Annotated in this window: 49 protein-coding genes, 1 tRNA gene and 1 riboswitch; of the genes, 28 read left to right on the top strand and 22 right to left on the bottom strand. The window is 72.9% G+C overall.

Going from position 1 to position 47,828, the window contains the following annotated elements; translation table 11 throughout:
* On the top strand, positions 1-663 hold a 663-nt coding region (locus EP26_RS36315; RefSeq protein ID WP_211259492.1), incomplete at its 5' end, for a hypothetical protein.
* A gap of 21 nt (positions 664-684) precedes the next feature.
* Here the strand turns inward: EP26_RS36315 and EP26_RS20440 are convergent.
* Positions 685-2,163, bottom strand: a complete 1,479-nt coding sequence (locus EP26_RS20440; protein ID WP_043341377.1) for a protein adenylyltransferase SelO — start codon at positions 2,161-2,163, stop codon at positions 685-687.
* A gap of 71 nt (positions 2,164-2,234) precedes the next feature.
* A complete protein-coding gene (locus EP26_RS32175) occupies positions 2,235-3,182 on the bottom strand; it encodes an NYN domain-containing protein (RefSeq protein WP_052389430.1) in 948 nt (315 codons plus the stop codon).
* A gap of 132 nt (positions 3,183-3,314) precedes the next feature.
* Between EP26_RS32175 and thrS the strand changes: the two genes are divergently transcribed.
* The 12 genes from thrS (at position 3,315) to dctP (ending at position 13,981) form a co-directional block, all read left to right on the top strand.
* Positions 3,315-5,273 carry a threonine--tRNA ligase gene (thrS, locus tag EP26_RS20430; RefSeq protein WP_043341376.1) on the top strand — a complete coding sequence of 653 codons (1,959 nt, stop codon included), beginning with the start codon at positions 3,315-3,317 and terminating at the stop codon, positions 5,271-5,273.
* A gap of 53 nt (positions 5,274-5,326) precedes the next feature.
* Positions 5,327-5,866 (top strand): translation initiation factor IF-3, encoded by a 540-nt coding sequence (gene infC, locus EP26_RS20425; RefSeq protein WP_043341375.1) that lies wholly within the window; start codon positions 5,327-5,329, stop codon positions 5,864-5,866.
* A 172-nt stretch (positions 5,867-6,038) separates the two neighbouring features.
* Positions 6,039-7,436, top strand: a complete 1,398-nt coding sequence (gene ffh / locus EP26_RS20420; protein WP_043341373.1) for a signal recognition particle protein — start codon at positions 6,039-6,041, stop codon at positions 7,434-7,436.
* Positions 7,437-7,463: 27 nt separating this feature from the next.
* Positions 7,464-7,796 (top strand): 30S ribosomal protein S16, encoded by a 333-nt coding sequence (rpsP, locus tag EP26_RS20415; RefSeq protein WP_043341371.1) that lies wholly within the window; start codon positions 7,464-7,466, stop codon positions 7,794-7,796.
* Between the two features lie 17 nt (positions 7,797-7,813).
* Complete coding sequence (gene rimM / locus EP26_RS20410; protein WP_043341369.1) at positions 7,814-8,326, top strand: ribosome maturation factor RimM; 513 nt, start codon at positions 7,814-7,816, stop codon at positions 8,324-8,326.
* Positions 8,323-9,054: a tRNA (guanosine(37)-N1)-methyltransferase TrmD gene (gene trmD / locus EP26_RS20405; RefSeq protein ID WP_043341367.1), complete on the top strand. Its 732-nt coding sequence runs from the start codon at positions 8,323-8,325 to the stop codon at positions 9,052-9,054. Before rimM ends, trmD begins: the two co-directional genes overlap by 4 nt.
* A gap of 26 nt (positions 9,055-9,080) precedes the next feature.
* On the top strand, positions 9,081-9,467 hold the full coding sequence (rplS, locus tag EP26_RS20400; RefSeq protein ID WP_043341365.1) for a 50S ribosomal protein L19: 387 nt from the start codon (positions 9,081-9,083) through the stop codon (positions 9,465-9,467).
* A gap of 61 nt (positions 9,468-9,528) precedes the next feature.
* Complete coding sequence (gene leuC, locus EP26_RS20395; protein ID WP_043341363.1) at positions 9,529-10,959, top strand: 3-isopropylmalate dehydratase large subunit; 1,431 nt, start codon at positions 9,529-9,531, stop codon at positions 10,957-10,959.
* Positions 10,959-11,573, top strand: coding sequence for a 3-isopropylmalate dehydratase small subunit (gene leuD, locus EP26_RS20390; RefSeq protein WP_043341357.1), 615 nt, complete (start codon positions 10,959-10,961; stop codon positions 11,571-11,573). Before leuC ends, leuD begins: the two co-directional genes overlap by 1 nt.
* Before the next feature lie 15 nt (positions 11,574-11,588).
* Positions 11,589-12,704: a 3-isopropylmalate dehydrogenase gene (gene leuB / locus EP26_RS20385; protein ID WP_043341356.1), complete on the top strand. Its 1,116-nt coding sequence runs from the start codon at positions 11,589-11,591 to the stop codon at positions 12,702-12,704.
* Positions 12,705-12,774: 70 nt separating this feature from the next.
* Positions 12,775-12,851, top strand: a tRNA-Arg gene (locus EP26_RS20380).
* Between the two features lie 89 nt (positions 12,852-12,940).
* Positions 12,941-13,981, top strand: a complete 1,041-nt coding sequence (gene dctP / locus EP26_RS20375) for a TRAP transporter substrate-binding protein DctP (protein ID WP_043341355.1) — start codon at positions 12,941-12,943, stop codon at positions 13,979-13,981.
* A gap of 5 nt (positions 13,982-13,986) precedes the next feature.
* Here the strand turns inward: dctP and EP26_RS20370 are convergent, their stop codons facing one another.
* Positions 13,987-14,460: an Lrp/AsnC family transcriptional regulator gene (locus tag EP26_RS20370; RefSeq protein ID WP_043341354.1), complete on the bottom strand. Its 474-nt coding sequence runs from the start codon at positions 14,458-14,460 to the stop codon at positions 13,987-13,989.
* Between the two features lie 120 nt (positions 14,461-14,580).
* Here EP26_RS20370 and EP26_RS20365 point away from each other — a divergent pair, with 120 nt between their 5' ends.
* Entirely contained in the window at positions 14,581-14,826 is a 246-nt protein-coding gene (locus EP26_RS20365) for a DUF6356 family protein (protein WP_043341352.1), read from the top strand.
* Between the two features lie 90 nt (positions 14,827-14,916).
* Positions 14,917-16,680, top strand: a complete 1,764-nt coding sequence (locus tag EP26_RS20360; RefSeq protein WP_043341350.1) for a flavin-containing monooxygenase — start codon at positions 14,917-14,919, stop codon at positions 16,678-16,680.
* Here EP26_RS20360 and EP26_RS20355 read toward each other — a convergent pair.
* The 4 genes from EP26_RS20355 to EP26_RS20340 are packed head-to-tail and all read right to left on the bottom strand — an operon-like array spanning position 16,643 to position 20,304.
* On the bottom strand, positions 16,643-17,236 hold the full coding sequence (locus EP26_RS20355) for a histidine phosphatase family protein (RefSeq protein WP_052389429.1): 594 nt from the start codon (positions 17,234-17,236) through the stop codon (positions 16,643-16,645). The two genes, EP26_RS20360 and EP26_RS20355, sit on opposite strands and share 38 nt — an antisense overlap.
* A gap of 4 nt (positions 17,237-17,240) precedes the next feature.
* Positions 17,241-18,017: an adenosylcobinamide-GDP ribazoletransferase gene (locus tag EP26_RS20350; protein ID WP_043341348.1), complete on the bottom strand. Its 777-nt coding sequence runs from the start codon at positions 18,015-18,017 to the stop codon at positions 17,241-17,243.
* A complete protein-coding gene (gene cobT, locus EP26_RS20345) occupies positions 18,014-19,006 on the bottom strand; it encodes a nicotinate-nucleotide--dimethylbenzimidazole phosphoribosyltransferase (RefSeq protein ID WP_043341345.1) in 993 nt (330 codons plus the stop codon). The genes EP26_RS20350 and cobT overlap by 4 nt, the downstream gene beginning before the upstream one ends.
* Entirely contained in the window at positions 19,003-20,304 is a 1,302-nt protein-coding gene (locus EP26_RS20340; protein ID WP_043341343.1) for a cobyrinate a,c-diamide synthase, read from the bottom strand. The genes cobT and EP26_RS20340 overlap by 4 nt, the downstream gene beginning before the upstream one ends.
* A gap of 137 nt (positions 20,305-20,441) precedes the next feature.
* Between EP26_RS20340 and EP26_RS20335 the strand changes: the two genes are divergently transcribed.
* On the top strand, positions 20,442-21,536 hold the full coding sequence (locus tag EP26_RS20335) for a cobalt-precorrin-5B (C(1))-methyltransferase (protein ID WP_052389428.1): 1,095 nt from the start codon (positions 20,442-20,444) through the stop codon (positions 21,534-21,536).
* On the opposite strand, the gene cobM is transcribed toward EP26_RS20335, so the two are convergent.
* The 3 genes from cobM to EP26_RS20320 are packed head-to-tail and all read right to left on the bottom strand — an operon-like array spanning position 21,503 to position 23,918.
* Positions 21,503-22,264: a precorrin-4 C(11)-methyltransferase gene (cobM, locus tag EP26_RS20330; protein WP_043341339.1), complete on the bottom strand. Its 762-nt coding sequence runs from the start codon at positions 22,262-22,264 to the stop codon at positions 21,503-21,505. The two genes, EP26_RS20335 and cobM, sit on opposite strands and share 34 nt — an antisense overlap.
* Positions 22,261-22,701, bottom strand: a complete 441-nt coding sequence (locus EP26_RS20325) for a cobalamin biosynthesis protein (RefSeq protein WP_052389432.1) — start codon at positions 22,699-22,701, stop codon at positions 22,261-22,263. The genes cobM and EP26_RS20325 overlap by 4 nt, the downstream gene beginning before the upstream one ends.
* Positions 22,698-23,918 carry a bifunctional cobalt-precorrin-7 (C(5))-methyltransferase/cobalt-precorrin-6B (C(15))-methyltransferase gene (locus EP26_RS20320; protein WP_043341337.1) on the bottom strand — a complete coding sequence of 407 codons (1,221 nt, stop codon included), beginning with the start codon at positions 23,916-23,918 and terminating at the stop codon, positions 22,698-22,700. Before EP26_RS20320 ends, EP26_RS20325 begins: the two co-directional genes overlap by 4 nt.
* On the opposite strand from EP26_RS20320, the gene EP26_RS20315 reads away from it, so the two are divergent.
* Positions 23,917-24,666 carry a cobalt-precorrin-6A reductase gene (locus tag EP26_RS20315; protein WP_043341336.1) on the top strand — a complete coding sequence of 250 codons (750 nt, stop codon included), beginning with the start codon at positions 23,917-23,919 and terminating at the stop codon, positions 24,664-24,666. The genes EP26_RS20320 and EP26_RS20315 overlap by 2 nt on opposite strands.
* On the opposite strand, the gene EP26_RS20310 is transcribed toward EP26_RS20315, so the two are convergent.
* From EP26_RS20310 to EP26_RS20280, 7 genes are read right to left on the bottom strand one after another with little or no spacing between them, the layout of a single operon-like run.
* A complete protein-coding gene (locus EP26_RS20310; protein ID WP_043341334.1) occupies positions 24,639-25,391 on the bottom strand; it encodes a precorrin-3B C(17)-methyltransferase in 753 nt (250 codons plus the stop codon). The two genes, EP26_RS20315 and EP26_RS20310, sit on opposite strands and share 28 nt — an antisense overlap.
* Positions 25,388-26,110 carry a precorrin-2 C(20)-methyltransferase gene (locus EP26_RS20305; RefSeq protein ID WP_043341333.1) on the bottom strand — a complete coding sequence of 241 codons (723 nt, stop codon included), beginning with the start codon at positions 26,108-26,110 and terminating at the stop codon, positions 25,388-25,390. The genes EP26_RS20310 and EP26_RS20305 overlap by 4 nt, the downstream gene beginning before the upstream one ends.
* The gene (locus tag EP26_RS20300) at positions 26,107-26,733 is read right to left on the bottom strand and encodes a precorrin-8X methylmutase (protein WP_043341331.1); all 627 of its coding nucleotides are present in this window, start codon (positions 26,731-26,733) and stop codon (positions 26,107-26,109) included. Before EP26_RS20300 ends, EP26_RS20305 begins: the two co-directional genes overlap by 4 nt.
* The gene (locus EP26_RS38195) at positions 26,730-27,809 is read right to left on the bottom strand and encodes a hypothetical protein (RefSeq protein WP_043341330.1); all 1,080 of its coding nucleotides are present in this window, start codon (positions 27,807-27,809) and stop codon (positions 26,730-26,732) included. Before EP26_RS38195 ends, EP26_RS20300 begins: the two co-directional genes overlap by 4 nt.
* Positions 27,806-31,078 (bottom strand): cobaltochelatase subunit CobN, encoded by a 3,273-nt coding sequence (gene cobN, locus EP26_RS20290; protein WP_043341329.1) that lies wholly within the window; start codon positions 31,076-31,078, stop codon positions 27,806-27,808. Before cobN ends, EP26_RS38195 begins: the two co-directional genes overlap by 4 nt.
* 4 nt (positions 31,079-31,082) lie before the next feature.
* Positions 31,083-32,111, bottom strand: a complete 1,029-nt coding sequence (gene cobW, locus EP26_RS20285; RefSeq protein WP_043341328.1) for a cobalamin biosynthesis protein CobW — start codon at positions 32,109-32,111, stop codon at positions 31,083-31,085.
* Positions 32,108-32,470, bottom strand: a complete 363-nt coding sequence (locus EP26_RS20280) for a DUF1636 family protein (RefSeq protein WP_043341382.1) — start codon at positions 32,468-32,470, stop codon at positions 32,108-32,110. The genes cobW and EP26_RS20280 overlap by 4 nt, the downstream gene beginning before the upstream one ends.
* Before the next feature lie 109 nt (positions 32,471-32,579).
* Positions 32,580-32,800: riboswitch (cobalamin riboswitch) on the bottom strand.
* A gap of 78 nt (positions 32,801-32,878) precedes the next feature.
* Here EP26_RS20280 and cobU point away from each other — a divergent pair.
* Genes cobU through EP26_RS20265 form a run of 3 tightly spaced genes read left to right on the top strand, consistent with a single transcriptional unit; the run spans position 32,879 to position 35,483 of the window.
* Complete coding sequence (gene cobU, locus EP26_RS20275; protein WP_043341327.1) at positions 32,879-33,409, top strand: bifunctional adenosylcobinamide kinase/adenosylcobinamide-phosphate guanylyltransferase; 531 nt, start codon at positions 32,879-32,881, stop codon at positions 33,407-33,409.
* A 5-nt stretch (positions 33,410-33,414) separates the two neighbouring features.
* Positions 33,415-34,023, top strand: coding sequence for a cob(I)yrinic acid a,c-diamide adenosyltransferase (cobO, locus tag EP26_RS20270; protein WP_211259493.1), 609 nt, complete (start codon positions 33,415-33,417; stop codon positions 34,021-34,023).
* Between the two features lie 17 nt (positions 34,024-34,040).
* Positions 34,041-35,483: a cobyric acid synthase gene (locus tag EP26_RS20265; RefSeq protein WP_043341381.1), complete on the top strand. Its 1,443-nt coding sequence runs from the start codon at positions 34,041-34,043 to the stop codon at positions 35,481-35,483.
* On the opposite strand, the gene cbiB is transcribed toward EP26_RS20265, so the two are convergent.
* Complete coding sequence (cbiB, locus tag EP26_RS20260; protein WP_043341325.1) at positions 35,467-36,429, bottom strand: adenosylcobinamide-phosphate synthase CbiB; 963 nt, start codon at positions 36,427-36,429, stop codon at positions 35,467-35,469. The two genes, EP26_RS20265 and cbiB, sit on opposite strands and share 17 nt — an antisense overlap.
* Between cbiB and cobD the strand changes: the two genes are divergently transcribed.
* The 5 genes from cobD to EP26_RS20235 are packed head-to-tail and all read left to right on the top strand — an operon-like array spanning position 36,428 to position 41,043.
* Complete coding sequence (gene cobD / locus EP26_RS20255; protein ID WP_157033641.1) at positions 36,428-37,429, top strand: threonine-phosphate decarboxylase CobD; 1,002 nt, start codon at positions 36,428-36,430, stop codon at positions 37,427-37,429. The two genes, cbiB and cobD, sit on opposite strands and share 2 nt — an antisense overlap.
* A gap of 35 nt (positions 37,430-37,464) precedes the next feature.
* Positions 37,465-38,085, top strand: coding sequence for a HupE/UreJ family protein (locus EP26_RS20250; RefSeq protein ID WP_043341323.1), 621 nt, complete (start codon positions 37,465-37,467; stop codon positions 38,083-38,085).
* A 32-nt stretch (positions 38,086-38,117) separates the two neighbouring features.
* On the top strand, positions 38,118-39,131 hold the full coding sequence (locus EP26_RS20245) for a putative FMN-dependent luciferase-like monooxygenase (protein WP_043341322.1): 1,014 nt from the start codon (positions 38,118-38,120) through the stop codon (positions 39,129-39,131).
* Positions 39,128-40,033 (top strand): amidohydrolase family protein, encoded by a 906-nt coding sequence (locus EP26_RS20240; protein ID WP_043341320.1) that lies wholly within the window; start codon positions 39,128-39,130, stop codon positions 40,031-40,033. The genes EP26_RS20245 and EP26_RS20240 overlap by 4 nt, the downstream gene beginning before the upstream one ends.
* Before the next feature lie 14 nt (positions 40,034-40,047).
* On the top strand, positions 40,048-41,043 hold the full coding sequence (locus EP26_RS20235) for a 4-hydroxythreonine-4-phosphate dehydrogenase PdxA (RefSeq protein WP_043341318.1): 996 nt from the start codon (positions 40,048-40,050) through the stop codon (positions 41,041-41,043).
* Here EP26_RS20235 and EP26_RS20230 read toward each other — a convergent pair.
* Entirely contained in the window at positions 41,024-41,599 is a 576-nt protein-coding gene (locus EP26_RS20230; protein ID WP_043341313.1) for a TetR/AcrR family transcriptional regulator, read from the bottom strand. The genes EP26_RS20235 and EP26_RS20230 overlap by 20 nt on opposite strands.
* Positions 41,600-41,752: 153 nt before the next feature.
* Here EP26_RS20230 and EP26_RS20225 point away from each other — a divergent pair, with 153 nt between their 5' ends.
* The 3 genes from EP26_RS20225 to EP26_RS20215 are packed head-to-tail and all read left to right on the top strand — an operon-like array spanning position 41,753 to position 45,553.
* Positions 41,753-42,250, top strand: coding sequence for a (2Fe-2S)-binding protein (locus EP26_RS20225; RefSeq protein ID WP_043341312.1), 498 nt, complete (start codon positions 41,753-41,755; stop codon positions 42,248-42,250).
* The gene (locus tag EP26_RS20220; RefSeq protein WP_043341310.1) at positions 42,247-43,305 is read left to right on the top strand and encodes an FAD binding domain-containing protein; all 1,059 of its coding nucleotides are present in this window, start codon (positions 42,247-42,249) and stop codon (positions 43,303-43,305) included. Before EP26_RS20225 ends, EP26_RS20220 begins: the two co-directional genes overlap by 4 nt.
* Positions 43,298-45,553, top strand: coding sequence for a xanthine dehydrogenase family protein molybdopterin-binding subunit (locus tag EP26_RS20215; RefSeq protein ID WP_043341309.1), 2,256 nt, complete (start codon positions 43,298-43,300; stop codon positions 45,551-45,553). The genes EP26_RS20220 and EP26_RS20215 overlap by 8 nt, the downstream gene beginning before the upstream one ends.
* Here EP26_RS20215 and EP26_RS20210 read toward each other — a convergent pair.
* The 3 genes from EP26_RS20210 to EP26_RS20200 all read right to left on the bottom strand — a co-directional run bounded on the left by EP26_RS20210 (position 45,544) and on the right by EP26_RS20200 (position 47,693).
* Entirely contained in the window at positions 45,544-46,293 is a 750-nt protein-coding gene (locus tag EP26_RS20210) for a sulfite exporter TauE/SafE family protein (protein ID WP_043341308.1), read from the bottom strand. The two genes, EP26_RS20215 and EP26_RS20210, sit on opposite strands and share 10 nt — an antisense overlap.
* A gap of 26 nt (positions 46,294-46,319) precedes the next feature.
* Positions 46,320-46,580 carry a hypothetical protein gene (locus EP26_RS32170; protein ID WP_211259490.1) on the bottom strand — a complete coding sequence of 87 codons (261 nt, stop codon included), beginning with the start codon at positions 46,578-46,580 and terminating at the stop codon, positions 46,320-46,322.
* 111 nt (positions 46,581-46,691) lie between these two features.
* A complete protein-coding gene (locus EP26_RS20200; protein WP_043341307.1) occupies positions 46,692-47,693 on the bottom strand; it encodes an NAD-dependent epimerase/dehydratase family protein in 1,002 nt (333 codons plus the stop codon).
* Positions 47,694-47,828 lie beyond the last annotated feature (135 nt).

Raw genomic sequence — 47,828 nt, 5'->3', positions numbered from 1 at the left:
GGGCACGAGGTGCCGGCGGTGGTCGATCCGGTGGTGCCGGTGAGCAAGCCGGTCGTGGACGTGACGCCGGTGATTGATTTCGTCACGCCGGGCGGCCCGGTCGGGCACGAGGTGTCGGCGGTGGTCGATCCGGTGGTGCCGGTGAACAAGCCGATCTTGGATGTGAAGCCGGTTGCGGGTCGTGATGAGCCGGCGGCGGCCGATCCGGTGGTGTCGACGGGTAATCCGAAAGCGGATGCGGCGCCGGTGGCGGTCGATCCCGTGGTGAAGGGCGACGGGCCGGTGGCGGAACATGATGTGGCTGGGCCGGATGCGGCGCCGGGGAAGGCTCCAGTCTCTCCAGCCGATTCCCTAGCCCTGCCGGTCGCGCATCAGGAGGCTGCCGGCGATCCGGCAGGAAGCCAGGGTGAGGCGGAGCCGGCGGTTCTTCCCATCAAAGGGCCGGAGAAGGCGGAGGCTGTGGACTCCGGCTATCAGGTGCCGGCGGGGCCAGATGCGTTCAGCTTCCAGGCGGTGCAGGACGGTACGGACCTCGCGTCGTCGCCCCCGATGGTTCATGTCCTGGCGGATGCGGAGCCGGGCGATGCCCTGTTGGTCGATCTCACGCCGTCGCACGAGGTCCTGCCGGACTATCCGGTGCTGCCGGACTACCACCTCGTCTAGACGGGGCGGCCCGGCAGGCGTTCAGGTGCCGCAGAAGGTCTGCAGCACGCGCTGTTCCGGCTCGGGCGGGGCGGCGTAGCGGGCATGGTGGGGCTGGTCCTCGAAGGGGTGGGCCAGCACCGTCAGCAGTTCCTCGAAGGGGGAGAAGTCCTCGCGCTCGGTGGCGGCGGCGAGGGCGGCCTCCACCATGTGGTTGCGCGGGATGAAGGCCGGGTTCACGGCGCGCATGGCGGTGGCGCGCTCCGCAGGAGAGGGAGCCTCCGAGGCGAGGCGGGCGCGCCATTGGGCGGCCCAGGGGGCGTAGCCGCCGGTCGTGGCGAAGAGGGCGGCGAGGTCGGCATCGGCGGCCGGGTCGGCGGCGGCCTCGCAGAGCAGGCGGAAGGTCTGGGTGAAGTCGGCGCCGGCTTCCTGCATGGCGCCGAGCAGGGCGGCGATGAGGGCGGCGTCGTCATCCTGGGGCGTCGCCAGGCCGAGCTTGCGGCGCATGCCGTCGAGCCAGGCGGACTGGAATTGGGTGACGAAGCCGGTCAGCGATTCCTGGGCGAGATCGACGGCCTTCTGCTCGTCCTCGGCGAGGAGCGGGAGGAGGGCTTCGGCGAGGCGGGCCAGGTTCCATTGCAGGATGCGCGGCTGGTTGCCGTAGGCGTAGCGGCCGGCATGGTCGATGGAGCTGAAGACGGTAGACGGGTCGTAATGGTCCATGAAGGCGCAGGGGCCGTAATCAATCGTCTCGCCGGAGATGGTGGTGTTGTCGGTGTTCATCACGCCATGGATGAAGCCGACCAGCATCCATTGCGCGACGAGCCGCGCCTGGCGGGCGATGACGCCTTCGAGGAAGGCGCGGTAGGGGGACGCGGCGGCGGCGGCCTCGGGGTAGTGGCGGGCGATGGCGTGGTCGGCGAGGAGGCGGACGGCTTCGGCATCGCCGCGGGCGGCGAAGAACTGGAAGGTGCCGATGCGGATATGGCTGGCGGCGACGCGGGTCAGCACGGCGCCGGGCAGGGCGGTCTCGCGGAAGACCTGGTCGCCGGTCAGCACCGCGGCGAGGGAGCGCGTGGTCGGGATGCCGAGGGCGAACATCGCCTCGCTGATGATGTATTCGCGCAAGACCGGGCCGATGGCGGCACGGCCGTCGCCACCGCGGGAGAACGGGGTGCGGCCGGAGCCCTTCAGCTGGAGGTCGCGGCGCTGGCCGTCGCGACCGACCACCTCGCCCAGCAGGATGGCGCGGCCATCGCCGAGCTGCGGATTGAAATGGCCGAATTGGTGGCCGGCATAGGCTTCGGCGATGAAGGGGGAACCCTCGGCGATGCGGTTGCCGGCGAGGATCTCGACGCCCTCGGGGCTGGCGAGCGCGGCCGGGTCGAGGCCGATTGTCTCGCAGAGGGGGAGGTTCAGCTTCACCAGGCGTGGGGCGCTGACCGCCTGGGGCGCCATACGGGCGAAGAAGCGCTCGGGGAGCCGGGCGTAGCTCGTGTCGAAGGGGATCTGGACGGGCATGGGGGGTTCCTCGGCGCGCCGCGGCGGCGGGCCTCTGCCGGTAGTGCCCGGTTCAACGCGGGTAGAGGGGGCTAGGGTTCCTCCGCCGGGCGCGGGGCTTCGGCCACGGGGGCCAGGTCGGGGGGAGCGAGGTCGGGCTGCTGGAGCGAGGGCGGGGCGTGGCGGCGCGGGTCGTAGAGCCAGCCGCCGCCGGGGCCGGTTTCCAGCACCAGGTCCTCGGTGCCCTCGATCAACCGGGCGAGGGTGCCAGCGCCGCCGAAGCGGCTGCGGCGGACCCAGCCGCCGAGCTCAAGATGGATGCGCTTGCCGAGGGCGGGCAGGTGCAGCGGGCCATCGGCGGCGGCGACCAGGCGGCGGAGGGTGGCGAGGATGGCGGCGCGCTGGGCGGCGGGGTCCACCGGGTCCCCAGTGGGATCGCTATTGGGGTCGTTGGGGGGGATGGGCGGCTCGGCCTCGGGGGGGACGGTGACTTCGGCGAAGTCACCGAGCGGGATCACCCGGTCGGCGGCAGCGCGGAGGGCGGCGGCGGCGCTGTCCGGGGCGATCACCATGATGCGGCGGTCATGCTCGCGCAGGCGATGCAGCAGGGGGGTGAAGTCGCTGTCGCCGGAGAGGATCAGCATCTCGTCGAAGCGGGTCGGGTGGGTCAGCGCCTCGTGGATGTCGAGGGCCATGACGATGTCGGCGGCGTTCTTCAGCCGGGCAAGGCGGGGGCAGTCCACCACCGAGAAGCCGGCGCGGACGAAGTCGGGGCGGAAGCGGCTGTAGTAGAGGCGGGGCTGGCCGAGCCAGCCGGCGAGCTCGCCATTCGGGTCCGGCTCCGTCCAGCCGGCGGGGTTGAGGTAGCAGCGGCGGACCAGCAGGCGGCGGGGGCCGCCCGGGGCGCTCTCGGCGAGCCAGGTGAGCCAGCGGGTGGGGTGGGAGGCGAAATTCCAGGCGGCCCATTCGTCGATGGCGGCGAGGCCGGCGAAGACATTATCGAAATCGAGATAGAGCGCCGCCCGGCGCGGTTCCGTCACTGGCGTTTCCTGTGCGTTAGGCATGGGCGTAATAAATGGGGGCGGTGCGGTGAGCGACAAGCGCGGCGCTTGACGCGGGTGGGGCCTGCCGCCCATGGTCCGGCCCCTTTCCCTGAGGACACAGCCAGAGCCATGCCTGCGATCACCCTACCCGACGGTTCCGTCCGCGCCTTCGATGGGCCGGTGACGGGCACTACCGTCGCGGCGGCGATCGGGCCGGGGCTCGCCAAGGCGGCGCTGGCCATGCAGGTCGATGGCGTGACGCGCGACCTGGCGATGCCGATCGAGCATGACGCGCAGGTGCGCTTCATCACGCGGCGCGACCCGGAGGCGCTGGAGATGATCCGGCACGACGCGGCGCATGTGCTGGCGGAAGCCGTGCAGGCGCTCTACCCGGGCACGCAGGTGACGATCGGGCCCTCGATCGAGAACGGCTTCTACTACGACTTCGCCCGCAACGAGCCCTTCACGCCGGAGGATTTTGGCGCGATCGAGGCGAAGATGCGGGAGATCGTGGCGCGCAACGCGGCCTTCGTGCGGTCCGTCATGCCGCGGGAGGAGGCGATCGCCTTCTTCGAGGCGCGGGGCGAGAAGTACAAGGCGCAGCTCATCCGCGACCTGCCGGAGACGGAGGAGATCAGCCTCTACTCCCAGGGTGACTGGATCGACCTCTGCCGCGGGCCGCATATGCGCGGCACGGGGGATGTCGGCACCGCCTTCAAGCTGATGAAGGTGGCCGGGGCCTATTGGCGGGGCGACCACCGCAACGCCATGCTGAGCCGCATCTACGGCACGGCCTGGCGCGACCAGAAGGAGCTGGATGCCTATCTCCATCAGCTGGAGGAGGCGGAGAAGCGCGACCACCGGAAGATCGGCCGCGAGATGCACCTCTTCCACCTTCAGGAGGAGGCGACGGGGAGCATCTTCTGGCATCCCAAGGGGTGGAAGCTCTATCGGACGCTCGAGGACTACATGCGGCGGCGGCTGGATGCGACGGCCTATCAGGAGGTGCGGACGCCGCAGCTGCTCGACCGGAAGCTCTGGGAGGCTTCGGGGCATTGGGAGAAATTCCGCGAGGCGATGTTCATCGCCCGCGTCGAGGATGAGGACGAGCGGGACCGCGTCCTGGCGCTGAAGCCGATGAACTGCCCGTGCCATGTGCAAATCTTCAACCAGGGGCTGCGCAGCTATCGGGAGCTGCCGTTGCGGATGGCGGAGTTCGGGGCCTGCCACCGGTATGAGCCGTCCGGGGCGCTGCATGGGATCATGCGGGTGCGTGCCTTCACCCAGGACGATGCGCATATCTTCTGCACCGAGGAGCAGATCGCGGCCGAGACGGTGGAATTCGTCGCGCTGCTGTCCTCCGTCTACCGGGATCTCGGCTTCGAGGAGTTCCGGGTGAAGTTCAGCGACCGGCCGGCGATGCGGGCGGGGACGGACGAGGTGTGGGACCAGGCGGAGGGCGCACTGCGCGAGGCCTGCCGGACGGCGGGCGTCGAGTACACGCTCAATCCGGGTGAGGGGGCCTTCTATGGGCCGAAGCTGGAATTCGTGCTGCGGGACGCGATCGGGCGGGACTGGCAGTGCGGTACGCTGCAAGTGGATTTCGTGCTGCCGGAGCGGCTGGGGGCGGAGTATGTGGCGGAGGATGGCTCGCGCAAGCGGCCGGTGATGCTGCACCGGGCGATCCTTGGGTCCTTCGAGCGGTTCATCGGCATCCTGATCGAGCAGCATGCCGGGCGCTTCCCGCTCTGGCTGGCGCCGGTGCAGGTGGTGGTGACGACCATCGTCTCCGATGCCGACGGCTATGCGCGCGAGGCGGCGGCAGCGCTGGCCAAGGCCGGGCTGCGCGTCGAAATCGATCTCAGGAACGAGAAAATCAACCGAAAGGTGGTCGATCATATCGACCAGCGCGTGCCGGTGCTGGCCGTGGTCGGGCGGCGGGAGGCGGAGGAGCGGACGCTGGTGCTGCGCCGCCTGCCGGGGCGCGAGCAGCAGGCGCTGCCGCTGGAGGAGGCGGTTCGGCTACTTTCTGCCGAGGCTTTGCCGCCGGATCGTGCAGGGGCCGCGCCGATGGTTGCAGCGGCGTGAAGCAAGCCCCATAAAGTAGCGTTCTACCCCTTCCACTACGACAGGAGACGACCATAGCCAGAGGCCCCGTTTCGAATCAGCCGCCGACCCGCGATGGCCCGCGGGTCAACGAGGATATTCGCGTCCCGCAGGTGCGGCTCATCGACCAGGATGGCGAGATGATCGGCGTCATGTCCGCGCGCGATGCGCTGCTGCGGGCCTATGATGCCGGGCTGGATCTGCTCGAGATCAGCCCGAACGCCGTGCCGCCGGTGTGCAAGATCACCGACTACGGCAAGTTCAAGTACGAGCAGCAGAAGAAGGCGAACGAAGCCCGCAAGCGGCAGAAAGTCGTCGAGATCAAGGAAGTCAAGGTCCGTCCGAACATCGATGACCATGACTACGAGGTCAAGATGCGCCAGATGAAGAGCTTCATCGGCGAGGGCGACAAGGTAAAGGTCACGCTGCGTTTCCGTGGCCGCGAGATGGCGCACCAGGACCTCGGCATCAAGGTATTGGAGCGGATTCGGGTCGAGCTCGGCGAGACCATCAAGGTCGAGCAGATGCCGCGGCTGGAAAACCGCCAGATGATCATGGTGCTGGCGCCGAAGTAACCCGAGGGTTGACCCCCGGGGCTTGACTCAGGAGGGTGCGAGGCCTTACGGCTCCCGCCCTCGGGTCGCCCCGAACCAGACGGTCCCCTGCCGCGCAGGGGGCTCCGCCGCTCCGCGAAGGCTCGCGCAGCGGCGCGTTCTGTTTTGGGCGGCTTGAACGTAAAGGGTGACCATGTTCGAGGCATTGTCCGGCAAGCTGAACGGGGTCTTCGACCGGCTGCGCCGCCGCGGCGCGCTGACCGAGGCCGACGTGAACGAGGCGCTGCGCGAGGTGCGCGTGGCGCTGCTGGAGGCCGATGTCGCGCTGCCGGTGGTCAAGGACCTCACGGCCAAGGTGCGGGAGCGGGCGGTCGGCGTCGAGGTGCTGAAGAGCGTCTCGCCGGCGCAGCAGGTCATCAAGATCGTCAACGATGCGCTGGTCGACGCGCTCGGTGGCGGCGAGGGCGATAGCGGGGCGCGGGGGCTCGACCTCAACGCGCCGTCGCCGGTGCCGATCCTGATGGTCGGGTTGCAGGGCTCGGGCAAGACCACGACCTCGGGCAAGATCGCGCTGCGGCTGAAGAACCGCGACAAGAAGAAGGTGCTGCTCGCCTCGCTCGACGTGCACCGGCCGGCGGCGCAGCTGCAGCTGGAGACGCTGGCGAAGCAGGTGGGTGTGACGAGCCTGCCGATCGTGGCGGGCGAGACGCCGTTGCAGATCGCCGCAAGGGCCATGGATCTCGGGCGGCGCGAGCTGTTCGATGTGGTGGTGCTGGATACCGCGGGGCGGCTGGCCATCGACGAGGCGTTGATGGACGAGGTCGCGCAGGTCAAGGCGGCGACGCGGCCGCATGAGACGCTGCTGGTCGTCGATGCGATGACCGGGCAGGATGCCGTCAACACGGCACGGGCATTCCAGGAGAAGGTGGGCGTCAGCGGCATCGTCATGACGCGGATCGACGGCGATGCGCGCGGCGGCGCGGCGCTGTCGATGCGGGTCGTCACCGGTGCGCCGATCAAGCTGCTGGGCGCGGGCGAGAAGCTCGACGCGCTGGAGGACTTCCACCCGGACCGCATCGCCGGGCGCATCCTCGGCATGGGCGACATCGTCTCGCTCGTCGAGCGGGCGGCGGAGACCATCGACCAGGCGGAAGCCGAGAAGATGGCGGCCCGGATGCAGAAGGGCCAGTTCAACCTGGAAGACTATGCCAATCAGCTGAAGCAGATCGGCAAGATGGGCTCGCTCTCGGGCATCCTCGGCATGCTGCCGGGCATCGGCAAGGCGAAGCAGCAGATCGAGGGCGCCAATCTCGACCAGACCATCCTCAAGCGGCAGGCGGCCATCATCGGCAGCATGACGCCGAAGGAGCGGCGGGCGCCCGACATCATCAAGGCCTCGCGCAAGCGGCGGATCGCCGCCGGCAGCGGCGCCTCGGTGCAGGAGGTCAATCGCCTCCTCAAGCAGTTCGACGAGATGTCCGCGATGATGAAGCGGATGAACAAGCTCGGCCAGAAGGGGCTGATGCGGGGTGGCCTCGGCGCCCTGCTCCCCAAGGGGATGAACCTCCCCGGCGGCCGGAAGCCTTTCTAGAACCTAGTACGGAGTAGAAGCAGGACCATGGGTCTCAAGATTCGCCTCGCCCGCGCCGGCGCCAAGAAGCGCCCCTACTACCACATCGTCGTGGCCGACAGCCGCAGCCCGCGCGACGGCCGCTTCATCGAGAAGGTGGGCAGCTACAACCCGATGCTGCCCTCCGACCATGCCGACCGCGTCCGCCTCGAGGACGAGCGGATCAAGCATTGGCTGGGCGAGGGTGCCGTCGCCACCGACCGCGTGGCGAAGTTCCTCGGCAAGGCCGACCTGGCGCCGATGCCGGAATTCCGCGAGCAGCCGAAGCAGTCCGCGCCGAAGAAAAAGGCGCAGGAACGCGCCGCCGCGGCGGCAGGCTGAGCCAAGGGACCTGACCGGTGGCCGCTGCGCGCATCCTGGTGGGAGAGATCGGCAGGCCGCACGGTGTGCGCGGCCTGGTGAAGCTGCGCAGCTTCACCGCCGACCCTGCCGCGATCGCCGCTTACGGGCCGCTGACGGATGAGGCGGGGGTGCGCCGCTTCGAGATCACGCTGCTGGCCGAGGGGCTGGCGCGGGTCGAGGGCGTCGCCGACCGGGATGCCGCGGCGCGGCTGACCGGGACGCGCCTCTATGCCGAGCGCGACCGGCTGCCGCCGCCCGACGAGGAGGAATACTACCTCGCCGATCTGATCGGCCTCCGGGCCGAGACGGAGGCGGGGGAGAGCCTCGGGGCGGTTCGTGCCGTGGAAGACCATGGCGCGGGGGCCTTCCTCGTGCTGGAGGGGCCACCCGAGCGGCTGGTGCCTTTCACGCGGGCGGTGGTGCCGGTGGTCGATCTGGCGGGCGGGCGCGTCGTCGTCGTGCCGCCGGACGAGGTCGTGGTGCCACCGGGTGCGGAGGATGCGGCGTGAGTTGGCGGGCCTCCGTCCTCACCCTCTTCCCCGAGATGTTCCCGGGGCCGCTAGGACATTCCCTGGCCGGCCGCGCGCTGCGCGAGGGGCGGTGGGCGCTGGATGCCATCGACATCCGCGGCTTCGCCACGGACCGGCACCGCAGCGTGGACGACACGCCCTGCGGCGGCGGGGCGGGGATGGTACTGCGGCCGGACGTGGTGGATGCGGCCTGTGCCGCCGCCTTGGCTTCCGGGCCGGGGCGGCCGGTGGTGGCGCTGACGCCGCGGGGGGTGCCGCTGGACCAGGCGATGGTCCGCGGCTTCGTCGAGGGGCCGGGGGTCGTCCTGCTCTGCGGGCGGTTCGAGGGCATCGACCAGCGCGTCATCGAGGCGCGGGGGATGCTCGAGGTCTCGATCGGTGACTACGTGCTCTCCGGCGGGGAGCCGGCGGCGCTGGTCCTGCTCGATGCCTGCGTGCGGCTGCTGCCCGGGGTGATGGGCGCGGCGGCGAGTGGGGAGGAGGAGAGCTTCTCCTCCGGGCTGCTGGAATATCCGCATTATACGCGGCCGACGAATTGGAACGGCCTGCCCGTGCCGCCCGTGCTGCTCTCCGGCAACCATGCCGAGGTGGCGCGCTGGCGGCGGGAGCAGGCCGAGTTGCTGACACGGACCCGCCGGCCTGACCTGTGGGCCCGGCATGCCTCACTGGACCCTATCGCGCTGGACGGCCAGGCCAGCGCCGCCTAGTTATCGAATGTAAAGGACAACGCATCATGAACCTGCTTCAGCAATTCGAGGCGGACCAGCTTGCCCGCCTGTCCGGCCTTCGTGCCGTGCCGGAATTCGCGCCGGGCGACACCGTGCGCGTCATGGTGCGCGTGGTCGAGGGCGAGCGCGTGCGCTCCCAGGCCTATGAGGGCGTGGTCATTGCCCGCAGCAACAAGGGCGTGAACAGCAACTTCACCGTCCGCAAGCTCTCCTACGGCGAGGGCGTGGAGCGCGTCTTCCCGCTCTATTCCCCCTCCGTGACCGAGATCGCGGTGGTGCGCCGCGGCAAGGTGCGGCGGGCGAAGCTCTATTACCTGCGTGGCCGGACCGGCAAGGCCGCCCGCATCGAGGAGAAGCGCGAGGTCCGCACGACGGCCGAGGCGCAAGGCTGAACCAGCAGCGTCCCCGGGCCCAGGCGGCCCGGGGCGCCCATCAGAGAGTTTGGGGAACGTCATGTCAGCGCAGAAACCGCGCACGCTGTTCGACAAGATCTGGGACGCCCATGTCGTCGAGACCCTGCCCGACGGCACCGCCCTTCTCTACATCGACCTCCACCTCACCCATGAGGTGACGACGCCCCAGGCTTTCGACGGGCTTCGCGCCGCCGGCCGCAAGGTGCGCCGGCCCGATGCGACGCTCGCCGTCATCGACCACAACATCGCCACCGATGCCAGCCGCTATACCGGGATCGTCGATCCCGAGAGCCGGCTGCAGGTCGAGACGCTGGAGAAGAACGTCGTCGAATTCGGCGTGCCGTTCATCCCGCTGCTCGATGCGCGGCAGGGCATCGTGCATGTGATCGGGCCGGAGTTGGGCCGGTCGCTGCCGGGCATGACCATCGTCTGCGGCGACAGCCACACCTCGACGCATGGGGCCATGGGGGCGCTGGCCTTCGGCATCGGCACCTCCGAGGTGGAGCATGTGCTGGCGACGCAGACGCTGCTGCAGAAGCCGGCGAAGAACATGCAGGTCCTCGTCGAGGGCAACCTCGCCGTGGGCTGCTCGGCGAAGGACATCACGCTGGCCATCATCGGCAGGATCGGCACGGCCGGCGGCACCGGGCATGTGATCGAGTATGCGGGCGATGCGATCCGCGCGCTCGACATGGCCGGGCGGATGACGCTCTGCAACATGTCCATCGAGGGTGGGGCGCGGGCCGGCATGGTGGCGCCAGACCAGACCACCTTCGACTACATCGCCCGCACGCCGAACGGGCCGAAGGGCGAGGCGCTGGCGCGCGCGATCGAGTGGTGGCGGACGCTGCCGACGGATGCGGGGGCGCATTTCGACAAGGTGGTGAAGCTCGCCGCGCATGAGATCGCGCCGCAGATCACCTGGGGGACGAGCCCCGAGGACGTGCTGCCGGTCGATGGCATCGTGCCCGACCCGGAGGCGCAGGAGGACGAGGCGCGGCGCGCGCAGTTCCGCCGCAAGGTCGAGTATATGGGCCTGAAGCCCGGCCAGAAGTTGCAGGAGCTGCCGGTCGATGTCGTCTTCATCGGCTCCTGCACCAACAGCCGGATCGAGGACATCCGCATGGCGGCGAGCATCGCCCGCGGCCGCAAGGTGGCCGATGGCGTGCGGGCCATGGTGGTGCCGGGCTCCGGCCTGGTGAAGAAGCAGGCGGAGGAAGAGGGGCTGGACCGCATCCTCCAGGAGGCCGGCTTCGAGTGGCGCGAGGCGGGCTGCTCGATGTGCCTCGGGATGAACCCGGACAAGCTGAAGCCGGGGCAGCGCTCGGCCTCCACCTCGAACCGGAATTTCGAGGGGCGGCAGGGGCCGGGTGGGCGGACACATCTGGTCTCGCCGGCGACGGCGGCGGCGAGCGCGATCGCGGGCCGCCTGGCGGATGTGCGGGACTATCAGCCGAAGGGGGATGTGTGATGGAAGCCTTCACCACGCTCACCGGCATCGCGGCGCCGATGCCGAAGGCGAATGTGGACACCGACCAGATCATCCCGGCGCGGTTCCTCAAGTCGATCAGCCGCACGGGCTTCGGCAAGCATCTGTTTGCGAACTTCCGCTTCAAGGAGGACGGGTCGGAGAACCCGGATTTCGTCCTCAACCAGGAGCCATACCGGAAGGCCGAGATCCTCATCGCCTTCGAGAATTTCGGCTGCGGCTCCTCGCGCGAGCATGCGCCCTGGGCGCTGCTCGACTTCGGCATCCGCTGCGTCATCGCGCCCGACTTCGCCGACATCTTCCACAACAACAGCTTCAAGAACGGCGTGCTGCCGGTGAAGCTGCCGCGCGAGGTCTGCGCGCAGCTGATGGAAGACGCGAAGATGGGCGAGAATGCGCGCATCACCGTCGACCTGGAGCGGCAGGTGGTGGTGCGGCCGAGCGGCGAGGAGATCCCCTTCCAGATCGACCCGCTGCGGCGGCACCTGCTGCTGAACGGGCTCGACGATATCGGCCAGACCATGCAGCACGCCCCGGCGATCGACGGCTTCGAGGCGAAGCAGCGGGCGGCGCAGCCCTGGCTCTACGGCGCATAAGGCAAGGATAGGTCGATGGCTGCGAACAAGACGCTGCTGGTGCTGCCGGGTGACGGCATTGGCCCCGAGGTGATGAACGAGGTCACCCGCGTCATCGACTGGATGGAGCGGCGGCGGAGCGTGACCTTCCGCATCGAGGAGGGGCTGGTCGGCGGCGCCGCCATCGACGCGCTCGGCACGCCCTGCCCGGACGAGACGGTGGCCAAGGCGCGGTCGGCGGATGCGGTGCTGTTCGGCAGCGTCGGCGGGCCGAAATGGGACAGCCTGCCCTTCGACCAGCGGCCGGAACTCGGCATCCTGAGGCTGCGCAAGGATCTGGGGCTGTTCGCCAATCTCCGCCCGGCGCTGGTGATGGACCCGCTGGCCGAAGCCTCGTCGCTGAAGGCCGATGTCGTCCGCGGCGTCGACATCATGGTCGTGCGCGAGACGGTGGGCGGCGTCTATTTCGGCGAGCCGCGCGGCGTGGAGAAGGCGCCCGATGGGCGGCGCCGGGGCTTCGATACCCAGGTCTATTTCGAGGATGAGATCGCCCGCGTGGCGCGCGTCGCCTTCGACCTGGCGCGGAAGCGCCGCAACAAGGTGACGAGCGTCGAGAAGGCGAATGTCATGCAGTCCGGCCGGCTCTGGCGGGCTGTGGTCGGCGAGGTGCACAAGGCCGAGTACCCGGACGTGCAGCTCGAGAACATGTATGCCGACAACTGCGCCATGCAGCTCTGCTCGCGGCCGAAGCAGTTCGACGTCATCCTCGGCGACAACCTCTTCGGCGACGTCCTCAGCGACCTGGCGGCGGCGCTGACGGGCTCGCTCGGGATGCTGCCCTCGGCGACGCTGGGTGCCGTCGATCCGACCAGCGGCAAGCGCTATGCGCTCTACGAGCCGATCCATGGCTCGGCGCCGGACATCGCCGGGCGGGGCGTGGCCAACCCCTGCGCGCAGATCCTCTCCTTCGCCATGCTGTTGCGCTGGTCCTTCGGCATGGAGGAGGATGCGAAGCTCGTCGAATCCGCCGTCGAGAAGGTGCTGGCCGGCGGCCTGCGCACCGCCGACATCATGCAGCCGGGCATGGCGCGGGTCGGCACCAGCGTCATGGGCGAGGCGGTGGTGCGGGAGCTGGAGAAGCTGTCGCTGTAATCGGCGGATAGGGGGTTGCGCCAAGGCGCGGCCTCCGCTATTTCGCCTGCCTCGCCGCTTCGGCGGCTGCGCGCCCGTAGCTCAGCTGGATAGAGCACCAGACTACGAATCTGGGGGTCAGGAGTTCGAATCTCTTCGGGCGCGCCACTTTCCCTTCCTCAATCAAATTGATTGCCCGGTAACGCCCGGCCTATGCTTGCCCCTGCTGCCGCAGGCGGCGAGAGGGACACTGTCCGATGCTCCGTCGCGTCTTCGGGTTGGTCCCGGTGCTTTGGCTGGCAATGCTTTCCGTCTCGGTTGCCGAGGAGGCCACACCGCTCCATGTCCGGGTGATCGGCGGTTTTGCCGGGACGAGGCAGTTCGAGCACATCGAGCAGCCTTTCTGGACGCGCCGGCTGCCGGCGCTGACCGACGGACGGATGGTGGCGACCGTGCAGCCCTTCGCCCGGGCCGGCGTCGCGCCGGATCAGATGCTGAACGTCATGCGGAGCGGCGTCGTGCTCTTCGGCACGATCGAGGCGAATGCCGTCGCGCTCGACGAGCCGGAGCTGACGGCGGCCGATCTGCCCCTGCTGGCTGAGGACATCCCTTCGCTGCGGCGGATCGTCGGCCTCTGGCTGCCGCGCATCCGCGAGATCCTCGGCGACCAGTATTCGGCGGAGCTGCTGGCGGTCTTCATCCGGCCGCCGCAGATCGCCTTCTGCAACAAGCCCTTCACCGGGCTCCGGGGCCTGGCGGGGCTCAGGGTGCGGGTGGCCTCGGCGAACCAGGCGGACCTGCTGCTGTCGCTCGGGGCGCAGCCCTTGGTCCTGGGTTTCGACCGGATCATGGGGGCCTTCCGCGACGGGCTGGTGGATTGCGCCGTCACCGGCGGGCTGCCAGGCAATGCGATCGGGCTGCACCGCGTCACCACCCATGTCTCCACCCTGCCGCTTGGCTGGGCCATGTCATTCCTCACCGCGCATCGGCCGAGCTGGCAGGCGCTGCCGTCCGATCTGCGGGGGACGGTGCAGCGGGGCATCGCCGGGCTGGAGGCGGAGATGTGGACCACGGCGGAGGAGGCACGGGACCAGGGCGAGGCCTGCAATACCGGGAATGCGCGCTGCCGGCTGGGCGAGCGGGGGCGGCTGGTGGCGGTGCGGGAGGATCCGGCGGCGATCCGGCCGCTCTTCGGCTCCGCCGTGCTGCCGGGCTGGACGCGGCGCTGCGGCAGCAATTGCGTCGAGAGCTGGAACTCGGTGGCCGGGCCGGCGACGGGCATCATCGCCACCTGGTAGGCGGGTCAAGGCGCGTAATGGGTCGGCAGGGCGGTGGTGTATTTGATCCGCTCCATGGAGAAGCCGGAGCTGACGTCGAGCAGATCACCGATCCCGATGAGCTGCTTGTAGATGGCGTCATAGGCGGCGATGTCGGGGACGACGACGCGCAGCAGGTAGTCCACCGTGCCGCTCATGCGGTGGAACTCCACCACCTCGGGGATCGCCGAGACCAGGCGGCAGAAGCGCTCGGCCCAGGCGGCGTTGTGCTGGCTGGTGCGGATGCTGACGAAGACGGTGACGCCGACGCGGAGCTTCTCGGCATCCAGCAGGGCGACGCGGCGGCGGATGATGCCCTCCTCCTCCAGCCGGCGGATGCGGCGCCAGCAGGGCGAGGGGGAGAGGCCCGCGCGCTCGGCGACCTCGGCGACGGGGAGCGTCGCATCCTCCTGCAAGGCGGCAAGGATGCTGCGGTCGATCCGGTCGAGCTGGAATGCCATGCCTTGGTATCCGTGGAAGTTAGAATGGGATTGCCGAAGCTTCCGGCGCTAGGGGCAAATTCGCAACCTGCTTCCGTGCGCGGCGGGCGATGATCTCCCGGTTTCGAGAGGAGGCTGCCCATGGCGCGCTGGTCGTTCACCCAACACCCGGCTTCGGTCAACGAGACCTATCTGGAGCATATGGCGGTGGCGGGCAGCTTCGGCTGGCGGATGCTGACGGCCTCGCTCGCCTGCTTCGCCCATGCGCTGGTGCCCTTCGCCTTCGAGAAGACCGGCTCCACCGCCATCCGCGAGCTGCATGAGCGGATGGTGGCGAAGCGGGTGCGGCAGCAGGCGCCGGCGGGCGAGGTTCAGCGCGCGGGCTGATCGCGGCTTCCGGCCGGGCTGGTCCTGGGTCTAGCATCGGCTGGAAGCGATGCCGGCCCGGGACGAAGGCCGGCTGGAGGAGCGCAGCCCATGGATGGCACCCTGACCGGCCGGTCGGCCGAGGCGACGGCCGCAATCTGGCTCGAGGAATTCGCGGCGGCGCTGGAGGCGGGCGAGGCGGCGCGGATCGCGGCGCTCTTCGCCGAGGACTGCCATTGGCGGGACCTGCTCGCCTTCACCTGGGAGCTGCATACCGTCTCGGGAGCGGAGGCGATCGCCAAGCGGTTGCTGCCCTGCCTCGCGCCCATGGCGCCGCGCGATGTGCGGCTGGCCGAGGGGCGGACGCCGCCGCGGGTGGTGCGGCGGGCGGGCACCGAGGCCATCGAGGTGATCTTCAGCTTCGAGACCGTGGTGGGGCCGTGCAACGGCGTCGTCCGGCTGGTGCAGGAGGCGGGCGGGCCGCGGGCCTGGACGCTGATGACGGCGCTCGACGAGATCCGCGGGCATGAGGACCCGGCCAATGGCCGGCGCTGGCAGGATGTGGACTGGCGGCGGAATTTCGGCGGGGAGAACTGGCTCGACCGGCGCAACCGGGCGCGGACCTATGCCGACCGCGACCCGGCGGTGCTGGTGGTGGGGGCGGCACAGGCGGGGCTTTCCGTCGCGGCGCGGCTGACGCTGCTCGGCGTCGATACGCTGGTGGTGGAGCGGGAGGGGCGCATCGGCGACAGCTGGCGGCGGCGCTACCACGCGCTGACGCTGCACAACGAGACGCGGGTCAACCACCTGCCCTACATGCCCTTCCCCAAGAGTTGGCCGGTCTTCATCCCGAAGGACATGCTGGCCAACTGGTTCGAGATCTACGCCGAGGCGATGGAGCTGAATGTCTGGACCGGGACGGAGCTGGTCTCGGGCGATTGGGACGAGGCGGCAGGGTGCTGGGATGTGCTGCTGCGGAAGGCGGACGGGACGGAGCGGCGGATGCGGCCGCGGCACATCGTCTTCGCCAATGGCACGAGCACGACGCCGAAGATGCCGGACCTGCCGGGGCTCGGCGAGTTCCGCGGCACGGTGACGCATTCCGGGCGGCATGGCAGCGGGCTCGACTGGCGCGGCAAGCGGGCGCTGGTGCTGGGCACCGGGACCTCGGGGCATGACGTGGCGCAGGACCTCGCCGTCTCGGGCGCGGCAGAGGTGACGCTGGTGCAGCGGCGGCCGACCCTCGTTGTCAGCCTGAAGGAGGCGCAGGCGCCTTATGCGCTCTACGACGAGGACATCTCCTTCGAGGATCGTGACCTGCTGGCGACCTCCTTCCCCTTCCCCGTCTACAAGCGCGCGCACCAGCTGATGACGGAGCGCAACCGCGAGGCCGACCGGGAGATGCTGGAGGGGCTCGAGCGGCGCGGCTTCCGCCTGCAATGGGGCGAGGATGGGAGCGGCTGGCAGATCATGTATCAGAGCCGGGGCGGCGGGTATTACTTCGATGCCGGCTGCTCGCAGATGATCGTCGAGGGGCGGGTCGGGCTGATGCAGTTCGACGACATCGAGCGCTTCGGGCCGGAAGGCGCGGTGCTGCGCGATGGCACGGTGAAGCCGGCCGACCTCATCGTGCTGGCGACGGGCTACGAGGGGCAGGCGGAGTCGGCGCGGCGCATCCTCGGCGAGGCGGTGGGGGCGCGGATCGGGCGCGTCTGGGGCTATGACGCGGAGGGCGAGCTGCACGGCATGTGGCGGCCGACCGGGCAGCCGGGGCTGTGGTTCCATGCCGGGGGGCTGGCGCAGTGCCGCATCTTCTCGAAGGTGCTGGCCTTGCAGATCAAGGCGCGGGAGCTGGGGCTGCTGGCCAGCGGGTGATGGCGGGTGGGGCGCCGGTGGGACGCTCAATTAGAAGGCCGCCGCCTTCGGGGGGCAGCCAGGCGAACCAGTCGCGCACAGGGAGGTCGAGCAGGGTGCCGGCGAGGGCGGCGATGGGGCCGCCATGCGAGACGGCGATGATCGAAGCGCCCTGCGGAAGGCCGGCGAGCCAGGCGAGGGCGCGGGCGGCGAGCTCATCCGTCGTCTCGCCGCCGCCGGGGCGGAAGCGGCCGGGCGCGTCGATCATGCCGTCCATGGCGCTGCCTTCGGCCTGCCAGATCGCGTCCCAGGGCTGGCCTTCCCAATGGCCGAAATCGCGCTCCAGCAGGCGGCGGTCCCAGTGGATGGGCAGGGCGAGGCGGCGAGCCAACAGGCCGGCGAGCAGGGCAGCGCGGCGGGAGGGGGAGGCGTGGAGGGCGTCGGCGGCGGGGAGCTGGGCGGCGAGGAGGTGGGCGGCGGCGCGGCCCTCGGCGCTGAGCGGGGCCTCGCTCCGGCCGTAGCAGCGGTGGCGCCAGGAGGCGGCGACCTTCGTGTGGCGGAGGAGGAGCAGGCGCATCGGCTCAGCGGTGGGCGGCGAAGGCGAGGGTCGTCAGGATCAGGCCGGCATAAGCGGCGAAACCGAAGCAGTCGCCGGTGCTGCCGCCGAGGCGCCGCAGGACGAGGCGGCGGAACCAGGCGAGGAAAAGAGCCGAGGCGAGCAAGGCGAGCAGCATCGCCTGGGTGTTCCACCAAAGGCCGAGCAGGGGCACCGGCAGGCTGAGCAGCAGGGCGAGGGCGAGGCGGTGCGGCGTGGCCTGCGAGGCGACGCTGCCGCCGAGGCCGGCGCGGCCGGGCATGGGCGGGATGGCGAGCATCGCGGCCAGCATCAGCAGGCGGGCGGCCCAGCCGGAGACGATGAGGGCGACGGCGGCGGTGGCGGCGTCGGGGAGGGCGATCAGGCCCCCGGCGCGCAAGGCCAGGGCGAAGGCGAGGCCGAGCAGGCCGAAGGCGCCGATGCGGCTGTCCTTCATGATGCGGAGCACGTCCTCCGGCGTGCGGCCACCGCCGAAGCCGTCGCAGAGATCGGCGACGGCATCCTCGTGCAGGGCGCCGGTGAGGCGGGCTTCCAGCGCCAGGGCGAGGAGGACGGCGAGGGGGAGGGGCCAGAGCTGCGACGCGAGCCAGAGGGTGGCGGCGGTGAGGGTGCCGATCAGGGCGCCTGCCAGGGGGAAGAGGGCGAGGGCCCGGGCGATATCGGCCTCGAAGCGCGTGGGGTCGGCGCTGGCGCCGCCGGGGATGGGCAGACGGGTCAGGAATTGCAGGGCGGTGGCGGCGGCGCGGAGCCAGGCCGGGATCATTCGCCGGTGGCTTCGGCGAGCGTCGCCACGTCGCGCAGCAGGGCGGCGGCGGCGTCGAGCAGGGGGAGCAGCAGGAGCGCGCCGCTGCCTTCGCCGAGGCGGAGTTGCCAGTCGAGGAAGGGCTCGAGGCCGAGGGCGGCCAGCACCGGGGCGTGGCCGGGCTCCTCGCCGCAATGGGCGGCGATAGCGGTGCGGAGGGCATCGGGTTGTAGCGCGCGGGCGACGAGGGCGGCGGCGGCGGTGATGAAGCCGTCGAGCACTATCGTCAGGCCGAGGCGCGATGCGGCGGCGATGCAGCCGGCCATGGCCGCGATCTCGTAGCCGGCGAGGCCGGCGATGGCGCGGCGCGGGTCCGGCTCGGCGCGGGCGAGGGCGGCGGCGACGGCGGCGTGCTTGCGGGCGAGGCTTTCCGGCGTGGCGCCGGCGCCGGGGCCGACCATCGTGGCGGGGGCGGCGCCGGTCAGCAGGGCGGCGAGGCAGGCGGCGGCGGTAGTGTTGCCGATGCCCATCTCGCCGATGGCGAGGAGACGGATGCCATCGGCGGCGGCCTCCTCGGCGGCGCGGGTGCCGAGGGACCAGGCGGCGTCGAAATCGGCGACAGTCATGGCGGGCTCGCGGGCGAGGTTGGCGGTGCCGCGGGCGATGCGCCAGTCCTGGTAGCCGGGCTGGGGCGGGAAGGACGGGGCCCTGGAGCCGGCGTCGATCAGCAGGAAATCGGTGCCGGAGGCGCGGGCGAGGGCGGCGCAGGTGGAGCGGCCGTCGAGCATCAGGCGCATCATCGCGGCCGTGACCTCGGCGGGCCAGAGGCCGACGCCTTCCGCCACCACGCCGTGGTCGCCGGCGAAGACGACGAGGCGGCGGGGGCGGGTCTCGGGCGCGATCGTGCCTTGGGTTTCGGCGAGGCGGCGGGCAAGGCGTTCCAGGCGACCGAGGCTGCCCAGGGGCTTGGCGAGGGAATCGAGGCGCTGCTGGGCGGCGTCGGCGATCATGCGGGCATCTCTGCGGGGGCGATGAGGTGGAAGAAGCTGCCGCTCACCAGGCCGCGCCGGCCGCCGGCGGGGCCGAGCGGGTCGCCCTCGGCGTTGCGGAGGTCTGCGAAGGGGGGGTCGGCGGTGGGGTCGATGACGGTGGCGTAGTGGAATTCGTGACCACGCCAGAGGCTGCCGTCGGTGAGGAGGCGGGCCTCGCGGTAGCCGAGATGCAGGCGGCGGCGGGCGAAGCTGCTGGCATGGCCGAGCAGGCCGGCCATGGCGTGGCGGGAGCCCTCGGCATCCTCGATGCCCTGGCCGAGCACCATGTAGCCGCCGCATTCGCCATGCACGGGCCGCGTGGTGGCGAAGTGGCGGAGGCCGGTGAGGAAGCGGTGCGCGGCGGCGAGGCGGGGGGCGTGCAGCTCCGGGTAGCCGCCGGGGAGCCAGCAGGCGTCGCAGTGGTCGGGCGGGGGCTCGTCGGCCAGGGGGGAGAAGGGGTGCAGCTCGGCCCCGGCGGTGCGCCAGGCGGCGAGGATATGGGCGTAGAGGAAGGAGAAGGCGGCGTCGCGGGCGAGGGCGATGCGCTGGCCGGGTGGAGGCAGGTGCAAGGCGGCCGGTGCGGGGGGGATGGGGCGGGCGAGGGATTGGATGGCGTCGAGGTCGAGATGGCGTTCGGCGAGCGCCGACAGGGCGGCGAGGGTGTCGGCGAGGGCGGGGAGTTCCTCGGCCTGGACGAGGCCGAGATGGCGCTCCGGCAGGGCGGGCGGCGCGGCGCGCGGGATGGCGCCGAGGACGGGGATGCCGAGGGGGGCGATCGCGGCTTCCACCATGCGGCGGTGGCGGTCGCTGCCGGTGCGGTTCAGCACCACGCCGGCGATGCGGGTGGCGGGGTCGTGGAGGGCGAAGCCGCGGAGCAGGGCGGCGGCGGATTGGGCTTGGCCGGTGACGTCGAGCACCAGCAGGACGGGGAGGCCGAGGCGGGCGCAGAGATCGGAGGCGGCGCCGGTGCGGCCGGGCGGGCCGGCGATGCCGTCGAACAGGCCCATGGCGCCTTCGACCAGGAGCAGGTCGGCGCCGGTGGCGGCTTCGGCGGCCAGCGAGGCGAGCAGAGGGGGCGGCATGGCCCAGCTGTCGAGGTTGAGGCCGGGGCGGCCGGTGGCGGCGGCGTGGAAGGCCGTGTCGATGTAGTCCGGCCCGGCTTTCGCGGCGCGAATGGCGAGGCCCCGGGCGCGCAGCGCGGCCAGCAGGGCGAGCGTCACCGTGGTCTTGCCGGCACCGGAACGGGGGGCGGCGATGAGCAGGCCGGGGCCGGTCATGGGCGGGGCCGGTGACAGGGGGCGGGATCGGTCCTAGGTCGGGGGTGCAGAGGGACCGGTGATGGATCGGCGAGGACTTTCTTGGGGCGGCCAGGATTGGGCGCGGCCCTGCATCGGCATGACCTAGGTTGCGGGGGATGGATGCGCCCGCAACCCTTCGCCGTGGCTGGACGACCGGCGCCTGCGCGACGGCGGCGGCGAAGGCGGCTTTCGTCGCGCTGCGCACCGGGGCCTTCCCCGATCCGGTGACGATTACCTTGCCGGGGGGCGCGGAGCCGGCCTTCGCCCTGGCGCGGGGGGAGTTCGTCGAGGGCGGGGCGGTGGCGGGGGTCGTCAAGGATGCGGGGGACGACCCCGACGTGACGCATGGCGCGCTGGTGCTGGCGACGGTGAGGCCGTTGCCCGCAGGGAGCGGGGTGCGCTTCCGGGCGGGGCCGGGGGTGGGCACCGTGACGCGGCCGGGGCTGCCGCTGCCGCCGGGGGAGCCGGCCATCAACCCGGTGCCGCGGCGGATGATCCGGGAGGCGCTCGATGCGGTCGCGCCGGCGGGGGCGGATGCGGAGGTGGAGATCGCCATCCCCGGCGGCGAGCTGCTGGCGGAGCGGACGCTCAATGGGCGGCTCGGGATCGTCGGCGGGCTGTCGATCCTCGGCACGACGGGAATCGTGGTGCCCTATTCCTGCGCGGCCTGGATCGACAGCATCCATCGCGGGATCGATGTCGCAAGGGCGAGCGGCCTCCGGCATGTGGCGGGGGCGACGGGGGCGGCCTCGGAGGCGGCGGTGCGGGGGCTGCATGGGCTGCCCGATGTCGCGCTGATCGAGATGGGGGATTTCGTCGGCGGGATGCTGAAATACCTGCGGCGGCATCCGGTGGAGCGGGTCACCGTTGCGGGCGGCGTCGCCAAGATGACCAAGCTGGCGCAGGGGATGCTCGATCTGCACTCCAAGCGCGGGGCGGCGGACATGGCGGCGCTGGCGGCGCTGGTCGGGGATGCGGGGCTTGGCGAGCGGGTGCGGGGGGCGAATACGGTGGCGGAGGCCTTCGCCCTGGCGCCGGGGCTGGGCGAGGCGATCGCGGCCGGGGCCTGGCGGGTGGCGGCGGGGGTGCTGGAGCATCCCGGCATCGCGCTCGAGGTGGTGGTCTTCGACCGGGAGGGGCGGATGATGGGCCGGGCCGGCTTTGCCCCGAGCGATGCTCATGCGCCCTCCAGCCCTCGGAAGCGGCGCTGATAGAACTCGGAGTAGAGGGCGCTTTCGGTAGTGTGGGTCGAGAGGGCGGGACCGACGAGGATGAGGGCCATGCGGTCGACGCCCGCCTCCGCCGTGCGGGGGGCGATGTCGGCGAGGGTGCCGCGGATAATCCGCTCGTCGGGCCAGGTGGCGCGGACGACGACGGCGGCGGGGCAGTCGGCGCCGTAGAGGGGTGTCAGTTCCTCGGCGATGCGGGGGAGCTGGGTCACGGCGAGGTGGATGGCGAGCGTCGCGCCGGTGGCGCCGAAGGCGGCGAGGGTCTCGCCCGCGGGCATGGCGGAGGCGCGGCCGGGCATGCGGGTCAGCACCAGGCTTTGCGCTACCTCGGGCACGGTGAGTTCGCAGCCGAGGGCGGCGGCGGCGGCGGCGAAGGCGGGGACGCCGGGCGTCATCGTCACGGGGATGCCGTGGCGTTCCAGGCGGCGCTTCTGCTCGGCGAGCGCGGAGTAGATGGAGAGGTCGCCGGAATGCAGGCGGGCGACATCCTGGCCGGCGGTGTGGGCGGCGAGGCATTCGGCCTCGATGGCGTCGAGGGAGAGCGGGGCGGTGTCGACCAGCCTGGCGCCGGGCGGGCAATGCGCGAGCACGGCGGGGGCGACGACGGAGCCGGCATAGAGGCAGACCGGGCAGGAGGCGATGAGGTCCCGCGCGCGGAGGGTGATGAGGTCGGCGGCGCCGGGGCCGGCGCCGATGAAATGCACGGTCATGGGGCGGGCTCCGTGGTGGCCAGGGCGCAGGTGGCGAGGCCCCCTGCCGACTGGCGCGGGCCGAGCAGGCGGGCGCCGGGGCCGGCGGCGGCGAGCGCGGCGGCTTCGGCGAGGGAGGGGAGGCCGGTCAGGGCCTGGACGCGGGGAGAGGCGGTGAGGCAGGCGGGGGCGGCGGCGGCGAGGGCGGCGTCCGGCAGCGGGGTGAGGGGGAGGGCGAGCTGGGCGGCCATCGCCTGGAGGCCGGGTTCAGCGGATTTGGCGCAGCTGGTGGCGAGGGCGGTCAGCGCGGCGGGGGCGCGGCCGGCGACCTGGAGCGCGGCGGCGAGGGCGGCGGCGATGGCCTCGGCGGGGGCGCCGCGGCGGCAGCCGAAGCCGGCGATCAGCCTGGCTCCGCCCGTGTCGGCTGCGGGACGGGGCTGACCTTGCTTGGGGTTCATGGCTTCCGCCAGGACCATTGGGTGACGGGCATGGCGGGGCGCCAGCCGGTCATCCCGCCGACCGGTGAGGCGCGGCTGACGGCCAGGCGGAGAAGGTCGCCGCCGAGGGTGGCATGGCGGGCGAGGAGCAGCGCCTCGGTCTCAAGCGTGATGGCGTTGGCGACGAGGCGGCCGCCGGGGGGGAGGGCGGCGAGGGCGGCGTCCATCACGCCGGGATCGGTGGCGCCGCCGCCGAGGAAGATGGCCGATGGTGTCGGAAGGCCGGCGAGGGCGGTGGGGGCCGGGCCTTCGACGATGCGCAGGGCGGGGACGCCGAGGGCGAGGGCGTTGCGGCGGATGCGGGCGGCGCGGTCGGGGCGGGGCTCGATGGCGACGGCGCGGAGGGAGGGGTCGGCCAGCATCCATTCGATGGCGATGGAGCCGGCGCCGGCGCCGATATCCCAGAGCAGCTCGCCACGCAGCGGCGCCAGCGACGAGAGGGTGAGGGCGCGGATCTCGCGCTTGGTGATCTGGCCGTCATGCTCGAAGGCGGCGTCGGGCAGGCCGGGGGTGCGGGGGATTGGGCAGGCACCGGGAGCGGCGGCGATCTCCAGGGCGAGCAGGTTGAGGGGGTGGATGTCGGGGAGGGCGAAGCCCTGCGCCGTTGTCCGGCGGATGCGCTCCTGCGGGCCGCCGAGGGCTTCGAGGACCGTCACCGCACTCCCGCCGAAGCCGTCGGCCGTCAGCATCGCGGCGATGGCGGCGGGGGAGGTGGCGTCGGAGGTCAGCACCAGGAGGCGGGCGCCGGGGTGGAGATGGGGGCGCAGCGCCTGCTGCGGGCGGGCGTGGAGCGAGAGGGTCGTCACCTCGGCCAAAGGCCAGCCGAGGCGGGCGGCGGCGAGGCTGAAGGCGGAGGGTGCGGGGAGGACCAGCGCCTCCTCGGCCGGGATGGCGCGGAGCAGGGTGGCGCCGACGCCGTGCAGCATCGGGTCACCGGAGGCGAGGACGGCGACCGATCGGCCGCGGGCGGCCAATACGGGCGCGATGCTGAAGGGGCTCGGCCAGGGGCGGGCCTCGCCGCGCAGCAGCGGGCGGGCGAGGGCGAGGTGGCGTGCGCCGCCGAAGACGAGCCTCGCCGCCGAAAGGCGTTCGGCGGCGGCGGGGGAGAGGCCGGCGATGCCCTCCTCGCCGAGGCCGATGATGGACAGCCAGGGCGATCCCTGGGATGGCTCAGCCATGACGCGACGCATCCTCATCCTGGGCGGGACGACCGAGGCGCGGGAGCTGGCCGGGACGCTGGCGGGGTTCGACGTGACCTTGTCGCTGGCCGGGCGGACGGCGGTGCCGGCGCGGCAGCCGGTGCCGGTGCGGGTGGGGGGCTTCGGCGGGGTGGCGGGGCTGGCCGAGCATCTGCGGGCGGAGCGGGTCGGGCTGCTGGTGGATGCGACGCATCCCTATGCGGCGACCATCTCGGCGCATGCGGCGGAGGCGGCCCGCATCGCGGGCGTTGCGCTGCTGGCGGTGCGGCGGCCGGCTTGGCAGCGCGTCGAGGGGGATGATTGGGTGGAGGTGGCCGATGTCAGGGCGGCCGTCGCGGCCTTGGGGGAGGTGCCGCGGCGGGTGTTCCTGGCGCTCGGGCGGCAGGAGGTGGCGGGGTTCGCCGAGGCGCCGCGGCACAGCTATCTCATCCGCAGCGTCGATCCGGTCGAGCCCAAGCTTGGGGTGCCAAGGGCCGTGTATCTGCTGGGGCGCGGGCCGTTCGATGCCGGAGAGGAGCGGGCGATGCTGGAGGGGCATCGCATCGAAGCCATCGTCTGCAAGAACAGCGGGGGCGATGCGACCTATGGGAAGATCGTGGCGGCGCGGGAGCTTGGGGTTCGCGTCGTGATGCTGGCGCGGCCGGTGCTGCCGGAGGTGCCCTCGATCGGCTCGGTGGCGGCGGCGCGGGAGTGGGTCGGTCATTGGGCGGCGCGGCGCGGGGTGTAGACCAAGGGCGGGCGGCCCGCGCGGGGGACGAGGCGGGTTTCGGCGGTGCCGATCAGCAGGCAGGTCGCCATGTCGGCCCAGAGCGGGTCGGCCTCGGCGAGGGTGGTGATGCGGATGGCCTCGTCGGGGCGGGCGATGGCGCGGCCGAAGATGACGGGCGTCGTCGCCGGCAGGTGGGTGCGCAGCAGGGCGAGGGCGGCGCCGAGTTGCCAGGGGCGGGCGCGGCTGATCGGGTTGTACAGGGCGAGGGCGAAGCCGGCGCCGGCGGCGGCGGCGAGGCGGCGTTCGATCAGCGGCCAGGGCTTCAGGTTGTCGGAGAGGGAGAGGACGCAGAAATCGGCGCCGAGCGGGGCGCCGGTGCGGGCGGCGAGCGCCAGCATGGCGGTGACGCCGGGGTGGATGGCGAGGTCGATGGCGCGCCATTCGGGCGGGCCGGACTCGATCGCCTCGCAGACCGCGGCGGCCATGGCGAAGACGCCGGGGTCGCCGCCGGTGACCATGGCGACGGGGGCGCCTTCCGCGGCGGCGGCCAGGGCGGCCTGGGCGCGGGCGAGCTCGACGCGGTTGTCGGAGGGGTTGCGGGACTGGCCGGGGCGCGGCGGCACGCGGTCGAGATAGGGGCCGTAGCCGAAGAGCATCGCGGCCGAGGCAAGGGCGGCTTCCGCGTCCGGCGTGCGGAGGCCGGCGCCGCCGGGGCCGAGGCCGATTACGTCGAGGCGGCTCATACGCCGGCCCAGCCGGGGACGAGGACGATGGAGAAATAGGGCGCGGGCGTGTCGTCGCGGGCGGCGAGCGGCAGGACGGCGGCGGCGTCCATGCTGCCGCGCTCGACATAGATCGCGCCGTCGAGGCGGCCGGTCGCGGCCAGCGCGGCACGGATGCGGGGGAGGTTGCGGCCGACCTTCATGATGACGACGGCCTCGGCGGTGGCGAGGCGGCGGCGCAGCTCGGCGTCGTCCAGCATGCCGGGGAGGACCATCAGCACGTCGTCGCCCTGCGCGACGGGCGTGCCGGCCATGGACCAGCAGGCGGACATGCCGGTCACGCCCGGCACCACCTCGGTCGGGTAGTGCGGGGCGAGGCGGACATGCAGGTGCATGTAGGAGCCGTAGAAGAGCGGGTCGCCCTCGCTCAGCACGGCGACGCTGCGCCCGGCCTCGAGATGCGCGGCGACGGCGGCGGCGGAGGCCGCGTAGAATTCCTCGATCTGGGCGCGGTAGTCGGCGGAGTGGCGCGGGAGTTCGGTGGTGACGGGGTAGAGGAGGGGCAGCTCGATCGCCTCGGCGCGCAGGCGGGCGGCGACGGTGCGGCGGGCATTGCCGGGGGCGCCGCGCTTGGCGAAATGCGCGATGACATCGACGGAATCGAGGATGCGGGCGGCCTTCAGCGTCAGCAGCTCCGGGTCGCCGGGGCCGGTGCCGAGGCCGTAGAGGCGGCCCGTCATAAGCCGGGCCTGGCGAGGGCGTTGACGGCGGCGGCGGTCATCGCGCTGCCGCCGAGCCGGCCGCGGACGATGGCCCAGGGGATGCCGAGGCGGCTCTCCTCCAGCGCCTGCTTCGATTCGGCGGCGCCGACGAAGCCGACCGGCATGCCGAGGATGGCGGCGGGGCGGGGGGCGCCGGCTTCCAGCATCTCGAGGAGGTGGAAGAGGGCGGTGGGGGCGTTGCCGATGGCGACCAGCGCGCCGCCGAGGCGCTCGCCCCAGAGCGATATCGCCGCCGCCGAGCGGGTGGTGCTCTGCGCTGTGGCCAGCGCAGGGGTGCGGGGGTCCTGGAGGGTGCAGATCACCTCGTTCGCGGCGGGGAGGCGGGCGCGGGTGACGCCGTGGGCGACCATCTGCGCGTCGCAGAGGATGGGGGCGCCAGCGGCGAGCGCGGTGCGGGCGGCCTCGACCAGGCCGGGGGCGAAGGCGATGTAACGGGCGGCCTCGACCATGCCGCAGGCGTGGATCATGCGGATGGCGACCTCCGCCTCCTCAGGGGAGAAGCCGGCGAGGTCGGCTTCCTCGCGAATGATGGCGAAGGAGCGGCGGTAGATGGCCGCGCCGTCGCGGATGTAGTCGGTCATGGCGCGGCGTCCTGCATCAGGGCGATCAGGTCGGGGAGGGCCTCGGCATCGAGCATGCGCGTTGGCCTATCACGCGCGGTGCCGCCGGGCACGAGGCCGATGCGGCCGTCGAGCCCGACCAGGGTGAGGGCGGCGCGGCCCGGATGGGCGCAGCCCTTGGGGCAGCCGGAGAGGTGCAGGGCGAGGCCGGGCGGCACATGCGGGGCGAGGGCTTCGGCGAGGGGGCGGGTGGCGATCGCGGCCGAGGCGCAGGCGGGGCGGCCGGCGCAGGCGGCGATGCGGCGGCGGGGGTCGTCGGGTTGGGTGATGAGGCCGAGGCGGTGGGCGGTTTCGAGCAACGGGCCGGGCGTCAGCGGGCCGATGGCGAGCAGGGCGCGGCCGGGGGCGCCGGTCAAGGCGGTGGCGCCGGCGGTGGCGGCGGCTTCGGCATAGGCGGCGAGGCGGGGGGCCTCGAAGGCGCCGGCGATGCCGAGGGCGAGGCCGTGGCGCAGGGGGTGGAGGCCAAGCGGTTCGGCGGGCGGGCGTGGGGCGAGGGGGAGGCGGCTGCGGCGGGTGGGGTCGGCGAGGGCGGCCAGAAGGGCGGCGAGGGCTTCGGCCTCAGGCAGCGGGGGCAGGAGGGTGTCGCCGTGCTGGAGGGTCCAGCCGGTGGCGGTGGCGGTCAGGCGGAGATCGGCGGCGAGGGCGTCGAGATGCAGGGCGCCGCCGCCATCGACGGCGATGGCGAATTTCGGCGGCAGGGCTGGAGTGGCGGCGCGGATGGCCGCGGCCAGGGGGCGGGGGTCGGCCTGTTCGGTGGGGTCCAGGCCGGCGAGGGGGGAGTGGGTGACGAGCGGGTCGGTGGGCCAGCCGGTGCCGATGGCCTCGGTGAAGGGGATGACCGTTGTCGGGTGCAGGCCGCGGATCTGGAGGTTGCCGCGGGCGGTGATCTCGATGAGGCCGTTGCCGTGGCGGGCGGCGGCTTCGGCCAGCGTGATCCAGCGGGCGGGGGGCATGGGGCCGGCGGGGATGCGGGCGAGCAGGCCGTCGCCGGTCGGCATCGGGGCGGCGAGGCTGGGGCAGGCGCCGCGGGGCGTCACAGGCCAAGCTCCAGGTCGTTGCGGCGGGGGTGCCAGAGGCCGCGGCGGCGGGCATCGCCAAGGCGCAGCGCGATGGCGCGGGCGGCGGCGGGGTTCTCGTGGAGGAGGAAGGCGCGGACGGCGGGGTCGCCGAGATAGGCGTCGTGGACGAGGTCGAGCAAGGCGCTGGGGACGGCGTCGGTGGTCTCGGCGAAGGCGACGAGGCGGTCCACCGTCTCGGCCAGCTCGGCGGCGCCGCGGGGGCCGTGGCGCATCTGCCCGGCGATGAAGCGGGGGGCGATGGCGCGGCCCTGGACGAGGCGGGCGAGGGCGGCGGCCAAGGGGCGGGCGCGGGGGCGGGCGGGGTCGGTGGTGTCGAGGGTGATCAGCGCCGGGCTGGTGCCGAGCAGGGCGGCGGCCGAGGCGAAGCCGCCGATATGGGCAGCGTCGGCGCCGCCCTCCAGCAGGTCGCGGCCGGGGTCGTCGCCGGTGTGGACCAGGGCGGCGGCCCCCGCCAGGCGGGTGGCGAAGGCGCCGGGGGCGGGGGACGCCTCGCCGGCGGGGCCGCCATAGGCGTGGGAGGCGGCGGCGAGGTAGGCGCGGCCCAGTTCCTCGCGGGCGGTCCACCGGCCGGAGGCGAGCGCGTCCTCGGGACCTGCGCCATAGGCGCCGGGGGCGGTGCCGAAGATGCGGGCGAGCGGCACCCCGGCGCGGTGGGCGGCCGCCAGCGGGTTCTCGGCCGGGCTTTCGTCGCGGGCGGCGACGGCGCGGGTGGCGGTGTCGATGAGCGCGATCTGCGCCGGGAAGAGGTCGCGGAACAGGCCGGAGACGCGCCAGGTCACGTCCACCCGGGGGCAGCCCATGCTGGCGGGGGGCAGGACCTCGATGCCGGTGACGCGGCCGGTGCCGGCGTCCCAAAGCGGGCGGCAGCCCATCAGGGCGAGGCCCTGGGCGATCTCCTCGCCGCCGGTGCGCAGCGTCGCGCTGCCCCAGAGGTCGAGTACCAGGCTGCGGGGCATCTCGCCCTGCTCCTGCTGGTAGAGGCTCAACACCTCGGCGGCGGCGAGGCGGCCGAGCTCCATGGCGGTCGGGGTGGGGAGGGTGCGGGGGTCGGCGGCGAAGAGGTTGCGGCCGGTGGGCAGGACATCGGTGCGGCCGCGGGCGGGGGCGCCGCCGGGGCCGGCCGCGATGTGGCGGCCGTCGAGGGCGGCGAGCAAGGCGGCACGCTCGGCGGCGGCGCTGGCGGCGCGCTCGGGCGGGTCGGCGGCATCGGCGCGGCCGAAAATGTGGAGGCCGTCCTTGATCGCCAGCTCCTTCAGGTCGCAGAGCCAAGCGTCGAGGCGGCGCAGCGCCTCGTCGGGCTGGTCGCCGAGGGGCGGGAGGGTGCCGGGGGCGGCTTCGGCGGCGGCCTGGTGGATGAGGCGGGCGAGGCGGTCGCGGCGGCGGCGGTCGAGCCCGTCGGCGGCGGCGAATTCGTCGAGCAGGGCCTCAAGCGCGCGGGCCGGGCCGGAGAGGCCGGGGCCGGCGAGGCGGGGCGGTAGGTGGCCGAGGGTGACGGCGGCGATGCGGCGTTTCGCCTGGGCCGCCTCGCCGGGGTTGGAGACGAGGAAGGGGTAGAGGACGGGGAGCGGGCCGAGCACGGCTTCCGGGAAGCAGTCGGCGGAGAGGGCGACGGCTTTGCCGGGCAGCCATTCGAGCGTGCCGTGGGCGCCCATATGGACGAGGGCGTGGATGTCGAGCGCGTGGCGCAGCCAGAGGCCGAAGGCGAGCAGGGCGTGGCGCGGCGGCAGGGCGGGATCGTGGTACTCGGCGCGGCGCTCGGTGGTGCGGCCGCGGTCGGGGGCGACGGCGATGGTGACGGCGCCGAGGCGGAGGGCGCGGTGGTGGAAGGCGCCGTCGCGGCAATCGGGGTCGGCCTCGGGCGGGCCCCAGGCGGCGTCGATGGCCGCTGCCAGCGCGGGCGGCAGGAGGGTGCGGTAGGTGGCGAGGGGGAGGCCGGGGACCGTCGCATCGAGGGCGGCAAGGAGGCTGCGGGCATCGGCGGGGGGCGGGGCGAGCGCGTAGCCGGCGGAGCGGAGGTCGTCGCAGAGGGCGAGCAGGCTGGCGGGGACGTCGAGGCCGACCGCATAGCCGGTGCGGCCGCCGGCACCGGGGTAGTCGGGCAGGAGAAGGGCGAGGCGACGGTCGGCGGGTGGGGTACGGCGGAGGTGGATCAAGGCCGCAGCGCGGTCGGCCAGGGCGGCGATGCGGTCGGGCTCGGGGCGGTTGGCCTGGCGGGGGAAGCTTGGGTCCCCGGCCGGTGCCTTGAAGGCGATGGCGCCGGCGAGGATGCGGCCGTCGAGCTCCGGCAGGACGACATGCATCGCCAGGTCGGCGGCGCCGAGGCCGCGCGGGCTCGCCTGCCAGGCCTCGCGCGCGGTCGTCGCCATCACCGCCTGCAGCACGGGGACGCCGGGGGTGGGGAGGATCGGGTCCTCCGCCTCGGCGAAGGCGGTGGTGGTGAGGATGAGGTCGGGCGCGAGGGTGGCGAGGGCCGAGCGGAGCACCTCGCGGGAGGCAGGCTCCTTCAGGCTGGCGAGGAAGATGGGGGCGGGGGCGAGGCCGCGGGCCGCGAGGGCTTCGGCCAGGGCGGCGATGGGGGCGGCGTCGGCGGCGAGCAGGACGGAGCGGTAGAAGAGGATCGGCACCACCGGGCGGCCGGGCGGCAGGCTGGCGGCGAGGCGGTCGATGGAGACCGTGCCCTCGGCGGGCAGCCAGCCGGCGGCGCGGGGCATCGGCCGGGGCGGTGGGGCGGGAAGCGGGGTGCCGGCATGGGTGGCGAGGCGGCGCAGCAGGGCGCGCATGTTGTCGGGCCCGCCCTCGCGGAAGTAGGCCAGCAGCGCGTCGCATTCGGCGGAAGGCAGGGTAGAGAGGGCGGGGAGCCGCGGGTCGTCGCGGTCTTCGCCGGGGAGGACGGCGAGGGCGATGCCGCGGGTGCGGCAGAGGTCCGCCAGTTGCTCGGCGCCGTAGCGCCACCAGTCGAGGCCGCCGAGCAGGCGGAGCAGGATCACCCGCGTGCCAGAGGCGGTGCGGTCGAGCCAGAGATCGACCGACATCGGGTGGCGGAGCTGCCGCAACGGGGCGAGGCGGAGGGCGGGGAGGGTGGCGCGCTCCGCCTCGCAGGCCGCCGCCAGCCCGGCGAGGTCGCTGTCGCTGAAGCTCAGCACCGCCATCGGCGCCGGGCTCTGGCGCAGGTCGACCGGCTCGGCCAACTCCTCCAAGCCGGCGGTGGTGGTGTTGAGGATGTGCATCGGCTCAGCCGGCCAGGGCCTCGGCGGCGGCGGATTGGTCGAAACCCTTGAGGCCGATGACGACGAGGCGGCCCTGACGCGGTTCGGCCTCGCCCCAGGCGCGGTCGAAATGGTGGCTGACGCGGGGGCCGACGGCCTGGACCAGCAGGCGCATCGGCTTGCCGGCGATGGCGGCGAAGCCCTTGGCGCGCAGCACGTCCGGCCGGGCGCAGAGCCGGGTGACGCGGGCGGCGAGGTCGGCGGGGGCCGAAAGCTCGGGCAGGTCGAGGACGATGCTGTCGAAATCGTCGTGGTCGTGGCCTTCCTCGGCATCGTGCCGGGTCGGGCGGTTGGCGATGTCGTCCTCCGTGCCGAGGCCGAGGCCGAGCAGCACTGCAGGGTCGATGCGGCCGGCGGTGCTGGTGACGATGCCGACGGCGCGGGGGAGGGCGCGCTCCACCGCGGCGCGGGCGCGGGCGAGGCCGGCCTCGTCGAGCAGGTCGGCCTTGGTGAGCACGACTAGGTCGGCGCAGGCGAGCTGGTCGTCGAAGACCTCCTCCACCAGGTCGTCATGGTCGAGCGCCTGGTCGGCGGCGCGCTGGGCGGCCAGCGCCGCAAGGTCGGCGGCGACGCGGCCCTCGGCGAGGGCGGCGCCATCGACCACGGCGACGACGCCATCGACCGTCACCCGGTTGCGGATGGCGGGCCAGTGGAAGGCCTGGACCAGCGGCTTTGGCAGGGCGAGGCCGCTGGTCTCGATCAGGATGTGGTCGGGCGGCGGGGTGCGGGCGAGCAGCGCGTCGACGGCGGGGACGAAGTCGTCGGCGACGGTGCAGCAGAGGCAGCCATTGGCCAGCTCGACGATGTCGGCCTCGTCGCAGGCGGGGATGCCGCAGCCGCGCAGGATCTCGGCATCGATGCCGACATCGCCGAACTCGTTGACGATGACGGCGAGGCGGCGGCCGTCGGCATGCTCGAGCAGGTGGCGGATGAGGGTCGTCTTCCCGGCGCCGAGGAAGCCGGTGACGATGGTGCAGGGGATGCGGGCGGTCATGCCGGAAGCTCCAGGGGCGGGATGCGGGCGATGAGGCCGCGCTTCAGGGGTTCGGGGCGGCCGCGCCAGGGCATGGGCTGGCCCTCGGCGGCGGCGAGGAGGCGGGCGCCCTCCTGCAGGGCGGGGGCGGCTTCGGCGGGGTCGAGGTTGCCGAAGACATAGGTCCAGCCGCCGGGCGCGGCGATCGCGGCGGTCGGGCCGCGGGAGCAATTGCCGAGGCATTCGACGGGGCGCACCGCGAGGTCGGGGCCGGCCAGGGGTTCGGCATTGGTGGCGAGGGTGGCGCCGGCGCGGGGGGCGTCCTCGGCGTCGCCGCTGCGGCGGCAGGTGGTGCAGACGAAGACGGTCACGGGCGGCATCGGGCAGGCATCCCCGCCCGGCGGGTGCCGGGCATGCGGGGTGCAGCAGCGGGCGCGCTGATGCGCCCGTTCGCCGGTGCGGCAGCCGCGCCAGGGCACCCCGCCCGGCACGTCGTCTCGAGCGAAGGCAGGTCTCCTGGCTCGCGGGTCGCTGTCCGGCGCCGTCTTCCCGGCCGGGCCTCCGGGGAGGCTGGCGGCCAGTGACATGGTGGCGCGGACTCGCCGCTCACAGTTGCGGGGGCAGCTACGGGCTGGGCGGCTTGCGGGCTGCCCTTCCGTATTCCCTTTTCATCCCGCCTCTCGGCGGGAACCTTCGATCGAGGGGGACTAGGCCCGGGCGGCGGGGTGGCTGTCAACCGTGGCCTTCGGTTGTTGTGCCGGCGGCGCGGGCCTGCCACACCGCCGGGCATGCCCGATGCCCCCTTCCCGCTGGTTCTGGTGCTCGGCGGCGCCCGCTCCGGCAAGAGCCGGCAGGCCGAGGCGCTGGTCGAGTCCTGGCCGGCGCCCTGGACCTACATCGCCACCGCCGAACCCTTCGATGACGAGATGGCGGCGCGCATCGCCGAGCACCGGGCGCGGCGGCCGGAGGAGTGGGTGACGCTTGAGGCGCCGCGCGACCTGCCAGAGGTGCTGGCCGGGGTGCCGGCGGGGCGGCCCGTGCTGGTCGATTGCCTGACGCTCTGGCTCAGCAACCTGCTGCTGGCGGAGCGCGACCTGGAGGCGGAGGGGGAGCGGTTGGCCGAGGTGCTGGAGCGCAGGGCCGGGCCGGTGGCGCTGGTCTCGAATGAGGTGGGCTGGGGCATCGTGCCGGAGACGCCGCTCGGGCGGCGCTTCCGCGATGCGCAGGGGCGGCTCAACCAGCGCATGGCCGCAGCGGCGGACCGGGTGGTGCTGGTGGTGGCCGGCATTCCCGTGGCGATCAAGGGAGCGGTGGGGTGAGCGGGATCGATCCGGAGGAGGCGGCGCGGCATCGCGCGAAGATGGCGCGGCGGAAGGCGGTGCAGGATGCCGAGGTCGCCGGCAAGACCATCGACGCGAAGGGGTTGCTGATCGTCCATACGGGGCCGGGCAAGGGCAAGTCGACGGCGGCCTTCGGCCTGGCGCTGCGGATGTTGGGGCGCGGCGGGCGGGTCGGCGTGGTGCAGTTCATCAAGGGCGCCTGGGAGAGCGGCGAGCGGGCGGCGCTGGAGAGTTTCGGCGAGCGCGTCGCCTGGCACAGCATGGGCGAGGGCTTCACCTGGGAGACACAGGACCTGGCGCGCGACATCGCCGCGGCGGAACGGGCCTGGGGGATGGCGCGGGCGATGCTGGCCGACCCAAGCTTCGACCTGCTGGTGCTCGACGAGCTGAACATCGCGCTGCGCTACGGCTACCTGCCGCTGGAGGCGGTGGTGGCGGAACTGGTCGCGCGGCGGGAGGGGTTGCATGTCGTCGTCACTGGGCGGAATGCGAAGCCGGAGCTGGTGGCGGCGGCGGATCTCGTCACCGAGATGGGGGCGGTGAAGCATCACTTCGCCGCGGGGGTGAAGGCGCAGCGGGGCATAGAGTACTAGCCGCGATGCGCGCGATCATGTTGCAGGGCACGGGCTCGGATGTCGGCAAGTCGCTGCTGGTGGCGGGGCTGGCAAGGGCGCTGACGGAGCGCGGGATGCGGGTGCGGCCGTTCAAGCCGCAGAACATGTCGAACAATGCGGCCGTCACGCTGGATGGCGGGGAGATCGGGCGGGCGCAGGCCTTGCAGGCGCGGGCGGCGCGAGTCGCACTGAGCGTGCATATGAACCCGGTGCTGCTGAAGCCGCAGGGCCAGAACGGCGCGCAGATCGTGGTGCAGGGACGGGTGGTCGGTGCGGCGGGGGCAGCCGAGTATCAGCGGCGGAAGGCGGCGCTGCTGCCGGCGGTGCTGGAGAGTTTCGCGCGACTCAAGGGCGAGGCGGATATCGTGCTGGTGGAGGGAGCCGGGAGCGCCTCCGAGGTCAATCTGCGGGCCAACGATATCGCCAATATGGGCTTCGCGCGGGCGGCGGATGTGCCGGTCGTCGTCGTCGGGGATATCGATCGGGGCGGGGTGATCGCCAGCCTGGTCGGGACCAAGGCCGTCATCGATCCGGCGGATGCGGCGATGGTCGTGGGCTTCGTCGTCAATCGGTTTCGGGGCGATCCGGCACTCTTCGCGGATGGGATGGCGTTGATCGCGGCGCGGACAGGGTGGGCGCCGCTCGGCCTGGTGCCCTTCCTGCCGGAGGCGGCAAGGCTGCCGGCGGAGGATGCGCTGGCGCTCGACCATGCGCTGCCGCGCAGGCCGGGGGCGCGGTTGCGCATCGCGGTGCCGGTGCTGCCGCATATCGCCAATTTCGACGATCTCGACCCGCTGGTTGCCGAGCCGGACGTGGAGGTGGTGCGGGTGCGGCCGGGTAAGGCGCTGCCGGGGGATGCGCAACTCGTCATCCTACCGGGGTCGAAGGCGACCATCGCCGACCTCGCCGCGCTGCGGGCGGCGGGGTTCGATGTCGATATCGCGGCGCATCTCCGGCGGGGCGGGCAGGTGCTGGGACTGTGCGGCGGGTATCAGATGCTGGGGCGGAGTGTCACTGATCCGGCGGGGGTGGAGGGTGCGGTGGGGCAGGTCCCGGGGCTTGGGCTGCTGGATGTGGAGACGGTGCTGGGCGGCGACAAGCGGCTGGTGCCGGTGGAGGGGGTGAGCGCGGATGGGGCGGCGCTCACGGGCTATGAGATGCATCTCGGCAGCACCGAGGGGCCAGGGCGGGCGCGGCCCTTCGCGCATCTGGCGGATGGTGCGGCGGAGGGGGCGGTCTCGGCGGATGGGTTGGTGACCGGGACCTATGTCCACGGGCTCTTCGCGGCGGAGGCGCAGCGGGCGGCTTGGCTGGCGCGCTTCGCGGCGGGGGCGCCGGCGATCGCCTATGAGGTGGGGGTGGAGGCGGCGCTCGATGCGCTGGCGCGGCATCTCGAGGCGCATCTCGACATCGACCGGCTGCTCAGCTTGGCACGGTAAGGGCGAGCAGCAGGGCGAGGGCGATGAGCAGCGCATCGGCGAGGCGGAAGAGGCGCAGGGCGCGGCGGATATCGGCGGCGGTGGCCTCGCGCCGGCCGTCGCCCATCAGCGCGTCCTCGACCAGCACGCCGCCGTAGCGGCGCGGGCCGGCCAGGGCGAGGCCGAGGGCGCCGGCCATCGCGGCCTCCGGCCAGCCGGCATTGGGCGAGCGGTGGCGGTGAGCGTCGCGGCGGAGGGCGCGGAGGGCGGCGGCGGGGCCGGCGCCGGGCATCAGGCAGGCGGCGAGGACCAGCAGCAGCGCGGAGAGGCGGGAGGCGGGGAGGTTCACCAGATCGTCGAAGCGGGCGGCGGCCCAGCCGAAGGCCTCGTGGCGCGGGGTGCGGTGGCCGATCATGCTGTCGGCGGTGTTGACGGCCTTGTAGGCGGCGCCGCCGGGCAGGCCGGCGAGCGCCAGCCAGAGGGCGGGGGCGACGATGCCGTCAGAGAAATTCTCGGCGAGGCTCTCGATGGCGGCGCGGCAGATGCCGGCCTCGTCCAGCGACTCCGGGTCGCGGCCGACGATGTGGGAGACGGCGATGCGGCCGGCGGCCAGGCCCTCCTGCTCCAGCGCGGTGGCGACGCGGGCGACGTGCTCGTGAAGGCTGCGCTGGGCGAGGAGGCTGCTGGCCAGCAGCGCCACGGCGAGCCAGCCGAGGGGGAGGCGGTGCAGCGCGGCCTCGATCAGCCAGGCGGGGGCGAGGCTGGCGGCGAGCAGGATCAGCAGCGCGGCGATGCCGGCGGCGCGGCGGCGGGCGGGGAGCCAGGCGGGGCGGTTCAGGTGGCGGTCGAGCGTGGCGATCAGGCGGCCGAGCCAGATGACGGGGTGGCCGATGGACCGCAGCAGGCGCTCCGGGTATCCGAAGGCGGCCTCGATCAGCAGGGCGCAGGCGGCGGTGGCGAGGGCCATGATGGACGGTATCCCGGGCGTGGCCCATGGCGGCGATCTGGAGGCGGCGCGCCAGTTGTTCCCGAAGGCGCCCGCCCCTTTCCTCGACCTGTCGACAGGGATCAACCCCCATGGCTACCCGGTGCCGCCGCTCGGGGCCGAGGTCTTCGCCCGGCTGCCGGAGCCGGCGGCGCTCGCCCGGCTGGAGGCGCTGGCGGCGGAGCGCTATGGCGCGCCCTCGGCCGCGCATGTGGTGGCGGCGCCGGGGACGCAGATCCTGCTGCCGCTGGTCGCCGGGCTGGTGCCGCCGGGCGAGGCGCGCATCCTCGGGCCGACCTATGCGGAGCACCGGCGGGCGGCCGAGCTGGCGGGGCATGCGGTCGGCGAGGTCGGGGCCGTGGAGGGGCTGGAAGGGGCGGGGCTCGCCGTGCTCGTCAACCCGAACAACCCGGATGGGCGGCTGGTGGAGCGGCGGGTGCTGCTCGACCTCACGGCAGGGCTGCTGGTGGTGGATGAGGCCTTCATTGAGGTGATGCCGCCGGGAGCCTCGCTGGCGGGGGCGGTGGGGCGAGGAGGCCTCGTCGTGCTGCGCTCCTTCGGTAAATTCCATGGGCTGGCGGGGGTCAGGCTGGGCTTTGCCCTGGCGGAGCCGAAGGTCGTGGAGCGGCTGCGGGCAAGGCTCGGGCCCTGGGCGGTGTCGGGGCCGGCAATCGCGGCGGGGATGAAGGCGCTGGGCGATACGGTCTGGGCGGAGGCGATGCGGGGGCGGCTGGCGGCGGAGGCGGCGCGGCTGGATGCGCTGCTCGGGCGGCATGGGCTTGAGGTCATCGGGGGGACGGCGCTGTTCCGGCTGGCACGGGGGCCGGAGGGGGTGTTCGCGGGGCTCGGGCGGCAGGGGGTGCTGGTGCGGCGCTTCGAGGGGCGGCCGGGGCTGTTGCGCTTCGGCCTGCCGGGGGATGAGCCGGGGTGGGAAAGGCTGGGGCGCGCGCTCGACGGTTGCAGCGCAGGCCGGGGCGGATGAAGCTGCGGGGCGAATTGACCGTTCCGGGAGTTACCATGCCGAAGCTCAGCCCTATCCCCGTTGTCGCCCTCGCGGCGGCCATGCCCGTGCCGGCGCTGGCGCATCATCCGATGGGCGGCGCCGCGGCGACGACGGCCTGGCAGGGCTTCGTCTCCGGCTTGGCGCATCCGGTGGTCGGGCTCGACCATCTGGCCTTCCTGCTGGCCGCGGGGGTGCTGGCGGCGGCGGTCGGGCGACGGGCGGGGATCGCGGCGCTGGTCGCCTTCCTCGGCGCCGGACTGGTGGGGGCGGTGCTGCATCTGGGCGGCTTCGGGCTCGGGCCGGTGGAGGCGGCGGTGGCGCTCTCGGTGATCGGCGTGGGGGTGGCGCTGCTGGCGACGCCGGCGCGGCTGCCGGCGGCGCCGGGCTGGCTGGCGCTCGGCTTCGGGGTGGCGGGGCTGTTCCATGGGCATGCCTATGCCGAGGCCGTTGCTGGCTCCGGGGCGGCGGTGGTCGTCGCCTATCTGCTGACGCTGCTGGCGATGCAGGCCGGGATCGGGCTGCTGGCAATGCGGGTGGCGCGAGGCCTGGGCGAGGCGCGGCCTCAGCGGCGCTGGGCCGGGGCGGCGGCGACGGTGGTGGGCGCGGTGGCGCTGGGGGCGGCGGTGCTCGCCTGAGCCACGATAGGGCGCGACGGGGAGGGTGAGGGATGACGGCACCGAAGCGGCTTGGCTTCTTCACCCGGGTGCTCGACGAGGTGGGGCCGGCGGAACGCTACCGGCTGGCGACCGAGCAGATCATCCATGCCGAGCGCTGCGGCTTCGATTCCGCCTGGGTGGCGCAGCACCATTTCCACGAGGATGAGGGCGGGCTGCCGGCGCCCTTCGTCTTCCTGGCGCAGGCGGCGGCGCGGACGCAGCGCATCCGCTTGGGGACGGGGATCGTCACCCTGCCGCTGGAGCTGCCGATCCGGGTGGCGGAGGATGCGGCGGTGCTCGACCTCATCTCGGGCGGGCGGCTCGAGATGGGTATCGGGCCGGGAGGAAACCTCGCCGCCTTCCACGCCTTCGGCCTCGATCCGGAGAAGCGCGGCGCGATCTTCGCCGGGCATGCGGAGGTGCTGCGGACGGCCTGGGAGGGCGGGGCGCTGCCGGGCGGGGACCGGCTCTATCCGCCGGCGCCGGGGCTTGTGGAGCGCATCTGGCAGGCGACCTTCACCGTGGAGGGGGCCAAGCGAGCCGGGGCGGCGGGGGACGGGCTGATGCTCTCGCGCACCCAGCCGCGGCCGGAGGGGATGAGCCTCGCCGATACCCAGGAGCCGATGGTCGAGGCCTATCTGGCGGCGCTGCCGGCGGGCTGTGCACCGCGCATCCTGGCTTCGCGCTCGGTCTTCGTCGCCGACCGGCGGGACGAGGCCTGGCGGCTGGCGGAGCAGGGGCTCGGGCGATACCGCGACCGGGCGGCGGCGCAGGGCCGTGCGACGGGGCGGGAGACGGTGGCGGAGATGGTCGCCACCTTCGACGTGCATCTCGGCACGGTGGTGGAGGTCGTCGCCTCCTTGCAGGCCGATCGGGTGATCGGGCGGGCGACGGAACTGGCGGTGCAGGTGCATTCGGTCGATCCGCCGCATCCCTTTATCCTGCGCTCGCTGGAACTGGTGGCGGGGCAGGTGGCGCCGGCGCTGGGTTGGGTGTCGGGTGGAATTCGGTCGGAGGCGGCATGAGCGGCGGCCGCTATGCCGGGCCGGTGGTGGATGCGCACCATCACTTCTGGGACCCGCGGATCAACCATCATCCCTGGCTGACCGAGGCGGGGGTGATCCCCTTCCGCTATGGCGACTACCGGGCGATCCGCCGGCCCTATCTGCCGGACGAGTACCGGGTGGATGTGGCCGGCCACAACCTTGTCGGCAGCGTCTATGTGGAGACGGAGTGGGACCCGCGGGACCCGCTCGGCGAGGTGGGCTATGCCACGCTGCTGCGCGAGCGGCATGGGCTGCCGGATGCGGTGGTCGGGCAGGCCTGGCTCGACCGGGAGGATGTGGCGGAGGTTCTGGCGGGGCATGCGGCGTCGGCGCTGGTGCGAAGCGTCCGGCACAAGCCGGGCGGGCCGAAGGCGCCGGGGGAGCCTGGGCCGACGCTGATGTCGGATGCGGGCTGGCGGCGCGGCTATGCGCTGCTGGCGCGGCACGGGCTGCATTTCGACCTGCAGACGCCGTGGTGGACGCTGCACGAGGCGGTGCGGCTGGCCGGCGACTTTCCGGAGACGCTCATCATCCTCAACCATACCGGGCTGCCGGCGGATCGCAGCGCCGAGGGGCTGGCGGGGTGGCGGGAGGCGATGGCGCGGCTGGCCGACTGCGCCAATGTCGTCGTCAAGGTCTCGGGGCTCGGCGTGCGGGGCCAGCCCTGGGCGGCGGGGCGGACGGCGTGGATCATCCGCGAGGTGGTGGCGCTGTTCGGCCCGGAGCGGGTGATGTTCGCCAGCAATTTCCCGGTGGACAGCCTCTGCGCCAGCTTCGATGAGATCTACTCCGGCTTTAAGTCTGCCGTTGCGGACCGGCCGGAGCCCGAGCAGCGGGCGATGTTCTGCGACAATGCCCGGCGGGTCTACCGTATCGGGTAGGGAAGGGGACGGGAATGAGCCAGTCGAGGCCGCATGTCGCGCTCGCCATGGGGGATGCCGCGGGCATCTCGCCAGAACTCACCGCTCGGATCCTGGCCGATGCGGAGGTGCGCGCGGCGGCGGCCATCACCGTGATCGGCGATGCGCGAGTGCTGGCCGAGGGCGCGCGGGTGGCAGGCGTCGCGCTCGACATCGATACCGGGGAAGGGCGGCCGGGCGAGCGGCCGCGGCTGCTCGATCTCGGGCATTGCGATCCGGCGGCGGTGCCGCTCGCCCAGGTCTCGGAGGCGGGTGGACGCTTCGCCACGGTGAATTTCCGCCGGGCGCTGGCCATGGCGGCGGCGGGGGAGGCGGATGCGGTCTGCTTCACCCCCTTCAACAAGGCGGCGATGCGGCTGGTGACGCCGGACTATGAGGACGAGATCGGCTTTACCGCGGAGGCGATCGGCTTCCGCGGCGTGGCGAAGGAGTTCAACATCCTAGACGGGCTGTGGAATGCGCGCGTCACCTCGCACGTGCCGCTGAAGGATGTGGCGGGGCTGCTGAGCCGCGAGGCGATCCTCCAGAATCTCCGGCTGACGGCGGCGGCGCTCAAGGCCTCCGGCGTGGCGCGGCCGCGGATTGCCGTCGCGGCGCTCAATCCGCATGCGGGGGATGGCGGCAATTTCGGGCGGGAGGAGATCGACATCATCGGGCCGGCCGTCGAGGCCGGCAAGGCCGAGCAGATCGGCTGCGACGGGCCATACCCGGCCGATACCGTCTTCGTCCGGGCGCGGCGGGGCGATTTCGATGCGGTGCTGACCATGTACCACGACCAGGGGCAGATCGCGATGAAGCTGATCGGCTTCGAGGCGGGGGTGACGCTGCTGGGCGGCTTCCCCTTCCCGATCTGCACGGCGGCGCATGGTACGGCCTATGACATCGCCGGGCGCGGCATCGCCCATCCGGGCGCGATGCGGAACGCGGTCCTGCTGGCGGCGCGGATGGCGGTCAGCGGCGCAAGCCGGTGATGAGCACGTCGAGCACACGGAGCACTTTGGAGCGCCAGTCCGGGCCCTCCTGCGCGTAGCAGACGCCGACGAGGGCCAGCAGCAGCTCCTCGGCATCGAGGTCGCCGCGCAGGTCGCCGGCCTCCGTCGCGCGGCGAAGCAGGCCGCCGAGCGCCGCGCGAAGGCGGTCGAGCGCAGAGGCGATCGATTCCGAGGATTTGTGCGACACCGTGGCGAGGGCGGCGGCCATGCCCTTCTTGGTGGCGATGAACTCGACATTGGCGGCCAACCAGTGGCGCAGCGCCTCGGTGGGGGGCAGCTCGGCCGAGAGCCGGGCGGCGAGTTCCACCAGCTGGTCCACCTCGCGGCGGTAGACCGCCTCGTAGAGCGCCTCCCGCGTCGGGAAGTGGCGGTAGAGCGTGCCGATGCCCAAGCCGGCCTCGCGGGCGACGGCCTCCAGGCTTGCCGCCGGGCTGCCTTGGTTGAAGACGGTGCGGGCGGCGGCGAGCAGGCGGTCGCGGTTGCGGGTGGCGTCCGCGCGGGGCTTCCGCGGTGTCTGGCTCCGCTCCTCGGTCATCGCGCTCGGTTGATACCCCGCCCCTTGTAAACGGAGGGTGCCTCCGTATATCGCTCCGCATGAGGCCAGGGAGCGGCTGATCGCCCGCTGGCATTAGGACCCACCTCGCCGTGCCGGCAGGTGGCAACGCCGTGGCCCTCATCGGAGATCCGCATGAGCCTGTCCATCACCCTCACCGTGAATGCGGTGCCCCGGACCATCGCATTGGACGATCCCCGGGTCACGCTGCTCGACCTGCTGCGTGAGCGGCTCGACCTCACCGGGACCAAGAAGGGCTGCGACCGCGGCCAGTGCGGCGCCTGCACGGTGCTGGTCGATGGGCGGCGGGTGAATTCCTGCCTGGCGCTGGCGGCGAGCCTTGATGGGGCGGAGGTGCTGACCATCGAGGGGCTAGCGGAGGGGGAGGTGCCCCATCCGGTGCAGGCGGCCTTCATCGAGCATGACGCCTTCCAATGCGGCTTCTGCACGCCGGGGCAGATTATGAGCGCGGTCGGGCTGATCCGGGAGGCGCAGGCGGGCGACGACCCCGAGCGGGTGCGCGAGGCGATGAGCGGCAATCTCTGCCGCTGCGGTGCCTACAAGGGCATCACCGAGGCGGTGCTGGAGGCGCAGCGGCGCATGGTCGCCAATGCTGAGGAGAAGGCGGCATGAACCGCTTCGACTATGTCCGCCCCGCGACGGTGGCGGAGGCGGTGGCCGCCGCGGCCCAGCCGGGCAGCGCCTATCTCGCCGCGGGGACCAATCTGCTCGACCTGATGAAGGGCGGGGTGATGCGGCCGGCGCGGCTGGTCGACCTGGCGCGGGTGCCGGGGCTCGACGTGATCGAGGCGCTGCCGGATGGCGGCGTGCGGATCGGTGCGCGGGTGCGCAATTCGGACCTCGCCTATGATCCCGGCTTCGCCCGGCGCTTTCCGGCGGTGGCGGAGGCTTTGCTGTCGGGTGCTTCGGCCCAGTTGCGCAACGCGGCGACGGTCGGCGGCAACCTGCTGCAGCGGACGCGCTGCGCCTATTTCTACGACCCGGCCAGCGCCTGCAACAAGCGCGAGCCCGGTGCCGGCTGCGATGCGCGCGATGGCGAGAACCGGCTGCATGCGGTGCTCGGCTGGAGCGAGCAGTGCATCGCGACGCATCCGTCGGATTTCTGCGTCCCGCTCGTCGCCTTGGGCGCGGTGGTGGAGATCGAGGGGAAGGCGGGGCGGCGCGAGGTGCCGCTCGAGGAATTCCATTGCCTGCCCGGCAGCACGCCGGAGCGGGAGAGCGTGCTGGCACCGGGCGAACTGATCGTCGCGGTGCGGCTGCCGGGCGAGGCGGCGAGCTTCGCCGGGCATGCGCGCTATGTGAAGCTGCGCGAGCGCACTTCCTATGCCTTCGCCGTGGTCTCGGCCGCGGCCGGCCTGCGGCTGGTGGATGGCGCCATCGCCGAGGCACGGCTGGCACTCGGCGGCGTCGCGGCGAAGCCCTGGCGGGTGCCGGAGGCGGAGGCCGTGCTGCGCGGCGTGCGGCCGGGTGCCGAGGCCTTCCGCCGGGCGGCGGAGGCGGCGCTGTCCGAGGCGCAACCCTCCGGCGACAACGCCTTCAAGATCGAGCTGGCGCGGCGCATCCTGGTGCGCGCGCTCACCCTCGCCGCGGCCGGCACGCCGGAGCGGCTGCCGGCCCTGCCGGCCTCCCCCCATGCCCCCCATCCGGGAGTGTCCCTCCATGGCTGAACTCGCATCCTCCGCGGCGCATGTCCGCCACGGCTCCAGCATCGGCCAGCCGCTGACCCGGCGGGATGGGCTGCTGAAGGTCACCGGCCAGGCGCGCTATGCCGCCGACAACCATCCGCCGGGGATGCTGCATGCCGCGCTGGCGGTGAGCAGCGTCGCACGCGGCCGGGTCACCGGCCTCGATCTCGAGGCGGCGCGGGCGCATCCCGGCGTGGTCGCGGTGATGACGCCGGAGAACCGCCCGGCGCTGGCGCAGGACCCGGACGAGAAGGCGGGGCCCTTCGTCTTCCGCATGGAGCTGCTGCAGGACGATACGGTGCGCTATGTCGGCCAGCCGGTCGCGGTGGTGATCGCCGAGACGCTGGAGGCGGCGACCGAGGGCGCGGCGCTGCTCGCGCCGCGCTATGCGACGGAGCCGGTAAGCACCGGGCTCGAGGATGGCGAGGCTTTCGTCCCGCCCGCGGTCGGCGTCGGGGCGCCGGCGGAAGTGCGGCATGGCGATGTGGAGGCCGGACTCGTCGCGGCGGCGCGGCGGGTCGAGGCGGTCTACGAGACGCCGGCGCAGTACCACAATGCGATGGAGCCGCATGCGGTCGTCGCCGCCTGGGAGGGCGACCGGCTCTTCATCGACACGCCGAGCCAGGGCCTTGCCATGGCGGTGGGCCGGGTCGCCGGGCTGTTCGGCATCCCGCCAGAGAATATCGAGATTCGCAGCCCCTTTCTCGGCGGCGGCTTCGGCTCCAAGGGGGCGATCTCGGGGCCGCAGGTGCTCGGCATCCTCGCAGCAAAGCTGGTCGGGCGGCCGGTGAAGCTGGTGCTGAAGCGCGACCAGATGTACGGGCCGGTCGGGCATCGTGCGCCGACGCGGCAGACGCTGCGGCTCGGCGTGGATGGCGAGGGGGCGCTGACCGCGCTGCATCACCATGTCCGCACGACGAGCAGCCGGTACGACGACTTCTTCGAACCCTCGGGCAGTGTCTCGCACACGCTCTATGCCAGCCCGGCCATCGCCACGACCAGCGATGCGGTGCGGCTGGATACCGGAACGCCGATCTTCATGCGGGCGCCGGGCGAGGCGAGCGGCAGCATCGCCCTGGAGGGCGCGATCGACGAGATGGCGGCGGCCTGCGGCATGGACCCGCTTGAATTCCGCCTCAGGAACTATGCCGAGGTGGAGCCGACGAGCGGCAAGCCCTTCTCCTCCAAGGCGCTGCGCGAGTGCTATGCGCAGGGCGCCGAAAGTTTCGGCTGGAGCGGGCGGCCGCTGGCGCCGCGGCAGATGCGGGATGAGGACGGGCTGCTGGTCGGCTGGGGCGTCGGCACCGCGACCTTCCCGGCGCTGATGATGCATGGCCAGGCGCGGGCGGTGCTGCGGCGGGACGGCAGCGGGCTGATCGAGACCGGTGCGCATGACATGGGGCAGGGGGCCTGGACGGCCTTCGCCCAGATTGCGGCGGACAGCCTCGCGCTGCCGATCAACCAGGTGGAGTTCCGCGCCGGTCATTCGGGCTTGCCGGATGCGGGCATCGCCGGCGGCTCCGCGCATACCGCGACGGCGGGCATGGCGATCCATGGCGCGGGCGCGGATGCCATCGCCCGGCTAGCGGAGCTGGCCATGGCGGATCAGCGCTCGCCCTTGTTCGGCGCCGGCAATGCCGGCGTGGTGGCGCGCGAGGGGCGGCTGGTGCGGCGCGACGACGAGAGCCGGGGCGAGTCCTATGCCGAGATCCTCGCCCGTGCCGGTCTCGACGAGATCGAGGGGCGCGGCACCGGGGCGGCGGATCAGGCGGCACAGCAGCACTACGCCATGCACGCGCATGGCGCAGTCTTCGCCGAGGTGAAGGTCGACCCGGAACTCGGGCAGATTCGCGCGACGCGGCTGGTCGGCGCCTTCGCCGCCGGGCGGATCATCAACCCGCGCCTGGTGCGGAGCCAGTATTACGGCGGGATGATCTGGGGCGTCTCCTTCGCCCTGCACGAGGCGGCGGTGGTGGACCGGCGCACCGGGCGGGTGATGAATGCCAATCTCGGCGAGTACCATGTGCCGGTGAATGCGGACGTGCCCTCGCTCGAGGCCATCCTGGTCGATGAGGTGGACCCGCATGTGAATGCGCTCGGCATCAAGGGCGTCGGCGAGATCGGCATCACCGGCTCCGCGGGTGCGGTCGCCAATGCCGTCTGGCATGCGACGGGGGTGCGGGTGCGGCGCTTCCCCATCGCCATCGAGGCGCTGCTGGGTCAGCCGTAGGCGCGGCGGAAGAAGACGACTGTCATTGCCACGCTGAAGGCGATGACGAAGCCGCGCAGCCAGGGCGCCGGCACGCGGCGGGCGAGGCTGGCGCCGAGGTAGCCGCCGATGACGGCGGCGACCAGCATCACCGCTGTCTCCGGCCACCAGACCGGGCCGGCGACGGCGAAGCAGAGCACGGCGACGGCATTGGCGGCGCTGACCAGGATGGTTCGCGCCGCGCTCATCGAGCGGATGTCGGTGTCGCCGAGCAGGCTCCAGACCGCCATCATCATGATGCCGACGCCGCCGCCGAAATAGCCGGCATAGATGGCGAGTGGCACCTGGGCGCCGATCACCGCGCCGGGACCGATCCGCATCCGCCGGCGCAGCGCGGCGCCGAGCGGCCGGCCGAAGGCAAAGGCCAGCGTGCCGATCAGCAGCAGCCAGGGCAGCAGCATGTCGAAGGCATGCTGCGGCGTGACCAGCAGCAGCACGGCGCCGACCAGGCCGCCGGCCAGGCTGATGAGGACCATGATGCGGAGCGGGATGCCCTCGAAGGGGCGGAAGTCGCGCCGCCAGGCCCAGGCGCTGGCGATCGTCCCCGGCAGCAGGGCGACGGTGCTGGAGGCATTGGCGACGACCGAAGGCAGGCCGACGAAGACCATCGCCGGGATGCTGACAAAGGAGCCGCCGCCGGCCGCGGCGTTCATGGCGCCGGCGAGGAGGCCGGCGCCGAACAGGATGATGAGGTGCTCCATGGGCGGAGAGTGCTCCGCCCGGGAGGTCAGCGCCAGCCGTAGTGCCGCTGGTGGTGATGGTGGCGGGGCTGCCAGCCATGGTGCTGCCAGCCGTAGTGGCGCGGCGGCGGGGCATAGCGGTGCCAGTGGTGGCGCGGCGGGGGCGCGTAGTGCCGCCAGTGGTCACCATGCACCAGGGTGACGCCTGGGCCTTCTTGGTGGAAGGGCGCCGCGCCGGCGCCGTCCAGCGTGGCGCCGGCGGAGAGCAGCCCGAGGCCAAGAGCGGCTGCGACGAGAAAGCGACGCATCATAACCTCCTGTGGAAAGGTCCACGGGGGCATGATGCGGCGCGGGTCAAGGCAGGATCGGGGCCGGATTGGCGCGAAGCCGGGGCGGAGTGTAACGGCCTGTGGCGGGGGTCAGACCCCGTAATACGCACGGAACCATTTGACGAAGGCGGTGACGCCGGTGGGGACGTCGGTGGTTGGGCGGTAGCCGGTGAGTGCCTGGAGCAGGCTGGACTCGGCCCAGGTCTTCAGCACCTCGCCGGGCTGCATGTCCATCATGTTGCGCTCGGCGCGGCGGCCGGTCGCCTGCTCGATGGCGGCGATGAATTCCAGCAGCCGCACCGGGTTGGCATTGCCGATATTGACCAGCCGGTAGGGGGCGACGGGGCTCAGCGAGTCGGTTGTGCCGACCGGCTTGCCGATCTCCGGCCGGCAGGGGACGAGGCGGATGATGGCCTCGACCAGATCCTCCACATAGGTGAAGTCCCGTTCCATCAGCCCGTGGTTGTAGACGTCGATCGGGCGGCCGCGGAGGATGGCGTCGGTGAATTTGAACAACGCCATGTCCGGCCGGCCCCAGGGGCCGTAGACGGTGAAGAAGCGAAAGGCCGTCGTCGGCTGCTTCCAGAGATGGGCGTAGCTGTGGGCGATGTTTTCCGTCGCCAGCTTGGTGGCGGCGTAGATGTTGAGCGGCGTCGCCACCGCATCCGTCTCGCGGAAGGGCATTGCGGTGTTGGCGCCATAGGCGGAGCTGGTGGAGGCGACCAGCAGGTGCTGGACGGGATGGTGGCGGCAGGCCTCGGCCAGGGCGTAGGAGGCGACGACGTTGTTGTGGATGTAGCTCTCCGGATGCTCCATCGCGTAGCGGACGCCGGCCTGGGCGGCGAGGTGGATGACAATCTCGGGCGCCTCCTCCCGCATCACCGTGGCGAGGCGGGGGGCGTCGGCGAGGTCCATGATGAGGGGGCGGAAGGCCGGGGATTCGGCGAGCTGGGCGTGGCGGGCCTCCTTCAGCCGGAGGTCGTAATAGGGGACCATGGCATCGATGCCGGTGACGGCATGGCCCTCGGCCAGCAGGCGGCGGGCGAGATGGAAGCCGATGAAGCCGGCGGTGCCGGTGACCAGGAATTTCATGGCCTGAGGGCCTCCTTCTACGCGAGGGTCAGCCGGGCTCACGGGCGGCCGATGCCGGAGTAATCGAGGCCGGCCTCGCGCATGGCCTCCGGGTCCCAGGCGTTGCGCAGGTCGAGCACCACCCGGCCCCGCATC

Origin of the sequence: Belnapia moabensis DSM 16746 (assembly GCF_000745835.1) — a bacterium.
Lineage (GTDB): Bacteria > Pseudomonadota > Alphaproteobacteria > Acetobacterales > Acetobacteraceae > Belnapia > Belnapia moabensis.
This window is presented reverse-complemented; position numbering and strand designations above follow the sequence as displayed.

Excerpts from the sequence above, each read along its gene's own strand:
- EP26_RS20215 (WP_043341309.1), top strand. The coding sequence starts at position 43,298 with ATGGCTGAACTCGCATCCTCCGCGGCGCATGTCCGCCACGGCTCCAGC.
- EP26_RS20250 (WP_043341323.1), top strand. The coding sequence starts at position 37,465 with ATGCCGAAGCTCAGCCCTATCCCCGTTGTCGCCCTCGCGGCGGCCATG.
- cobD (WP_157033641.1), top strand. The coding sequence starts at position 36,428 with ATGATGGACGGTATCCCGGGCGTGGCCCATGGCGGCGATCTGGAGGCG.
- EP26_RS32170 (WP_211259490.1), bottom strand. The coding sequence starts at position 46,580 with ATGCGTCGCTTTCTCGTCGCAGCCGCTCTTGGCCTCGGGCTGCTCTCC.
- EP26_RS20235 (WP_043341318.1), top strand. The coding sequence starts at position 40,048 with ATGAGCCAGTCGAGGCCGCATGTCGCGCTCGCCATGGGGGATGCCGCG.
- EP26_RS20230 (WP_043341313.1), bottom strand. The coding sequence starts at position 41,599 with ATGACCGAGGAGCGGAGCCAGACACCGCGGAAGCCCCGCGCGGACGCC.
- EP26_RS20280 (WP_043341382.1), bottom strand. The coding sequence starts at position 32,470 with ATGCCGCCCGTGACCGTCTTCGTCTGCACCACCTGCCGCCGCAGCGGC.
- EP26_RS20305 (WP_043341333.1), bottom strand. The coding sequence starts at position 26,110 with ATGACGGGCCGCCTCTACGGCCTCGGCACCGGCCCCGGCGACCCGGAG.
- leuB (WP_043341356.1), top strand. The coding sequence starts at position 11,589 with ATGGCTGCGAACAAGACGCTGCTGGTGCTGCCGGGTGACGGCATTGGC.
- EP26_RS20310 (WP_043341334.1), bottom strand. The coding sequence starts at position 25,391 with ATGAGCCGCCTCGACGTAATCGGCCTCGGCCCCGGCGGCGCCGGCCTC.
- EP26_RS20365 (WP_043341352.1), top strand. The coding sequence starts at position 14,581 with ATGGCGCGCTGGTCGTTCACCCAACACCCGGCTTCGGTCAACGAGACC.
- EP26_RS20240 (WP_043341320.1), top strand. The coding sequence starts at position 39,128 with ATGAGCGGCGGCCGCTATGCCGGGCCGGTGGTGGATGCGCACCATCAC.
- EP26_RS20370 (WP_043341354.1), bottom strand. The coding sequence starts at position 14,460 with ATGGCATTCCAGCTCGACCGGATCGACCGCAGCATCCTTGCCGCCTTG.
- cobN (WP_043341329.1), bottom strand. The coding sequence starts at position 31,078 with ATGCACATCCTCAACACCACCACCGCCGGCTTGGAGGAGTTGGCCGAG.
- EP26_RS20360 (WP_043341350.1), top strand. The coding sequence starts at position 14,917 with ATGGATGGCACCCTGACCGGCCGGTCGGCCGAGGCGACGGCCGCAATC.
- EP26_RS20210 (WP_043341308.1), bottom strand. The coding sequence starts at position 46,293 with ATGGAGCACCTCATCATCCTGTTCGGCGCCGGCCTCCTCGCCGGCGCC.
- EP26_RS20225 (WP_043341312.1), top strand. The coding sequence starts at position 41,753 with ATGAGCCTGTCCATCACCCTCACCGTGAATGCGGTGCCCCGGACCATC.
- EP26_RS20300 (WP_043341331.1), bottom strand. The coding sequence starts at position 26,733 with ATGACCGACTACATCCGCGACGGCGCGGCCATCTACCGCCGCTCCTTC.
- EP26_RS20245 (WP_043341322.1), top strand. The coding sequence starts at position 38,118 with ATGACGGCACCGAAGCGGCTTGGCTTCTTCACCCGGGTGCTCGACGAG.
- rplS (WP_043341365.1), top strand. The coding sequence starts at position 9,081 with ATGAACCTGCTTCAGCAATTCGAGGCGGACCAGCTTGCCCGCCTGTCC.
- EP26_RS20340 (WP_043341343.1), bottom strand. The coding sequence starts at position 20,304 with ATGACCGGCCCCGGCCTGCTCATCGCCGCCCCCCGTTCCGGTGCCGGC.
- EP26_RS20440 (WP_043341377.1), bottom strand. The coding sequence starts at position 2,163 with ATGCCCGTCCAGATCCCCTTCGACACGAGCTACGCCCGGCTCCCCGAG.
- EP26_RS20320 (WP_043341337.1), bottom strand. The coding sequence starts at position 23,918 with ATGGCTGAGCCATCCCAGGGATCGCCCTGGCTGTCCATCATCGGCCTC.
- leuC (WP_043341363.1), top strand. The coding sequence starts at position 9,529 with ATGTCAGCGCAGAAACCGCGCACGCTGTTCGACAAGATCTGGGACGCC.
- EP26_RS20335 (WP_052389428.1), top strand. The coding sequence starts at position 20,442 with ATGGATGCGCCCGCAACCCTTCGCCGTGGCTGGACGACCGGCGCCTGC.
- thrS (WP_043341376.1), top strand. The coding sequence starts at position 3,315 with ATGCCTGCGATCACCCTACCCGACGGTTCCGTCCGCGCCTTCGATGGG.
- cobU (WP_043341327.1), top strand. The coding sequence starts at position 32,879 with ATGCCCGATGCCCCCTTCCCGCTGGTTCTGGTGCTCGGCGGCGCCCGC.
- rpsP (WP_043341371.1), top strand. The coding sequence starts at position 7,464 with ATGGGTCTCAAGATTCGCCTCGCCCGCGCCGGCGCCAAGAAGCGCCCC.
- EP26_RS20325 (WP_052389432.1), bottom strand. The coding sequence starts at position 22,701 with ATGAACCCCAAGCAAGGTCAGCCCCGTCCCGCAGCCGACACGGGCGGA.
- dctP (WP_043341355.1), top strand. The coding sequence starts at position 12,941 with ATGCTCCGTCGCGTCTTCGGGTTGGTCCCGGTGCTTTGGCTGGCAATG.
- EP26_RS20315 (WP_043341336.1), top strand. The coding sequence starts at position 23,917 with ATGACGCGACGCATCCTCATCCTGGGCGGGACGACCGAGGCGCGGGAG.
- EP26_RS20350 (WP_043341348.1), bottom strand. The coding sequence starts at position 18,017 with ATGATCCCGGCCTGGCTCCGCGCCGCCGCCACCGCCCTGCAATTCCTG.
- cobM (WP_043341339.1), bottom strand. The coding sequence starts at position 22,264 with ATGACCGTGCATTTCATCGGCGCCGGCCCCGGCGCCGCCGACCTCATC.
- cbiB (WP_043341325.1), bottom strand. The coding sequence starts at position 36,429 with ATGGCCCTCGCCACCGCCGCCTGCGCCCTGCTGATCGAGGCCGCCTTC.
- ffh (WP_043341373.1), top strand. The coding sequence starts at position 6,039 with ATGTTCGAGGCATTGTCCGGCAAGCTGAACGGGGTCTTCGACCGGCTG.
- cobW (WP_043341328.1), bottom strand. The coding sequence starts at position 32,111 with ATGACCGCCCGCATCCCCTGCACCATCGTCACCGGCTTCCTCGGCGCC.
- EP26_RS20265 (WP_043341381.1), top strand. The coding sequence starts at position 34,041 with ATGTTGCAGGGCACGGGCTCGGATGTCGGCAAGTCGCTGCTGGTGGCG.
- leuD (WP_043341357.1), top strand. The coding sequence starts at position 10,959 with ATGGAAGCCTTCACCACGCTCACCGGCATCGCGGCGCCGATGCCGAAG.
- EP26_RS20220 (WP_043341310.1), top strand. The coding sequence starts at position 42,247 with ATGAACCGCTTCGACTATGTCCGCCCCGCGACGGTGGCGGAGGCGGTG.
- EP26_RS20200 (WP_043341307.1), bottom strand. The coding sequence starts at position 47,693 with ATGAAATTCCTGGTCACCGGCACCGCCGGCTTCATCGGCTTCCATCTC.
- cobT (WP_043341345.1), bottom strand. The coding sequence starts at position 19,006 with ATGATCGCCGACGCCGCCCAGCAGCGCCTCGATTCCCTCGCCAAGCCC.
- EP26_RS20355 (WP_052389429.1), bottom strand. The coding sequence starts at position 17,236 with ATGCGCCTGCTCCTCCTCCGCCACACGAAGGTCGCCGCCTCCTGGCGC.